Origin of the sequence: Cumulibacter manganitolerans (assembly GCF_009602465.1) — a bacterium.
Taxonomy (GTDB): domain Bacteria; phylum Actinomycetota; class Actinomycetes; order Mycobacteriales; family Antricoccaceae; genus Cumulibacter; species Cumulibacter manganitolerans.
Genome location: NZ_WBKP01000025.1, coordinates 1 through 49,720 on the forward strand (window position 1 = coordinate 1; position 49,720 = coordinate 49,720).

The following is a 49,720-nucleotide window of genomic DNA, read 5'->3' on the forward strand; positions in this document are numbered from 1 at the left end:
GGGCTCTACAAGACCGAGTGCGTGAAGATCGACGGCCCGTTCCGGACCGCCGACGAGCTCGAGCTCGCCACCCTGTCATGGGTGCACTGGTTCAACGAGAACCGGCTCCACTCCTCGATCGACTACCAGACACCCCTCGAGGCCGAGCAGCAGTACTACCGTCAGAACAACCCCCGACAGCAGCCGCTGCCGGGAGAACTCGCCCTCCACTAAACCCGGGGCGATTCACTTGCCCGTTCGCGATCGTCGTCGGTCCGCCTGTGGCGTGGGGCTGGATGTGGTCGAGGTGGCGGATGGGTGCGCCGCAGCCGCGGCAGTCCCGGTCGCGCGCCACGATCGCCCGTCGGGTGGCGCCGGTGAACCGCCGCCGGGTGGCGTCCACTGCCGTGATCTCGCCGCTGATCGGGTCGGTGAACAGCCGCCGGATCCACCGCGCCGCCTCCTCGGCCCCGCTGGCGAGGGCGATGTCGCGGGCGATCACCGCGGGAATCGGGTGCTCGCCGATCCAGCCACACTCCCCACCGGTCGGGCGTGCCTCGGCATCACCGGGCTCCGCGGACTGCGGGGGCAGGAGGGTGCCGGCGGGCATGACGAGCTGGACCTCGCCCGGGATCAGCTCGGGTGAGGCGTACCCGGTGAGGCGGTGCAGGAGCTCGTCGGCCATGATCGCGCCGCGGGACCGCTCATCACCGGCGGCCTTGAGAGTGTCGGCGTGCTGGGACAGGGCGGCGTAGGCGGCGACGCCGTCCTTGACCGGCAGCAGCGCGCTGAGATACACCATCGCATCCGGCGCCGGCCGGAGCGTGACGCAGCGATCCGCCTCGGCCATCCGGATGCGCCGCACCACCGACTCGGCGTCAACTTTCGCGGCCTCCGCGCGGGCGGTCGCCGCCGCGCGTGTCGGGCTCATCCCACCGAGCCGCCCGGCGAGCTTCTCATCCACCACCGCCCGGTCCTCGGCCATCAGGCACACGGTCTCCCGGGCGACGTTCTGCGCGGCCTGCTCGCCGATCGCGGCGCCGGTCAGCAGCGCGAGGGTCCGCGGGAGCTCGCGGACGAGGCCCTTGGCGAGGGCGAGGTCGTTCGCGGCCCGCCACGGCGACACGCCGCGAGCGAGGGCGACCTGCTCGGCGATGCCCTTGCCGGCATCCGCCCGGCTCGCACCCGCCGCGAGGGCCGCGCCGCGGACGGAGGTGTCGAACGCGACCTGCACGTGCGCCTCGACCGCGGCCACCGCCGCCCGCAGCCGCCGCAGATCACCGAGCATGTCGATCAGGCCCGCATCACTCACGCTGCCCAGACCCCGGTCGGTCGTGTCCGCAGCCGCATCCGCCGTGCCGGCCGCCGGCCACGCATAGACCGCCGGGGCGGCCGTGTCCGCTGCATCCGCCGTGCCGGCCGGCGCCGCCGCGGCGTCGAGGGCGAGCTGCTGCACCGCCAGCCACGCGCCGCGCACCACCGCCACCGGCGAGGCCACGTCGGCTCCCGGGTCCGTCACGGGCGGGCTGCTGATCATGCCCCTGACTCTACGGACCGGCACCGACAAGATTTGGGTACCAGAATCCCGCTGCAGCAGGGATCTGTGCACAACCGGTTTTCTGTGGACGACCACCGCGCGCACCGGCGACATTGTCGGCTCCCGGCGTCTCGACGTCGCTCGCCCCAGGGGGCTCGCTCGCTCGACGACCAAGAGGAGAGTCGCTCGACGACCGAGACAAGGGCCCTCAAGGTGCGGACCTGTGCAGCGTCTGGCGTGCGGAACCAGGCACCTAGGCCCAGGCCGCCACGTCGCTCGCCCCCCGGGGGCCCGCTCGGCCACTGTGCGCACTGGCGACATTGTCGGCTCCCGGCGTCTCGACATCGCTCGCCCCAAGGGGGCTCGCTCGCTCGACGACCAAAGAAAAACGGCCCGCTCGGCCACCAAAAGGAGAGTCGCTCGAGAACCAGGAAGAGGGTGGCTCGACGTCCACAAAAGGGCCCGCTCGAGGTGCCGACCTGTGCAGCGTCTGGGGTGCGGAACCCGGCACCTAGGCCGAAGCCCGTCACGGTGCTCGACCAACGTGAAGCGGCGGGGCGACGGGGGGCGTGTCTCGGTGTTGCGTCAGTGAGCCCGGGCCGAGGAACGAAGCCGGCGTGCGGTGCGTCCCACGCCGGGGCGCGCTCGAAAGCAGCGATCGTCGCGGCATGGCGCATGACGAGCAGGTCATGTCCGATTACTGTTAAGTGCGAGCGCACCCCGAACGCCCCCTCAGCCCCGAGCAGCAGAAGAACAGGATCGTCATGACGCACCCCAATACTGGTTCGAACCCCAGCCAGGACCCCGGCTTCAACCAGGGGTACCAGTCGCCGAGCACGGGCGGGCAGCCGACCAGCGGCGCCTGGAACGCGCAGGGGCCGGCGACCGGCGGCCAGCCGGCGTACGGCCAGCAGCACGACGCCCAGCAGCACGACGCCCAGGCGCCGACCACCGGCGCGCAGCCGGCCTACGGCCAGCAGTACGACGCGCAGGCGCCCACCACCGGCTCGCACCAGGCGTACGGCCAGCCGCAGGGCTACGAGCAGCCGCAGGGCTACGGCCGGCCGGCGTACGGCCAGCAGGGCTACCCGCAGCAGGGCTACGGCCAGCAGGGCTACGGGCAGCAGGGCTACGGCCAGCAGGGCTACGGCCAGCCGCAGTACGGGGCCCAGCAGGGCTACGGGCAGCAGCAGTACGGCGGCTTCCCCGCCGCGCCGCAGGCGTACGGGCAGGCCACGTCGGGCCAGCGTCCCGGGACGGCGACCACCGCCGGTGTGCTCGGCTTCATCTTCGGGAGCTTCGGCATTCTGGGGTACGGGTGGATTCTGATCGCCCTGACCGGCGCAACCGAGTCCGGCGGCCAGGGAATGTTCGGTGACGCCCAGTCGGGTATCGCGAGCGCGTTCCTGTGGATCTGGGTCCTCGGCGGCCTCGCGGCCGCGGTGCTCGTCTTCATCGGCGCCATCCAGCTGATGGGCGGCAAGACCAACAAGCCGATCGTCATCTCTGCGATCGTCTACATCGCAGCGCAGCTGTGCTTCTTGATCGCGATGCTCGTCGGCACGGGCGGTCAGGTCCCAATCGGGACGATGATCGTCTCGTTCGTCGTGTCGTGCCTGTTCGCCGGTCTGGTCCTGTTCCTGGCCAAGAGCAAGGACGTCGAGAAGTGGCTCGCCCGCAAGACCGCGGCGCGCGCTGCCGGCTACGAGGACTAGCCACCCCGCTCCGCCACTGCAGCCGCGCCCGATCCGGGCGCGGCTGCAGTCGTCTGCACCGAGGTTGCGAGAATGGATGCCATGTCACCGCAAACCCCCACCGAGCGCGTCCCCGCGGAACGCTCGGCCCTGGATCCCGCCGTCGCCGCGCGCCTCAAGAGGGACCGCGACGGCCTGGTCGCGGCCGTCGTCCAGCAGCACGGCACCGGCGAGGTGCTCATGATGGGCTGGATGGACGACGAGGCGCTGCATCGCACGCTGACGACCGGCCGCGCGACGTACTGGTCGCGCAGCCGCCAGGAGTACTGGGTCAAGGGCGAGACCTCGGGGCACGCCCAGCACGTGCGGGCGGTCGCGCTCGACTGTGACGGCGACGCGCTGCTGGTGACCGTCGACCAGACCGGGCCGGCGTGCCACACCGGCGATCACACCTGCTTCGACTCGGGATCGCTCGAGGTGCTTTCGTGAGCCGGATCGGCGCGGTCAGCCCCACCCGCGAGGAGTTCGCCGCCAAGGTCGCCACGCACCGCGTCATCCCGGTGACCCGCACGCTGCTCGCCGACGGCGAGAGCCCGGTCGGCGTGTACCGCAAGCTGGCGGGGGGTGTCGGGACCTTCCTGCTCGAGTCCGCCGAGCGCGGGCACAGCTGGTCGCGGTACTCCTTCGTCGGCGTCCGCGCGACCGCCACGCTGACGGAGCGCGACGGGAAGGCCGTGTGGACGGGATCGCCCCCGGCCGGGGTGCCGACCGACGGCGACGTGCTCGACGTGCTCGCGCAGACGTGGCGCGGCATCCGGTCCCCGCGCGATCCGGGGCTGCCGGCGCTCGCGGGCGGCCTGGTCGGCTACCTCGGCTACGACATCGCGACGCTGATCGAGCCGGTCGGTGACACGGCCGTCGACGACCTCGGGGTGCCGATGCTCTCGATGCTGCTGGTCTCCGACCTGGCGGTGGTCGATCATCACGACGGCACCGTGATGCTGGTGGCCACGGAGTTCGTCTCCCCGGACATGTCCGCCGAGGCCGTCGACGCGGCGTACGACGACGCGCTCGCCCGGCTCGAGAAGATGGCCGCCGACCTGGCGCGTCCGGTGCCGGCGGCGCTGTTCGAGGAGTCGGACACCGGCGACCGGGAGGTGCGGTCGCGGACCCCGGAGGGCCAGTACCAGCCCGCCGTCCGCAGGGCGTTGCAGCACGTCGTCGACGGCGACGTGTTCCAGGTGCAGATCAGCCAGCGCTTCGAGGTCGACACGGAGGCCGAGGCGCTCGACGTCTACCGGGTGCTGCGGCTGCTGAACCCCTCGCCGTACATGTACCTTGTGCGGGTCGACGGCTTCGACATCGTCGGCTGCTCGCCCGAGGCGCTCGTCACCGTCGAGGACGGCGAGGCAGTGCTGCACCCGATCGCCGGCACGCGCAAGCGCGGGGACACCCCCGAGCGGGACCAGGCGCTGGCCGACGAGCTCGTCAACGACCCGAAGGAGCGCGCCGAGCACGTGATGCTGGTCGACCTGGCGCGCAACGACCTCGGTCGGGTGTGTGCGCCCGGGACCGTGCAGGTCACCGAGCTCGGCGCGGTCGAGCGCTACAGCCACGTGTGGCACATCGTCTCGACGGTGACCGGAGAGGTGGCCGCCGGCAAGGACGCGTTCGACGTCCTGCTGTCGTGCTTCCCGGCCGGGACGCTGACCGGCGCGCCCAAGGTCCGCGCCATGCAGATCATCGACGACCTCGAGCCGGTGCGCCGCGGGATCTACGGCGGCGCGGTCGGCTACCTGTCCGCCGCCGGCGACCTCGACATGGCGATCTGCATCCGCACCGCACTGCTGAAGGACGGCAAGGCATACGTGCAGTCGGCCGGGGGAGTGGTGGCCGACTCGCTGCCGCACCTGGAGGAGCTCGAGACGCAGAACAAGGCGCGCGCCGCGCTGACCGCGGTGCAGACCGCCTCACGGCTGCGCGCCGCCGTACGCCCGTGACGGCGGCCGGAGGCGATCGCGGCCCCTCCGCCGCGCGCGGCGAGGTCGGCGGCGCGACCCGTAGCGGCTCGTCCAAGAGCGCGCTGGGCAGCGTGGTGTTGCTGCTCGTCGCGGCCGGGGCCGCGCTGCTGTGGTCCTCGAGCCTGGTCTGGGATGCCCGCCAGGTGGCCCGCGCCGCACCGCTCCCACCGGTGGTGTACTCGATCGCGGGCTCGACCGCCGTGCCCATGACGGTGGCGCTCGGCCTCGTCGCGCTGGCCGCCGTGGTCGCCGTCCTCGCCGCCGGCACCCTCGGGCGCCGGATCGTCGGCGGCGCGGTGGCCGCGGTGAGCATCTGGACGCTCGTGCAGCTCGTCGGCTGGAGCGGCGCCTCGCCGGCGCAGCGGATCGCCGTCCTGCAGGACGACGGCATCAAGCACGGGATCGGCAGCGCCCCGCAGACCGGTGCGCTCGCGGTGCCGATCGGGTACGCCGGCGTCCTGCTGGCGCTCGCGGCCGCGGCCGTCCTGCTGGTGCGGGCCGGCGCGTTGCCGCGGATGGGCAGCAAGTACGAGCGGGGGACGGCACGGACGGCTCGCCCGGGCAGCACCGACCCCGCGGCGCAGGACCGGGACATGTGGTCCCGCCTCGATCGCGGCGAGGACCCCACCGACTGACCCGCGGCCCGTCTCCCGCACCGGCCCGTTGTGTTGTGACGAGTCCGGGCGACGACGCCCGAAGTCGCAACAACGTAACGGGCCGGGTCCATCGCAGGATGCGGCGGCCGCGGCAGTGACCTGCCCGACAGCAGCCGCCGCGCGAGTTTGGCGACCTGCGGCCTGGGTACGGGGTTGGCTGCACGCCCGGCGTCCGCGCTCCGCGGTCGGGGACGTGCGCGCGAGGGATGTGACCGAGACCGCGAGGAGTGAGCGATGGCCCAGCAACCGGTGCACGACTACGAGAAGCTTCCCGAGGGCGACGTACTCAGGATGCTGGCCGAGCAGCACAAGAGGATCAAGAAGCTGTTCGCCGCGGTCGACGCCGCCGAGGGGACCGACAAGCAAGACGCGTTCGACGAGCTGCGCAGGTTGCTCGCCGTCCACGAGGTGGCCGAGGAGATGGTGCTGCGTCCCACCACCACGTCCACCGAGGACACGTCGCGAATGCGCGCAACAAGGAGGAGGCGGAGGCCACCAAGATCCTTGCGCAGCTCGAGGAGATGGGCGTCGACGCCGCCGGGTGGACGGCGACCTTCACCACGCTGCGGCACGCCGTCGAGCAGCACGCCGAGCACGAGGAGACGCTGGAGTTCCCGCTCCTGCTGAACGGCTGCGGTCCCGCCGAACGAAAGGCGATGGGCCTGCGGCTGAACACGGTGAAAAGCTTCGCGCCCACGCACCCGCACCCGTCCACCGCCGGCTCGCCGCTAGCGAACTGGCTGGTCGGGCCGTACGTCTCCCTGATGGACCGGGTGCGCGATGTCTTCAGCAGCACGGACAAGTAAGGCGCTCCTCGCCGGTCTCGGGCTCGTGCTGGCTTCCGGGTGCGCTCGCGCCGACACCGACCTCGAGCGGACCGCCGCCACGTTCAGCGAGAGCGCCGCGAACGACCCGGTGAGCGCCTGCGCGCTGCTCGCGCCGAAGACGCGACAGGAGCTCGAGTCCGAGCGCAACGAGCCGTGCGACAGCGCGATCGCCGGCGTCGCCCTGCCCCGCGGTGGAGCGGTCGTGCGCTCGGAGGTCGCCGGGCACTCCGGCCAGGTGGTGCTTCGCGGCGACACGGTGTTCCTGTCGTTGTTCGACGACGGATGGAAGGTCACCGCCGCGGGGTGCCGACCTCAGGACGCGTCGCACGACCTCCCCTACGACTGCTCTGTGAAAGGTGGATGAGGGATGCGCAGAGTGTTCTGGGGCTACCTCGTCTTCATCGCCGTCGGCCTCGCGTGGTTCATCGCGATGGGGCTGATGAGCCGATGAGCACCGTGACGCACGATCGCTCCGGGGCTCGGCGCTCCTGGCTGCGCGAGAGCTCCTTGTCGCTGGTCTTCGGCGTGCTGCTGCTGGCCACGCTCCTCGCGCAGTCATTCGTCGGCTTGGCCGGCTACAACGAGACCGCGGCGGAGTCCGGCCTGCAGCAGATCTCCTGGCTGCGCTACGTCGCGTCCTCGTCCTTCGCCGTGGACGTCGCCGAGAACTGGCAGTCGGAGTACCTGCAGTTCACGCTGTTCATCCTGTTGACCGTCTGGCTGGTGCAGCGCGGGTCGTCGCAATCGAAGCAGCCGGGGCAGGAGGGCCGCCAGAGCGACGAGGATCAGCTCGTCGGGGAGTTCGCGAAAGAGGACAGCCCACGTTGGGCGAGAGCCGGCGGCTGGCGCACGGCGCTTTTCTCCCGTTCCTTGATCACGGTCATGACGGTGATCTTCGTGCTGTGCTGGCTGGCGCAGGCCGTCGCCGGACGTGTCGCCTACAACGAGGAGCAGCTGCGCGATTTCATCGACCCGGTGACGTTCTGGCAGTACCTCGGTTCGTCCGACTTCTGGAGCCGCACCCTGCAGAACTGGCAGTCGGAGCTGCTGGCGGTCGGATCGATGACCGTCTTCACGATCTACCTGCGCGAACGCGGATCCCCGGAGTCCAAGAAGGTCGGTGCGCCGACGCGGAGACCTCGAGCGACTGACCGCGACCCGGCGCGCGGACGCTGGCTACTCGGCGAGCTCGCCGGCCTCGAGGTGCAGGGTGCGGGCCGGCTTGTGCGGCAGCAGCAACGGCAGGCGGCGGGCGTTCAGCGGCGACACGACCCCGGCGAGCTCGTCGACGGTGAACCAGTCGGCGCGGCGGATCTCGCGCGGGTCGTAGACCAGCCGATCCAGCAGCCCGCTGTCGTGCTCACCGCCGTCGTAGAGCACCTCGATGGCGTCGCTCCAGCCGAGGTACGGCGGCAGCCAGTCGAGCGCCAGCAGGCGGCCGGTCTGGATGTCGATGCCGATCTCCTCCTTGACCTCGCGCCGGGCCGCGAGCACCGGCGACTCGCCGTCCTCGACGATGCCGCCGGGCAGCTCCCAGTCCTTCTTGAACGTCGTCTGGCACAGCAGCACCCGCCCGTCGGGGTCGGTCATCACGACGTGCGAGATGAGCCGCTTGAGCGGCATCACCGAGTCCAGCATGAAGGTGAACCCGCCGGCCGAGTCCGGCGCCGGATCCGCGGCCAGGCTCGCGAACAGCGCCCCGTCGCGCAGCCCGCCGCCGCGCGAGAGACCCCCGCGCAGGATGCCCTCGCGGCGCAGCCCGGTGCGCATCGCCACCTGCGTCTCGCGGCGGTCGTCATGGTCGATGACGACCTCCACCCGGCTCACGCCGTGGCGGCCGTACAACGCGTCGATCAGCGCGCGGATCGCGTGGGCGGTCGTGCTCACTGGCGCGTCGGCGAGCTCCCAGTGCAGCCGGGCCACCGACTCGTCGCGCACCTCGATGCGGCAGACCCCCAGGCGGACGCCGTGCTCGCTGAGCTCGACGACCGGCTCCGCGCCGGCGCGCCGCTCGATCCGCACGTCCCCGGCCGTCTGGGCGAGCTGCGACCAGTCCACGTGTGAATCCCTTCGGACGGCGATAGCACCTTGTCTACCAGAGCCAGAGAGACGGGGGCGTGACACGGGCGCCGGAGGCGGTGACTACTGTTTTAGTCCACGACAGGTAATGAGGGGAGCCAGGTGACCGTTCTCGACGACATCATCGCAGGAGTGCGCGAGGACGTCGCGGCTCGGCAGGCCCATGTCTCCCTCGACGAGCTGAAGAGGCGCTGCCGCGCCGTACCCGACGCGCTCGACGCGTACTCGGCGCTCAACCGCGACGGCGTGGCCGTCATTGCCGAGGTCAAGCGGGCCAGCCCGTCCGCCGGGCCGCTCGCCGACATCGGCGACCCGGCCGCGCTCGCCGCGGAGTACGAAGCCGGCGGCGCCCGCGCGATCAGCGTGCTCACCGAGCAGCGCCGCTTCGGCGGGTCGCTCGACGACCTCGCCGCGGTCCGCAAGGCGGTCTCCATCCCGGTGCTGCGCAAGGACTTCGTGGTCTCGTCGTACCAGGTGCACGAGGCGCGGGCGTACGGCGCCGACATCGTGCTGCTGATCGTGGCGGCGCTGAACCAGGACACCCTCGTCGGGCTGCGCGAGCGCGTCGAGTCCCTCGGGATGACGGCGCTGGTCGAGGTGCACGACGAGCAGGAGGCCGACCGCGCGCTGCAGGCCGGTGCGTCGGTCATCGGGGTCAACGCCCGCAACCTGAAGACCCTCGAGGTCGACCGCGCCACCTTCGAGCGCATCGGCCCCGGGCTGCCGAGCAACGTCGTGAAGATCGCCGAGTCGGGCGTGCGCGACGCCCGCGACCTGATCGCCTACGCCAAGGCCGGGGCGGACGCCGTCCTGGTCGGCCAGGGGCTCGTCACCGCCGGCGACCCGCGGCAGGCGGTCGCCGCCCTGGTCACCGCCAGTGAGCACCCCTCGACCCCCGGGAGCTGCAGATGATCACCGGCAACGCGGTCCCAGACAGCCGCGGCTACTACGGGGAGTTCGGCGGCCGGTTCATCCCGGAGGCGCTCGTCGCCGCGATCGACCAGCTCACCGAGTTCTACGAGAAGGCCAAGGTCGACCCCGAGTTCCTCGCCGAGTACGACGCGCTGCTGCGCAACTACGCCGGCCGCCCGAGCCGGCTCTACCACGCCGAGCGGCTGTCCGCCGAGCTCGGCTGCCGCGTGCTGCTCAAGCGCGAGGACCTCAACCACACCGGCGCGCACAAGATCAACAACGTCCTCGGCCAGGCGCTGCTGACGAAGAAGATGGGCAAGACGCGCGTCATCGCCGAGACCGGCGCCGGCCAGCACGGGGTCGCCACGGCGACCGCGGCCGCCCTGATGGGCCTGGAGTGCACCGTCTACATGGGCGAGGTCGACACCGACCGCCAGTCGCTCAACGTCGCGCGCATGCGGCTGCTCGGCGCCGAGGTCGTCGCCGTCCGCTCCGGCTCGCGCACCCTCAAGGACGCGATGAACGAGGCGTTCCGCGACTGGGTCGCCAGCGTCGACACCACGCACTACTGCATCGGCTCGGTGGGCGGCCCGCACCCGTTCCCGATGCTGGTGCGCGACTTCAACTCCGTGGTCGGGGAGGAGGCGCGCCAGCAGTGCATCGAGCAGTACGGCGGGCTGCCGGACGCCGTCCTCGCCTGCGTCGGCGGCGGCTCCAACGCGATCGGCATCTTCGCCGGCTTCCTCGGTGACGAGCAGGTCCGGCTGTACGGCTTCGAGGCGGCCGGCGACGGCGCCGAGACCGACCGCACCGCCGCCACCCTGACCAAGGGCGGCGTCGGCGTCCTGCACGGCTCGCTGTCGTACGTCCTGCAGGACGCCGACGGCCAGACGCTGGAGTCGCACTCGATCTCCGCCGGCCTCGACTACCCGGGCGTCGGCCCCGAGCACGCCTACCTCAAGCAGACCGGGCGCGCCAGCTACCTCCCCGTCACCGACACCGAGGCGATGGACGCCTTCCGGCTGCTGTGCCGCACCGAGGGCATCATCCCGGCGATCGAGTCCTCGCACGCGCTCGCGGGCGCCGTCCGGCTCGCCAAGGAGCTCGGACCCGAGGCGACGCTGCTGGTGAACCTCTCCGGGCGCGGCGACAAGGACGTCGCCACCGCCGGCGAGTGGTTCGACGTGATCGGAGTGACCCGCACCACATGACCGAGCACCGCTCCCTGAGCGACGTCTTCGCCGCCACCCGCGAGGCGAACCGCGCCGCTCTCATCGGCTATCTGCCGGCCGGGTTCCCGTCCCGCAAGCAGAGCGCCGACGCGTTCCGCGCGCTCGTCGACGGCGGCTGCGACATCGTCGAGGTCGGCATGCCGTACAGCGACCCGGTGATGGACGGTCCGACCATCCAGGCCGCGGCCACCAAGGCGCTCGCCGACGGCACCAAGATCGCCGACCTGCTCACGATCGTCGAGGCTATCTCGACGCACGGCGGAGTCCCGGTCGTGATGACCTACTGGGCGCCGGTGACCCGTTACGGGGTCGACGCGTTCGCGCGGGACCTCGCCAACGCGGGCGGCCGCGGCCTGATCACGCCCGACCTGATCCCCGACGAGGCGGGGGAGTGGCTCGTCGCCAGCGAGCAGCACGGCCTCGACCGGATCTTCCTCGTCGCGCCGTCCTCGACCGACGAGCGGCTGGCGATGACGACCAGCAGGTGCAGCGGCTTCGTGTACGCCGCGTCGTCGATGGGCGTCACCGGCGCCCGCGACCAGATCGGCGACCTCGCACCGCGGCTTGTCGAGCGCACCCGGCGGGTCACCGACCTGCCGATCGGCGTCGGGCTCGGCGTGCGCACCCCGGAGCACGTCCGCGAGGTCGCGTCGTACGCCGACGCGGTGATCGTCGGCTCGGCCTTCGTCACCGCCGTCGACCACGACCTGCGGCAGGCCGGAGAGCTGGTCACCGCACTACGAGAGGCCACCGCACGCTCATGACCGTCCTGGCCACCCTGCCCAGCCCGACGCAGAACCAGATCGACGTGTTCGGCATACCGCTGCGCGCCTACGCGTTGTGCATCCTCGCGGGCATCCTGCTGGCCATCTGGCTCAGCAACCGCCGCTGGGTCGCCCGCGGCGGCAAGTCCGGCGAGATCCTCGACCTCGCGCTGTGGGCGGTGCCGTTCGGCATCATCGGCGGCCGCATCTACCACGTGCTCTCCACGCCCGGGCCGTACTTCGGCAAGGGCGGCGATCCGGTGAAGGCGCTGTACATCTGGGAAGGCGGCCTGGGCATCTGGGGAGCCATCGCGCTCGGCGGGGTCGGTGCGTGGATCGGTGCCCGCCGCATGAAGCTGCGCATGACCTCGATCGCCGACACCCTCGCGCCGGGGCTGATCTTCGCCCAGGCCATCGGCCGGCTGGGCAACTGGTTCAACAACGAGCTGTACGGCGGCCCGGACAAGGGGCCTCTCGGCCTGGAGATCCACCAGCTCGACGCCAGCGGCAAGGCGCCCATCGACCCGGCGACGGGCAAGGCCAACGTGATCGGCACCTTCCAGCCGACCTTCCTGTACGAGCTCGTGTGGAACGCGCTGGTCGGCGGCCTGCTGCTGTGGATCGACCGCAGGTACAAGATGGGCCGCGGCCGGCTGTTCGCCGCGTACGTCGCCCTCTACTGCCTGGGCCGGTTCTTCATCGAGAACATGCGCAGCGACTACGCCGTCCACGTGCTCGGTCTGCGGATCAACGTGTGGACCTCGATCATCGTCGGCCTCGGCGCGGTCGCCTACCTGATCGTCGTCAAGGGCACTCGGGAGCCGACCCCGTACACCGACGACCGCCCCGCCTTCGTCACCGCCGACGACGTTTCCGCCACGCCCGACGCGACCCCCTCCACGCCCGACGCGACCTCCTCGACGCCGGAGGGGACCTCCTCCACGCCCGACGCGACCCCCTCCACGCCCGAGGGGACCTCCTCGGCGCCCGAGGGGACCTCCTCCACGCTCGAGGGGACCTCCTCCACGGTCGAGGCGACCTCCTCCACGGTCGTCGAGCGAGCGAGGAACGAGCGACGTCGAGACGCCGCGACCGAGCAGGACGCCGCACCCCGACCGGACACCGCAACCGCGCCACCCGACGAGCGTGACGCCGGCTCCTGAGTGAGCGGCGTCATCCGCTCGCCGAACATCTGGGAGCATCCCGCGGTCTACGAGATCGAGAACCGCGCGGTCGACCCCGACGGGCGGCTGTGGGCGGCGATGACCGCGCGGCATCCCTTGGCCGGGCAGCGGGTGCTCGACGTCGGCTGCGGCACCGGCTTCCATCTGCCCGCGTTCGCGTCCGAGGCCCGCGAGGTGATCGGCGTCGAACCTCATCCGCCACTGGTGGCGGCGGCCCGCCGGCGGACCGCCGGCGATCCCCGGGTGCAGGTCCGCGCCGGGACCGCGCAGCGGCTGCCGGTCGAGACGGCGAGCATCGACGTCGCGCACGCCCGCTGGGCGTACTTCTTCGGGCCCGGCTGCGAGCCGGGCCTCGACGAGCTGCAGCGCGTGATGCGCCGCGGCGGCACGGCCTTCATCATCGACAACGACCTCACGCGCTCGACGTTCGGCCGGTGGTGCCGGCGGGCGTGGCCCGGCTACCGGCCGGGCAGCGTCGAGCGGTTCTTCTCCGGCCACGGCTGGACCCGCGAGCCGGTGGACATGGGCTGGCGGTTCGCGAGCCGCGCCGACCTGGAGCGCGTGGTGCGCATCGAGTTCGCGCCGGCCCTCGCCGAGCAGCTGCTCGCCGAGCATCGGGGGCGCGACGTCGACTACGCCGTCAACCTCTGGTGGAAGCGGTACTGAGCCGTCAAGACCGATATTCAGCGTTGACTTATATAAGTCTGTACGTAGATGATGGTGGCATGCACGCGCTGGACGTCCTGGGGGACCCGGTCCGCCGGCGGATCCTCGAGCTCATCGCCGACGGCGACGTCCCGTCGGGGGCGGTCGCCGAGGCGATCACCGCCGAGTTCGGGATCAGCCAGCCGGCGGTCTCCCAGCACCTGCGCGTGCTGCGCGAGCACGGTTTCGCGACGGTGCGCCCGCAGGGTGCCCGGCGGCTGTACTCCGTGGCGCCGGACGGCGTCCGCGAGGCCAGCGAGTGGCTGACCCCGTTCCAGCGGTTCTGGGCCGGCCCGCTGGCCGCCCTGGAGACCGAGCTTGCCCGCGGCCGGCGGGAACGCCGCCGACCCAGCCCGCCACCGGCCCACGAGGAGCAACCATGATCGACGTACCCGCCCAGATCGACGCCGTCACCCGCGGCCTGCGCACCGAGCAGGTCGATGACGGCAGCCCGCTCACGGTGCAGACCCTGGTCCAGGAGTACCCCGTCGGCATCGCCGACCTGTGGGACGCCGTGACGAGCACCGACCGCATCCCCCGGTGGTTCCTGCCGGTCAGCGGCGACCTGCGGCCGGGTGGCCGCTATCAGCTCCAGGGGAACGCCGGCGGCGAGGTCCTCGAATGCGATCCGCCACGGGACGGCGCGGCGTCCTACCGGGTCACCTGGGAGATGGGCGAGGCGGTCAGCTGGCTGCGGATCCGGCTCGCCGCCGTGGCCGGTGATCGCACCTCGCTGGAGCTCGAGCACACCGCGCGGGCCGCCGACCTGCCCGCCGGCTTCTGGGAGACGTACGGCCCGGGCGCCACCGGCGTCGGCTGGGACGGCGGCCTGCTCGGGCTGGCGCTGCACCTGGGCACCCAGGACGCGGCCCTCGACCCGGCCGACGCCCTCGCGTGGGGGATGACCGACGAGGGCCGGTCGTTCTACCGGGGGTCGGCGGACTCGTGGGCGCAGGCGCACATCAGCGCGGGTGCCGACCGGGCGGCCGCGACCGCGGCGGCCGATCGCACGTACGCCTTCTACACCGGCGAGCCGCCGCAGCCGCAGGCAGGTGACGGCGCGGCCAAGAGTGACTGAACACCCTCGGTGCGCGCTGCTACGCGCCGCCCATCTCTTCTACCCTTGACGGGTGAACAGATGCGCCAAGATCGTGTGTACGCTCGGCCCCGCGAGCGCCAGCCTCGAGCAGATCACTGCCCTGACGGCGGCGGGCATGGACATCGCCCGGATGAACTTCAGCCACGGCACGCACGCCGACCACCAGTCCAACTACGACAACGTGCGCGCTGCGGCGGAGGCCACCGGGCGCACGGTGGGCGTGCTGGCCGATCTGCAGGGACCGAAGATCCGCCTCGGCAAGTTCGCCGACGGCGCGGTGATCTGGACCGAGGGCGACACCGTCGTCATCACCACCGACGAGGACGCCGGCGAGGAGAAGCGGATCGGCACGACCTACCCGCAGCTCGCGCAGGACGTCGAGATCGGCGACCGGCTGCTGATCGACGACGGCAACGTCGCCGTGGTGGTCACCGGCGTCGCCGGGCGTGACGTCCAGGTGCGCGTCGTCGAGGGCGGCACGGTCTCCGACCACAAGGGCCTGTCGCTCCCGGGCGTGAAGGTCAGCGTCCCCGCCCTCAGCGAGAAGGACGCCCGGGACCTGCGGTTCGCGCTACGGCTCGGCGTCGACTTCGTCGCGCTGTCGTTCGTGCGGCACCCCGAGGACGCCGAGCTGGTGCGCGACATCATGCGCGAGGAGGGCCTGGTGGTGCCGGTCATCGCCAAGCTCGAGAAGCCCGAGGCCATCGAGCGGCTCGACGAGATCGTCGAGTCCTTCGACGGGGTCATGGTCGCCCGCGGCGACCTCGGCGTCGAGCTGCCGCTCGAGGAGGTCCCGCTGGTCCAGAAGCGCTCGATCCAGATCGCCCGCGAGAAGGCCAAGCCGGTGATCGTCGCGACCCAGATGCTCGACTCGATGATCACGCACTCCCGCCCGACCCGCGCGGAGGCGTCCGACGTCGCGAACGCCGTCCTCGACGGCGCCGACGCCGTCATGCTGTCGGGGGAGACCAGCGTCGGCCAGTATCCCGTGCAGGCGGTCGAGACGATGGCGCGGATCATCTGCTCGGTCGAGGCCGGTGACATCGACGTCCCGGCGCTGCGCACGCGGCCGCGCACGAACGCCGGCATCATCGCCCGGTCGGCGCGGGACGTGGCCGAGGCGCTGGACGCCGACGCGATCGCGGCGTTCACCCAGAGCGGGGACACCGTGCGCCGGCTGGCGCGGCACCACTCGAAGATCCCGGTGCTCGCCTTCACCCCGGTGCAGAGGGTGCGCAACCAGCTCGCGCTGAGCTGGGGCGTGCGGGCGTTCATCGTCGACCCGGTCGAGCACACCGACGAGATGGTCAAGCAGGTCGACGCGGCGATGCTCGAGCTGGGCGTGCACAACCACGAGGACCTCATCGTGATGGTGGCCGGCAGCCCGCCGGGCAAGGTCGGCTCGACGAACCTCATCCGCCTGCACCGCATCGGCGAGGAGTGACGCCGCTCGGCGAGGAGCGCCGCCGCCCTAGGTGACGTGCAGCAGGCCTTCCTGGGCGGTGGAGGCCACCAGGCGGCCGTCGTGCGACCAGATCTGGCCGAGGGAGAAGCCGCGCGCGCCGCCGCCGGACGGCGAGCCGGACTGGTAGAAGAACCACTCGTCGGCGCGGAACGGGCGGTGGAACCAGACGGCGTGGTCGAGACTCGCGCCCTCCACGTTGTCGCGCATCCACGTCAGGCCGTGGCGGGTCAGCGACGAGTCGAGCAGGGTCATGTCGCTGGCGTACGTCAGCGCGCACAGGTGCAGGAACTTGTCGTCGGGCAGCCGGCCGTCGACCTTCATCCAGATGCGGTTGAGCGGCTCGTCGACGTCCCGGGTCCGCTCCCAGGGCGGTGTCGAGACGTAGCGCAGCTCCACCGGCCGAGGCAGCGTGATGCCCGGGCCGATCTTGTCCTCCTTGCCGGCGACGAGCTCGCGGTAGCTGGGCAGCGACTCCGGCCGCGGCACGTCCGGCATCGGCTCCTGGTGCTCGAACTTGCCCGGCTGCGGCACGGTGAACGACGCCGACAGGGTGAAGATCGCCTTGCCGTGCTGGATCGCCTCCACGTGCCGGGTGGAGAACCGGCGCCCGTCGCGGACCCGCTGCACGATGTAGATGATGGGGATCTCCGGGTCGCCCGGGCGCAGGAAGTAGGAGTGCAGCGAGTGCACCTCCCATTCGGGCCCGACCGTGCGCCCGGCCGCGACCAGCGCCTGCCCGGCGACCTGCCCTCCGAAGGTGCGCTGCAGGGTGACCGCGGGGCTGTGGCCGCGGAACAGGTTCTCCTCGAGCTTCTCCAGGTCGAGCAGCTTCACGAGCATGTCCACCGCGAGCTGACCGTCCTGTCCGGGCGCTGCTGCGTGGCGGAGGGCGGACAGCTCATGGGGTTGCGACATGCCGCAGATCCTATCGAGGGTCCTCCGGCGAGACGTCGCCTAGGCCAGGCCGTCGGCCGCCCGCTGCAGGGCCCGCCAGGTCAGCTCGATGTCCTCCGGCGTCGTCCACACGCCGCCGATGCTGGCCCGGATCACGAAGCGTCCGCCCAGCCTGGTGTGGGTGAGGTAGGCGATGCCCGAGGCGTTGACCGCCTCCATCAGCCCCGCCGTCCGGTCGCCGTCGCGCAGCGCGAAGCAGACCAGCGACAGGGAGCGGGGCAGCGCCAGCTCGAAGCGGGGATCGGCGGTGACGAGCTCCTCGAGCCGCCGGGCCATCGCGATCCCGGAGCGCAGGTGTGCCCGCACGCCGTCCAGCCCGTACGTGCGCAGCACCGCCCACAGCTTCATCGCCCGGAAGCGACGCCCCAGCTGCGGGTGCCAGTCGCGGTAGTCCACGACGGCGCCGCTGTCGGAGGCGGTGTTGCGCAGGTACTCCGGCACGATGCTGAGGGCGCCGGTCAGCGCGGCGCGGTCGCGCACCCAGAACACGGAGCAGTCGAAGGTGGTCAGCAGCCACTTGTGCGGGTTGGTGACCAGCGAGTCGGCGTACTCGTCGACCCCGTCGAGCAGGTCGCGGTGCTCGGGGCAGATGGCCGCGACCCCGGCAAAGGCGGCGTCCACGTGCAGCCAGATGCCGTGCTGCGCGGCGATCTCGCCGATCGCGCGGGTCGGGTCGACGGCGCACGTCGCTGTCGTGCCGACCGCCGAGACGACCATCACCGGCACCACCCCGGCAGCGACGTCCGCCTCGACGGCGGCGCGCAGCTCCTCCGGGCGCATCGCCTGGGTGCCGGGATCGACGGCGATCTGCCGCACGTTCGCGTAGCCGACACCGGTCATCATCGCCGCCTTCAGCAGCGACGAGTGCGCCTCGGTCGAGGCGTACACGGCGTACCGCCGGCCGTCCTGCAGGCCGGTGTCGCGGGCGGTACCGCCGGTGGCGCGGTGCAGCGCCGCCAGCAGCGCGGTCATCGTCGCCGTCGAGGCGGTGTCCTGGATGACGCCGCCGCCGGGGCCGGTGCTGCGCGACCAGTCCCCGAGCCCCATCGCGTCGGCGAGCCAGTCGGTGACGACCTGCTCGATCTCGGTCAGCGCCGGCGACGTCGACCACAGCATGCCCTGGGCGCCGATGCCGCTCGAGACGAGGTCGCCGAGCACCGCCGCCGGAGAGGAGTTCGCCGGGAAGTAGCCGAAGAACCGCGGATGCTGCCAGTGCGTGATGCCCGGCAGGACGACGCGGTCGAGGTCGGCCAGCAACGCGGTGAACGGCTCTCCGACCTCGGGTGCGGACGGCGGCAGAGCGCGCGCGATCGAGCCCGGCGCGGCCTGCGAGAGCACCGGCCGTTCGCCGACCGTCGTCCAGTAGTCCGCGATCCAGTCGATGACGGCATGGCCGTGCCGGCGGAACTCCTCGGGGGTCAGGTGCGGGAGCGGGGGAACGTCCTCAGGCATACCCCCGACGGTAGCCGAGGGCTACTTGCCGGTGAGCAGCTCGCTCGGCACGGCCTGGTCCGCGCGCAACGCGTCGAACAGCGCGGTGGCCTTCTTCGCGTCCCACTTCACCACCGAGCCGACACCGCCGATCGTCGGGGTACTCGCGATCGGGACGGTGGTCGTCACGAGGTCCTTCGACCCCATCGCCGTCCCCATGCCGGCCAGGTGCCAGAGGTGGCAGCCGTCGTCGACGGTCAACGTGCCGGTCGCCTTCAGCGCCAAGGGGATCGACCTGAGCGGGTTGGCCAGCGTGCCGGGGCTGGAGGCCTTGGCCAGCAGCGCGGACAGGAACGTGCGCTGCCGTTCGATCCGGTCGAGGTCGGCGTTCGCGCTGGCGCGCGTACGCACGTACCCGAGGGCCTGCGCGCCGTTCAGCGTCTGGCAGCCGGCCTGCAGGTCCAGGCCGGCCTTCGGGTCCTTCATCGGCTCGTCGATGCACATGTCGACCCCGCCGATCGAGTCGACGACGCCGGCGAACCCGCCGAAGCCGATCTCGGCGTACCGGTCGATGCGCATGCCCGTCAGCCCCTCGACCGTCCGCGCGAGCAGCGGCCCGCCGCCGTAGGCGAAGGCGGCGTTGAGCTTCTGCTGGCCGTGCCCCGGGATGTCGACGAGGGTGTCCCGCGGCAGGCTGATCAGGGTCGGCGCGGCGTTCGAGTCGGGGACGTGCAGCAGCATGATCGTGTCGGTCCGCTTGCCGTTGGCGTCGCCGGTGGCCAGCTCGGTCTTCTGCTGGTCGGTGAGGTCGGCGCGCGAGTCCGAGCCCACCATCAGCCAGGTCGTGCCCGGCGTGCCGGCCGGACGCCCGGAGTAGTCGGCGAGCACGTCCTGGCGGGTCATCGACAGATCGAGGTACGCGGCGAAGCCGACCAAGGCCAGCAGCAGCGCCGCGAGCAGCCACGCGAGAACCCGCCGACCGCGGCGCCGGCGAGCCGGTCGCGGTGCCGGCCCCGTGCTGCGACCGAGCGGCGCACCGTACGGCGCGCCGTGCTGGCCCGGAGCGTCCGGCGGCGCACCGTACCGCGCGCCGTGCTCCATCCCGCGCGGGTCGAGGTACGCCGGCAGCTCGCGGGTGCGCTCGGGATCGTCGTCCGGATACGGCATGGCCTCGCCTCGCTGCGGGTCGTCGGTAGCCCCGGTCGGATTCGAACCGACACTTGCGGTGGTTTGAGCACCGTGCCTCTGCCGTTGGGCTACGGGGCCTGGTCGCGCCCGGCTGTGGCGCCGGGTGCCGCAGACTAGAGTAGCGAACGTCCCTGGACGAGTACGTCCGCCGAGCCGCAGAACGAGGATTGCCACCGGTGCCGATGGAGCCCAGCGAGGGTAGCCCCGCTCGCCTACGAGTCCTGATCGCCGAGGACGAGGCGCTGATCCGGCTCGACCTCAGCGAGATGCTGCGCGAGGAGGGCTACGACGTGTGCGGCATGGCCCGCGACGGCCAGGAGGCGATCGAGCTCGCCGAGTCGTTGCGGCCCGACCTGATCATCCTCGACGTGAAGATGCCGCGCCTCGACGGGCTGACCGCGGCGGAGGTCATCGGCGAGCAGCGCATCGCGCCGATCGTGGTGCTCTCTGCGTTCAGCCAGCGCGACCTCGTCGACCGCGCGCTCAAGGCCGGCGTGATGACCTACCTGACCAAGCCGTTCGCCCAGGCCGACCTGGCGCCGGCGATCGAGACGGCCTACGCGCGGTTCGCCGAGATGCGCGCCCTGGAGGCGGAGATCGGCGACCTGAACGACCGGATCGAGACGCGCAAGATCATCGAGCGCGCCAAGAGCTTCCTGATGACGGCGCACAAGCTCAGCGAGCCGGCCGCGTTCCGCTGGATCCAGCGCAGCGCGATGGAGCGCCGGACGACGATGAAGGTCGTCGCCGAGGCCATCCTGGACCACTCGTCGGGGCGCTGAGCGCACGCCACAGGGCGGTCTGGGTCACATTATTGCTGTTGCATAACGCCCGCATGCCACTTCGCGGATTGGCAATACGTCTCGGCTAACTTGGTCGCCTAGGCGTTTTCGGGGAGCTGTGCACGAGAGGTGCGCACGCCTGGGATCGCTACCTGATCAGGAGGTACGCGTGGCGCGTCATACGGTTCGCGGTGTCGTCGCTCTGGGCGCAATCGTCGCTCTGGCAGTGACGGGATGCGGCAGCAAGGAGACCAAGTCGGAGAAGTCGGGCGGCACCGGCGCGCTGTCGATCAAGCCGTTGGAGCAGGTCGACAAGCAGGGCAAGCCGGTGGACAAGAAGGCCGGCGGCAACGCCGCCGATCCCGCCGGTGACGGCAAGGCCAAGTGCAGCAACATCTCGCTCGGCTTCGCCGGAGCCCTGACCGGGGACAACGCCGCGCTCGGCAAGAACATCCGGTACGGCATGGAGGTGGCGATCAAGAAGCACAACGACGCCAACAAGGACTGCCAGGTCTCGGTCAAGGAGTTCGACACCGAGGGCACGCCGGAGAAGGCGACCCAGGTCGCGCCGTCCATCATCGGCGACGCCCAGGTCATCGGCCTGCTCGGCCCGGCGTTCTCCGGTGAGTCCAACGCCGTCGACTCGCAGTTCAACGAGGCCGGCCTGGCGGCGGTCACCGCCTCCGCGACCAACCCGACGCTGTCGCAGAACGGCTGGAAGACCTTCTTCCGCGGCCTGGCCAATGACGCGGTCCAGGGGCCGGCGCTCGCGGCCTACGTCAAGAACGAGATGAAGGCCAAGAACGTCTGCCTGATCAAGGACGACTCCGACTACGGCAAGGGCTTCGCGGCCGAGCTGAAGACCGGCCTGGGCGACCTCGTCAAGTGCGAGGCCGACACCAAGACCAAGGACAAGGAGTTCTCCGCGATCGTCACCAAGGTCAAGGAGGACAAGCCCGACGTCGTCGTGTACGCCGGCTACTACGCCGAGGCCGCGCCGCTCGCTCAGCAGTTGAAGGAGGGCGGCGTGGACGCCACCTTCGTCTCCGGCGACGGCGTCAACGACCCGGCGTTCGTCGACGGCGCCGGCTCGGCGTCCAAGGGCGCGATCCTGTCGTGCCCGTGCGGCCCGGCCCCCGATGCCTTCGCGGCCGACTACAAGAAGGTCTCCGGCGGTGCGGCGCCGGGCGTGTACTCCACGGAGGGCTACGACCTGACCACGATCATGCTGAAGGCGATCGACTCCGGGGTCACCGACCGCAAGGCGATGGTCGACTACGTGCGCAAGTACGACGGTGACGGGCTGGCGCGCCACTACAAGTGGGACGCCAACGGCGAGCTCGAGGAGAACAACATCTGGATCTACGAGGTCAAGTAGGCCCCGTCGTCCAGCAGCCGACGCGTTCCGGGGCGTGGCCCTCGCGGCCACGCCCCGGACGCGTCCTCACCGCAGTCCCGCCCACCCACTGGAGCTCATGGTGCTACTCGCGTCGTCGGCGACGTTGCTTGCCGCAGACTCCTGGATAACGTTCAACATCCAGGGCTTGTTCAACAACTTCATGGAGTACACCGTCAGCGGGTTGACGGTCGGCGCGATCTACGCGCTCGTCGCGATCGGCTACACCCTGGTGTACGGCGTCCTGCGGCTGATCAACTTCGCGCACTCCGAGGTGTTCCTGGTCGGCCTGTTCGCCCAGTACTTCGTGCTCCAGGCACTCGGCTTCACCCCCAGCGGTGACGCCTACGACGAGGGCATCGGCCTGACCGTGGGCTACCTGCTCGTCGCGATGCTGATCTCGATGCTCGCCTCCGGCGCGACCGCCGTCGCCGTCGAGCGCATCGCCTACCGCCCACTGCGCAAGAAGGGCGCCCCGCCGCTGGTCTTCCTGATCACCGCGATCGGCGCCTCGTTCGTCATCCAGCAGATCTTCTTCGTCTGGCGCGGGGCGATCCCCGAGCGGACCATCCGGCTCGTGGAGGCCAAGACCCAGTTCGACCTCGGCGGAGCCGAGGTGACCAACCTGCAGATGGTGATCATCGGCGCGTCCGTGGTGCTGATGATCGTCGCCGACTACTTCGTCAACCGCACCAAGCTCGGCCGGGGCATCCGCGCGGTCTCCCAGGACTCGACCACGGCCACCCTCATGGGCGTCAACCCCGAGCGGGTGATCATGACGACGTTCTTCTTCGGCGGCGTCCTCGCCGGCGCCGCGGCCCTGCTGTACAGCGTCTACGTCCCGCAGACGATGGTCTACAACGCGGGCTTCATCCTCGGCCTGAAGGCCTTCGCGGCCGCCGTGCTCGGCGGCATCGGCAACCTGCGCGGCGCGCTGCTCGGCGGCCTGGCGCTCGGTATTGCCGAGAACTGGGGGCAGGTCGTCTTCGGCGCCCAGTGGCGGCACGCGATCGCGTTCGTGCTGCTGATCCTGGTGCTGATGTTCCGCCCGACCGGCATACTCGGTGAGTCGCTCGGAAAGGCACGGGTATGAGCGCGACAGACGCTGCGCGGGTCCGCAGCACGCACCCCAACCCGGTCGTGCGCTGGTGGGACGACCTCGCCAAGCCGGCCAAGATCGCGCTCACCGTGGTGGGCATCGTCTTCCTCGTCTTCCTGCCGGTGATGCGGCCGCCGGGGCTGTCCGGCGGCCCGAACGACTTCGCGCTGGTGATGGCCGAATGCGCGCGGATGGCGCTGATCGCGCTCGGGCTGAACGTCGTCGTGGGCCTCGCCGGGCTGCTCGACCTCGGGTACATCGGCTTCTACGCCATCGGCGCGTACGTCGTCGCGCTGTTCACCAGCAAGGGCAGCGACTGGGTGGACACCGTCCACATCCCGTGGCTGGCCGCGATCCCGATCGCGATCGTGCTGACCGCGATCAGCGGCCTGATCCTCGGCATACCCACGCTCCGCGTCCGCGGCGACTACCTGGCCATCGTGACCCTCGGCTTCGGTGAGCTCGTGCGGCTGGCCGCGGACAACATCCCGTGGCTGAAGGGCAACGGCGGCTTCAAGCAGATCGCCTACCCGAACCTGCTCAGCTCCGAGACGCTGCCCAACGGCGTCTTCTCGGCCGGCAATGTCAACAAGGGTGTGTTCAACTACGGCGTCTGGTGGTACTGGGCGCTGCTGGTGATGGTCGGCCTGGTCATCTGGGCGACGAACAACCTCGAGAAGTCCCGCGTCGGGCGGGCCTGGATCTCGCTGCGCGAGGACGAGGACGCCGCCGAGATCATGGGCGTGTCCACGTTCAAGTACAAGGTCTGGGCGTTCGCGATCGGCGCCGGCATCGGCGGCCTGTCGGGAGCGTTCATGGCGGGGCAGGTGCAGTTCGTGAACAACCAGAAGTTCGACGTCGTGTCGTCGATCTTCTTCCTCGTCGCCGTCGTCCTCGGCGGCCAGGGCAACAAGTTCGGCGTGCTGATCGGCGCGTTCCTGGTCGCCTACATCCCGGCCCGGTTCGCCGAGATCGCCGAGTACAAGTACCTCATCTTCGGCGTGGTGCTGATCGCGCTGATGCTCTTCCGCCCGCAGGGCCTGCTGCCGGCGAGGCATCGGCTGATGGGCGCCGGACCCGACGTGCCGCCGGTCACCGACCCGGTCATCACCGGGCACACCGAGCCGGACGCGGACGACGAGGGTGCCTCGGCGCACGTCGAGCCGGGCAGCTCGCCGCTGCACAAGACCGAGGACGACGGCCGGGGCATCGGGGCGCGCAGCCCCGGCGACCTCGACGGGCGGGCCGGCGACGACCTGCCGCCGGCCACGAACGAAAGGGAGCCGCGATGAGCACGCCCCTCGGGTCCGCCGCCCCCGGGCCGGACGCCGACCACCCCGTCGACACCTTCACGCAGGTCGACCAGAGCGAGCTCGACGTCGGCCTCGAGCGCGAGGTCAACGCGGCCGTCGGCGAGACCCTCGTGAGCCTGCAGGACGTCACGATGCAGTTCGGCGGGCTGAAGGCGATGGACTCGGTCAGCTTCGACATCAAGCGCGGTGAGATCCTCGGCCTGATCGGGCCGAACGGCGCCGGGAAGACGACCTGCTTCAACGCGATGACCGGGGTCTACACCCCGACGTCCGGCAAGGTGGTCTTCGACGGGACGGCCATCCGCCGGATGAAGCGCAACCAGATCACCCGGATGGGCATCGCGCGCACGTTCCAGAACATCCGGCTGTTCGCGTCGATGACCGCGCTGGAGAACGTCGCGGTCGGCATCGACGCGCGCCACCGCACCTCCGTCGTCGGCGCGGTGTTCCGCTCGCCGCGGCATCGCCGCGAGGAGCGGATCGCCTACGACCGCGGCATGGAGCTGCTGGAGTTCGTCGGCATCGCCGACCGCGCCCACGAGCCGGCCCGCTCGCTGCCGTACGGCTACCAGCGGCGCCTGGAGATCGCGCGGGCGCTGGCCACCGAGCCCAAGCTGCTGTGCCTGGACGAGCCCGCCGCGGGATTCAACCCGGCGGAGAAGGTGCAGCTGATGGGGCTGATCCAGGAGATCCGCAACCAGGGCTACACGGTGCTGCTGATCGAGCACGACATGCGCCTCGTGATGGGCGTGACCGACCGGATCGTCGTGCTCGAGTTCGGCCGCAAGATCGCGGAGGGCACCCCCGACGTGATCCGCAAGGACCCCGCGGTCATCGCGGCGTACCTCGGCGTCACCGACAACGCCGACGAGGACGAGGACGAGGAGTAGATCGCATGCTCGAGCTGGAGGACGTCGTCGTCAACTACGGCGCCATCGAGGCGCTGCACGGCATCAGCCTGTCCGTCGCCGAGGGGGAGATCGTCTCGCTGATCGGTGCCAACGGCGCCGGCAAGAGCACCACCATGCGTGCCGTCTCCGGCGTCCGGCCGCTGACTCGCGGCCGGATCGTCTTCGAGGGCAAGGACATCACCACGATGGCGCCGCATCACCGCGTGCAGGCCGGCATCTGCCAGGCTCCCGAGGGCCGCGGGATCTTCCCGGGGATGACGGTGCTGGAGAACCTGGACATGGGCACCTACGCCCGCAAGTTCGACTCCAAGCAGGAGTACGCCGAGATGCTCGAGCACGTCTTCGAGCTGTTCCCGCGGCTGGGGGAGCGCAAGTCGCAGAAGGGCGGCCTGATGTCGGGCGGCGAGCAGCAGATGCTCGCGATCGGACGGGCGCTGATGTCGCGCCCGCGGCTGCTGCTGCTCGACGAGCCCTCGCTCGGCCTGGCCCCGAAGATCATCGCGCAGATCCTGGAGATCATCACGACGATCAACCAGGAGGGCACCACCGTGCTGCTGGTCGAGCAGAACGCCCAGGGCGCGCTCTCGCGCTCGCATCGGGCGTACATCCTGGAGACCGGCACGGTCACCAAGACCGGCGCGGGCGCCGATCTGCTGCGCGACCCCGCCGTGATGGAGGCCTACCTCGGCGTGGCGTAGCGGCTCGCGATCGCCGCGCGCTGCCGTGCCGTGGCGCGCCTCGGCCCGCGGTCCCGACGAGAATTCTGAGTCACCCGACCCACCTGCCGGTCCGCCGGTGCTAGGTTGAGCCCGACCCATCCGCACGTCGAGCCGGGGCGTCCATGTCCAAGTGCAGCGTCATCCTCCGCGATGCCTCCGTCGAGGACGCCGAGGCGGTGGGCGCGATGGCGATGCTGGCGCTCGGCACCGACGGGCGACCGACGTCCGGCTCCAAGCTGATGATCGACCACTCGGGGCAGTGCCGGCCGGACGTCGCCGCCGTCCTCGCCAGCCCCGAGTTCCGCACGCTGCTGGCCGTCGACCCGGCGAGCGACGAGATCGTCGGTTTCGCGGTCACCTCCGAGGACCTGTTCGGCTCGCTGATCGGACGGCCGACGATCCACGTGCACTACCTCGTCGTCCCCGACGAGCGCCGCCACCGCGGCGTCGGCCGCGAGCTGCTCGCCGAGGTCACCCGCTTCGCCGAGGAGATCTCCGCCGAGCAGGTGACCGTGGACGTCTCCAGCGAGGCCCGCGACGTCAACCGCTACTTCGCCAAGTCCGGCTTCGTCCCGCTCGCGCAGCGCCGCATCGCCACCGTCGCGACGCTGCGCCGCACCCTCGGCCTCAGCCAGCCCATCGCGGCGCGCGAGGCGGCGCGCCGGCGGATCATCAACCGGTTCTGAGCCGCTGCGACCTACTGCTTCTGCGCGCCGGGCGCCTGCGGCATCGCCATCGCGGTGAGCTGCGCCGAGCACACCAGGTTGCCCTGCTCGTCGGTGATCTCGATCTTGATCGTCTTCAGGGAGCGGCCCGAGTGCACCGGGACCGCGACGCCGGTGACGACGCCCGAGCGCACCGCGCGGTGGTGGTTGGCCAGCACCTGGGTCCCGACGCAGATCATCCCCGGAGCGGAGTTCAGCACCGCGCAGGTCGAGCCGATGCTCTCGGCGAGGGCCGCCGAGGCGCCGCCGTGCAGCAGGCCGTAGGGCTGGTAGTTGCCGGCGACCGGCATGGTCGCGACCGTGCGGGCCGGGTTCCAGTCGAGATACTCGATGCCGAGCTTCTCATCCAGCAGTCCGTCGGGGCGCGGGCGGTCACGGAAGCCGTCCGGCGGCGGGTGCGGGACGTAATCGGCTTCGGGTGCTTCGGTTGTCATAGGGCAACCCTAGACTCGTTGCCGTGAGTGACACGAAGCGACTTCTCCTGCTCGACGGACATTCCCTGGCCTACCGCGCGTTCTACGCGCTGCCGGCGGAGAACTTCCAGACGACGACCGGGCAGTCCACGAACGCGGTGTACGGCTTCACCTCGATGCTGATCAACCTGCTGCGCGACGAGGAGCCCACCCACGTCGCGGTCGCCTTCGACCTCTCGCGGGTGTCCTTCCGCACCGAGACGTACGGGGAGTACAAGGCCAACCGGTCGAAGTCGCCCGACGAGTTCAAGGGGCAGATCTCGCTGATCCAGGACGTGCTCGACGCCATGGGCATCCCGTGGCTGGTGAAGGAGGGCTACGAGGCCGACGACATCATCGCCACCCTGACCCGCCAGGCGCGGTCCGACGGCATGGAGGTGCTGATCTGCTCCGGCGACCGCGACTCCTTCCAGCTCATCGGCGAGGGCACCACGGTGCTGTACCCGAAGCAGGGCGTCTCCGTGCTGTCCCGCATGGACGAGGCCGCCGTCCAGGAGCGGTACGGCGTACCGTCCGCGCGCTACCGGCACCTCGCGGCGCTCGTCGGCGAGGACTCCGACAACCTGCCCGGCGTCCCCGGCGTCGGCCCGAAGACGGCCGCCAAGTGGATCACGACGTACGGCGGGGTCGAGGAGATCGTCGAGCACCTCGGCGAGATCAAGGGCAAGGCCGGCCAGTCGCTGCGCGACCACCTGCCGTCGGTGCAGCGCAACTTCCACCTCAACCGGCTGCTCGACGACCTCGAGCTCGAGCTGCGCCCCGAGCAGGCGCTGCTGTCCGGCATGGACGCCGCGGCGCTGAACCGCACCTTCGACGAGCTGCAGTTCCGCGGCCAGATCCGCGACCGGCTCAACGCCGTGCTGGCCGCCGACGAACCGGTCACCGCCGAGGCGATCGACGTCGAGGTCATCACGATCGCGCCCGGCGCGCTCGGCGCGTGGCTCGCCGAGCACACCTCCACCGGCACCCCGACCGCCGTGTCGTTCCGCGGCACCTGGGGCCGCGGCACCGGCGAGCTCACCGGGATGGCGCTCGCCGCGGGCGGGACGGCGGCGTACGCCGACATCACCAGCGACCTGATCGACCCCGCCGACGACGCCGCGCTGGCCGGCTGGCTCGCCGACGCCGAGCATCCGAAGGTGCTGCACGACGTCAAGGGCCCGCTGCTCGCCGTGGCGGCACGCGGCTGGAGCATCCGCGGGCTGGTCGACGACACCGCGCTCGCCGCCTACCTGGTCAATCCCGGCCGGCGCACCTTCGAGCTCGGCGCGCTGACCACCGCCTACCTGCACCGCGAGCTGCAAGCCGAGGCCTCCACCGGCGCCGCGCAGCTCACCCTCGACGGCGGCGAGGCGGAGGCCGACGAGCAGATCGCCGCGGAGCAGATCTCGCGCGCGGTCGGCACCGCCGCGCTCGCCGAGGCGCTCGCGCCGGAGGTCGAGCAGCGCGGCGCCGGGGCCCTGCTGCGCGACCTCGAGCTGCCGCTCGCGCAGCTGCTGGCCGACATGGAGATCCGCGGCATCGCCCTCGACGTCGACCACCTCGGCGACCTGTCGCGGCAGTTCGGCGACGAGGTCGCCGCCGTCGCCTCCGAGGCGTACGGCGTGATCGGCCACGAGATCAACCTCGGCTCGCCCAAGCAGCTGCAGGTCGTGCTGTTCGACGAGCTGGGGCTGCCGAAGACGAAGAAGATCAAGAGCGGCTACACGACGGACGCCGACTCGCTCAAGGGGCTGCTCGAGCAGACCGAGCACCCGTTCCTGGCGTTCCTGATGCGCCACCGCGACATCACCCGGCTCAAGAGCGTCGTCGACGGCCTGATCCCGCTGGTCGACGACCAGAACCGCGTGCACACGACGTTCCAGCAGATGATCGCGGCGACCGGCCGGCTCAGCTCGACCGATCCCAACCTGCAGAACGTGCCGGTGCGCAGCGCCGAGGGCCGGCAGATCCGCCGCGGGTTCGTGCCGGGCACCGGGTACGAGTCGCTGATGACCGCCGACTACAGCCAGATCGAGATGCGCATCATGGCGCACCTATCCGGGGACGCCGGGCTGATCGAGGCGTTCATGTCGGGGGAGGACCTGCACACCTTCGTCGCCGCCCGCGCGTTCAACATCGGCACCGACGAGGTCGACCCCGAGATGCGCCGCCGCATCAAGGCGATGTCCTACGGCCTGGCCTACGGGCTCTCGGCGTACGGCCTCTCGCAGCAGCTGCGCATCACCCCGGCCGAGGCCCGCGAGCAGATGGACGCCTATTTCCAGCGCTTCGGCGGCGTCCGCGACTACCTGCGCGAGGTCGTCGAGGAGGCCCGCGTGGTCGGCTACACCGAGACGATCATGGGACGTCGCCGCTACCTGCCCGACCTGACCAGCGACAACCGGCAGCGCCGCGAGATGGCCGAGCGGATGGCGTTGAACGCGCCGATCCAGGGCTCGGCGGCCGACATCATCAAGGTGGCGATGCTGGGTGTGGAGCGTGCGCTGCGCGCCGCCGGGGTGCGTTCGCGGGTGCTGCTGCAGGTGCACGACGAGCTCGTGCTGGAGATCGCGGCCGGTGAGGCCGACCAGGTCGAGGAACTCGTCCGCGAGCAGATGGCGGGGGCGGCGACCCTCGACGTCCCGCTCGACGTCTCGGTCGGGGTCGGCCCCAACTGGGAGGACGCCGCCCACTAGCGCGCCGGGTCACGCTCCGGCGGTGGGTTCCGCCCCGCTACTCGCGCTCGCGGTGGGTTATGCCCCGCTGTCCTGCCGATAGCGGGGTGCAAGCCACCGCGAGAGGAGGCGCTGGGTCGCGAGCACCGGCGTCGACGGCTGCCGGTCCGGTGCGGGGAACACCAGGTAGCGGTAGGCGACGTACCGGAACACCGTGCCCAGCCCGATGGCCGCCGTCTTCACCGCGTCCAGCGGCAGCGCGTTGCGGATGTCGAAGACGCCGGCCGCCCCCGCGACCAGGCCGCCCTCGATGCCGATGCCGGCGAGGTTGACGAGCACGAACAGCACGAACGCGCGGGCTCCCGGCTGGTTGCTCGCGCCGAAGGCGTACCGGCGGTTCAGCGTGAACGACAGGACCGTCGTCGCGGCCGCCGAGGTGAACGAGGCCCAGCCGGGACTCATCGGCGTCACGGCGCCCAGCAGGGTGAACAGCGCGATGTTCAACACCAGGTTCAGGGCGCCGATGACGCCGAACGCGGTGATCTCGCGGGCACGCGCGCCCAGCCGCAGCTGCGGGTAGCGGCTCCTGGTCACTGCATCGAAATCGGTCGGCACGTCACTCATCCTGCCCGCGGATGCTGAGAGCGCGCTGGCCGCGCGGCCGAATGTTCACCGGACGTTCCACTACCATGCGAAAGGCCCGCGAATGCGCCGCGCGACCCGAGGAGCACCTGACCCGTGACCTACTCACTTCTCGTTCCCGGGATCAAGGCCCGGGACCACAGCGTCGTCGCTCCGCTGCGCCACGACGAGCCCGGCGGCGAGACGATCGAGGTCTACGCCCGCGAGGTCGTCGGCGCCGAGCACGACGACCCGGCCGGTCTGCCGTGGCTGCTGTTCCTGCAGGGCGGCCCGGGAGGCGCCGCCCCGCGCCCCACGGCTCGCGGCGGCTGGCTGGACGCGGCGCTGCAGCGCTACCGGGTGCTGCTGCTCGACCAGCGCGGTACCGGGCGCTCGACGCCGGTCGGCCCCTCGCTCGTACGCCGTCGCGGCGCGGACGGCGCCGCCGACTACGTGGCCGCGCTGCGCGCCGACGCGATCGTCCGGGACGCCGAGCTGCTCCGCGCGCAGGTCGCCGACGGGCAGCGCTGGAGCACGCTGGGCCAGAGCTACGGCGGCTTCTGCACGTTCAGCTACCTCTCGTTCGCGCCGGAGGGCCTCGAGCGGTGCCTCGTCACCGGAGGCATCCCGCCGATCGGGTTGCGCCCCGAGGACGTGTACCGCCGCACCTGGATGCGGGTCATCGCCAAGAACGGCAACTTCTTCCGCGCCTTCCCCGACGACCGCGCACGCCTCGACGCGCTGATCGGCCTGCTGCCGCGCGGCGTCGAGCTGCCGGACGGCGGCCGGCTCACCGTCGAGCGGCTGCTGGCGCTCGGCATCGACTTCGGCAAGAGCGACGGCTTCGCCGCGGTGCACTACCTGCTCGAGCAGGCGGTCGCGGACGGCGAGGCCGGTGCGGCGTTCCTCGGCGCCGTCGCCGAGCGCACCGGCGGCGCGGCCGCACCGCTGTACGCGCTGCTGCAGGAGGCGATCTACTGCGACGGCCCGGGAGCGAGCCGGTGGGCGGCGACCCGCACGCGCGCCGAGATCAAGGCGCTGTCGGCGGCCGCGGCGCATCCGTTGTTCACCGGCGAGATGATGGAGCGCTGGCGGTTCACCGACGTGCCCGGGCTCGCGCCGTACGCCGAGGTCGCCGACCGGCTGCACGCGCGGGAGGACTGGCCGGCGCTGTACGACCCCGCGCGGCTGGCCCACAACGAGGTGCCGGTGGCCGCCGCGGTGTACTTCGACGACATGTACGTCGACGCGGACGCCTCGCTCGCGGTCGCCCGGCGCACGCCCGGGGTGCGCGCCTGGATAACCAACCAGTACGAGCACGACGGGCTGCGGGCCGACGCCGCCGTCTTCGAGCGACTGGACCGGATGACGAGGGGCATGGCATGAGCGAGGTGTACCTCGACCACGCGGCCACGACCGTCGTCCGCGCGCGGGTGATCGACGAGATGACGCGGGTGCTGCGCGAGACCGGGAACGCGTCGTCGCTGCACGCCGCCGGCCGGCGCGCGCGGCGCGAGATCGAGCAGGCCCGCGAGCAGGTCGCCGAGGCGATCGGCGCGCATCCCATCGAGGTCGTCTTCACCAGCGGCGCGACGGAGGCCGACAACCTCGCGGTCGTCGGCGGCTACCGCTGGCGGCGCGCCACCGACCCCGCGCGGTCGACGCTGGCGGTCACGCCGGTCGAGCATCCGGCGGTCCTCGACGCCGCCCAGGCGCTCGTCGAGGACGCCGGCGCGACGCTGCGGTGGATCGAGGTCGACGAGCACGGCGCCGCCCGCGTCGACGACCTCGCCGAGATCGTCACCGACCCGTCGCTCGCGATCGCGTCCGCGATGTGGGCGAACAACGAGGTCGGCACCCTCTCCGACATCCCGGCCATGGCGCGGATCTGCGCGGACGCCGGCGTCCCGTTCCACGTCGACGCCGTGCAGGCGGTCGGCCGGGTGCCGATCGACTTCGCCGCCCTGCGCATCACCAGCCTGGCGCTGTCGGCGCACAAGCTCGGCGGCCCGCAGGGGATCGGCGCGCTGGTCGCCGGCCGGGCCTTCACGCCCCGGCCGACCTCGCACGGCGGCGGCCAGGAGCGCCGGCTGCGCTCCGGCACCCTGAATGTGGCCGGTGCCGTCGGCCTGGCGGTCGCGCTCACCGCCGCGGAGGAGGAGCGGGTCGCCGAGGCGGCGCGCCTCGGCGCGTTGCGCGACCGGCTCACCGCGAGCGCCCTGCGCATCGAGGGGCTGCAGGTCAACGGGCACGCCTCGGCGAGCGAGCCGACGCTGCCCGGCACGCTGAACCTGCACATCCCCGGCGCGGACGCCGACGCCGTGCTGATGCTGCTGGACGCCGAGCAGATCGCCGTGTCCACCGGCGCGGCGTGCAGCGCCGGTGTCAGCGAGCCGAGCCGGGTGCTGCTGGCGATGCTGGGCGACGACCGCCGCGCGCGGCAGAGCATCCGGATCTCGATGGGCCGGACGACGACCGACGCGGACGTCGACCGGCTTCTCGCGGTGCTGCCGCGGGTCGTCGAGCAGGCGCGGCGCGCGACCGGCTACCGCGACCCGCGAGGGTAGACTCCTGCGACTGTGAAGATCCTCGCTGCGATGTCCGGAGGCGTCGACTCCGCGGTCGCCGCCGCCCGCGCCGTCGACGCCGGCCACGACGTGACCGGCGTCCACCTCGCCCTGTCGCGCGCGCCCGAGGCGGTCCGCGCCGGCGCTCGCGGGTGCTGCACGATCGAGGACGCCCGCGACGCCCGGCGCGCCGCCGACGTGCTGGGCATTCCCTTCTACGTCTGGGATCTGGCTGAGCAGTTCCGCGAGGACGTCATCGACGACTTCGTCGCCGAGTACGCCGCCGGGCGCACTCCCAACCCGTGCCTGCGCTGCAACGAGAAGATCAAGTTCGCCGCGGTGCTCGACCGCGCCCGGGCGCTCGGCTTCGACGCCGTCGTGACCGGGCACCACGCCCGGCTCGACGTCGATGCGGACGGCGTTCCCCGGCTCGCGCGCAGCGTCGACGAGGCGAAGGACCAGTCGTACGTGCTCGCCGTGCTCACCCGCGAGCAGCTGCGCTACGCGATGTTCCCGCTCGGCGACACCACCAAGGAGCAGGTGCGCCGGGAGGCGGCGCAGCGGGGGCTCGCGGTCGCCGAGAAGCCCGACTCGCACGACATCTGCTTCATCGCCAACGGCGACACGATGGGCTTCCTGCGCGAGCAGCTCGGCAGCCGTCCGGGGGAGATCGTCGACGGCGACAGCGGCAGCGTCGTCGGCTCGCACGACGGTGCCTACGCCTACACGGTCGGGCAGCGCAAGGGCCTGCGGCTGGCCAACCCGGTGAACGACGGCAAGCCGCGATACGTGCTCAGCATCGAGCCGGTGGCCAACCGGATCACCGTCGGCACCGCCGAGCAGCTCGAGGTGACGACCGTGGTCGCCGAGCGTCCGGTGTGGACCGGCGGCCGCGCGCCGGCGTTCCCGTGGCGGGGCACCGTGCAGATGCGGGCGCACGGCGGCCTCGCCGAGGCGACCGCCGAGGTCGACGCGACCGGGCGCCTGCTGGTCGGCCTGCACACGCCGGCTCGCGGGATCGCCGCGGGCCAGGCGATCGTGCTGTACGACGGTGACGACGTCGTCGGCTCGGCGACCATCGCATCGGCCGCCGCATGAGCGCCGCGGACCGGTGGTGATGCGGATCGGCACGACGGGCGTCGGCTCGCTGCCCGGCGCGGGGGCCGAGGAGGCCATGCGGGTCGCCTTCGGGGAGGGCCTGGACCTGCCGTACCTCGCCGAGACACCCGCGCGGGGCCCCGGAGCCGACCAGATCGGGCGGACCGCGGCGCGGCTCGTCGACGTCCACGTCGAGATCACGCCGTCGGCGTGGCGGGTCACGCGGCGCCCCGGGGTGGACGCGCGGCGAGCCGACGACTTCTGGGCATGGGACCTCGACGCCGTGCAGACCACCGCCGAGGGCTACGCCGGTCCGCTGAAGGTGCAGCTCGCCGGCCCGTGGACGCTGGCGGCGTCGCTCGAGCTGGCCAACGGGCACCGGTTCCTCACCGACGCCGGCGCCGTCCGCGACCTGCAGGAGTCGCTGGCCGAGGGAGCCGTGCAGGTCCTCGACGACCTGCGGCGCCGGGTACCGGGCGCGCAGCCGGTGCTGCAGCTCGACGAGCCGTCGCTGCCCGGCGTGCTCGCCGGGTCGATCCCGACCGCCAGCGGCTTCGGCCGGCTGGAGGCGGTCGGCGCCCACGAGGCGGGCCTGGGCCTGCAGCGGGTGATCGAGGCGGTCGGCGTGCCGGTCCTGGTGCACTCGTGTGCCGCGCGGGTGCCGTTCGGGCTGCTGCGGCAGTCCGGGGCCGAGGCGGTCCTGGTGGACGTCGCCCTTCTGACCGAGGCCGCGTACGACGACCTCGGCGCCGCCGTCGACGAAGGACTCGCTCTGGTCGCGGGGGTGGTGCCCTCCACGCGCGCCGTCCGCCGGGACGACGTCGATCGCGGTGCCGCGCGGGTGCGGGAGATCGCCTCGGCGATCGGCGTCCCGGCGGCGCGGATCGCCGACGAGATCGGCATCACGACCGCCTGCGGGCTCGCGTCCCGCACCGCCGCCGAGGCGCTGGCCGCGACCCGCGCCGTGCGCGCCGTCCACCGCCAGCTGACCGACAACCCGGAGACCGATCATGCGTGAGTCGATCGAGCGGTTCTATGCCGCCGCGGGCGACGCCGACGAGAGCGTCCTCGCCGAGGTGCTGCACCCCGACGTCCGGCACTTCCTGATCGCGCCCGACCCCGGCGACGAGCCCGTCGTCGGGGCGGCGCCGCTCATCGAGTCGATCGCCGGCGCGGCCCGCGCGCTCGGCGCCCGGTGGAGCGTCGATCATCTGCTCGTCGCGGGCGGCACGGCCTGCGTCGAATGGTCGATGACCACCGACGAGGCCGAGCACGGCGCGCAGCGCGGCTGCGAATGGGTCGAGCTGGACGGCGCGCGGATCGACGAGTTCCGCAGCTACGCGCAGACGGGCATCGCCGGCACGGAGCTCGACGGCTATCCGTACGCGCAGGGCATCCCGGACGCCGCAGCCGGCGCCGCGTCGACGCCGCGCGCCGGTGCCGACAGCGAGCGGCTGCCGGGGATCATCGCGTACTACGACGCGTGCACCGCGGCCGACGCCGAGGCGCTCGCGCGGTTCTTCACCGACGACGTCGTGCACTACTTCGTGCGGCCCAACGTCGGCTCGGCGCCGGTGCGCGGTCGCGAGCATCTCGCCCGCTACTGGCGCAAGGTGGCGCGCCTGATCGACGCCCGGTGGGTGGTCGAGTCGATCATCGAGCGCGGTGACGAGGCGGTCATCGAGTGGTCGATGTACTGGGCGCCCGCCGGAGGCGACGAGCGGATCGTCACCCGCGGCACCGAGTGGTACCTCTTCCGCGACGGCCTGATCGCGGAGATCCGCTCGTACCACAGGCAGCTCGAGCGCAGCACCGAGCTGGGCGGCTTCCCGTACGCCGACCGCGGCTACAGCACGCTCGGGCACGAGGCCAGCAACCTGCATCCGGGTGTCGGTGCCGACCGGCAGAATGGCTGACGTGGCGACCCAGACGACGACCGAGGCAGCACCGGATCCCCGCGACGCGGCCGAGCGGCACGCGCAGCTGAGCGCGGAGATCGCCGAGCACCAGCGCCGCTACTACGAGCTCGACGCGCCGACCGTCAGCGACGCGGAGTACGACCGGCTGTTCCGCGAGCTGCAGGACCTCGAGGCGACGTACCCCGACCTGATCACCGACGCCTCGCCCACGCAGCGGGTCGGCGGCTCGGCGACGTCGACGTTCGCCGCCGTCGAGCACCTGCAGCGCATGTACTCCCTCGACAACGCCTTCAGCGAGGGCGAGGTGCAGGCCTGGGCCGCCCGGGTCGAGAAGACCGTCGGCGACGGCGCCCGCTACCTGTGCGAGCTGAAGATCGACGGGCTGGCCATCGACCTGGTCTACGAGAACGGCCGGCTGGTGCGCGGCGCAACCCGCGGCGACGGCCGCGTGGGCGAGGACATCACCAGCAACGCGCGCGCGGTGAAGAACATCCCCGACCGGCTGACCGGTGACGACGTGCCGGAGCTGCTGGAGGTGCGCGGCGAGGTCTACTTTCCGGTCGCCGACTTCACCGCGCTCAACGAGCAGCTCGTAGCGGCCGGCAAGGCGCCGTACGCCAACCCGCGCAACACCGCCGCGGGGTCGCTGCGGCAGAAGGACGCCCGCGAGACCGCGAAGCGCGGGCTGATGCTCATCGTGCACGGCATCGGCGAGGCGCGCGGCGTCACCTGGCGCTCGCAGAGCGAGGCGTACGAGCTGCTCGCGAGCCTCGGGCTGCCGACGTCGCCGCGCTACCGGGTGGTCGACGACCTCGCGGGCGTGCAGGAGTACATCGAGCACTACGGCGAGCACCGGCACGACGTCGAGCACGAGATCGACGGCGTGGTGGTCAAGGTCGACGATCTGGGCATGCAGCGCGAGCTGGGCTCGACCAGCCGGGCGCCGCGCTGGGCGATCGCCTACAAGTACCCGCCCGAGGAGGTCAACACGACGCTCGAGGACATCCGGGTCAACGTCGGACGCACCGGGCGGGTCACGCCGTACGGCGTGATGACGCCGGTGAAGGTCGCCGGCTCGACCGTCGAGATGGCCACCCTGCACAACGCGCACGAGGTCAAGCGCAAGGGCGTGCTGATCGGCGACACCGTGGTCCTGCGCAAGGCCGGCGACGTGATCCCGGAGATCCTCGGCCCGGTGGTCGCGCTGCGCGACGGCACCGAGCGCGAGTTCGTGATGCCGACGCACTGCCCCGAGTGCGGCACGCAGCTGCGCGAGATGCGCGAGGGGGACGCCGACATCCGGTGCCCCAACGCGCGGACCTGTCCCGCGCAGCTGCGCGAGCGGCTGGCCTACCTCGGTTCGCGGGGCGGCCTGGACATCGACGGCCTCGGGTGGAAGGCGGCGGTCGCGCTGGTCGACTCACCGGCGTTCACCGACGAGGGCGACTTCTTCGACCTCGATGCCGAGGCGCTCTCCGGCATCCCGTTCTTCCGCAAGAAGGACGGCACCCCCAACGCGGCCGGAACGATGCTGCTGGCGTCGCTGGACGACGCCAAGCAACGCCCCCTCTGGCGGGTGCTGGTGTCCCTGTCGATCCGGCACGTCGGGCCCACGGCGGCCCAGGCGCTCGCCGGGCACTTCCGCGAGCTGCCGGCGATCTTCGAGGCGCCGGTCGAGCAGCTCGCCGAGGTGGAGGGCGTCGGCGCGATCATCGCCGAGTCCGTCAAGGCCTGGTGGGAGGTCGACTGGCACCGCGCGATCGTGCAGCGCTGGGCGGACGCCGGCGTGCGGATGGCCGACGACGCGTCGGCGCCGCCGGCGCAGGAGCAGACGCTGCGCGACCTGTCGATCGTCGTCACCGGCACCCTGTCGGGCTTCACGCGCGACGAGGCGGCCGAGGCGATCACCAGCCGCGGCGGCAAGTCGGCGAGCTCGGTGAGCAAGAAGACGGCGTACGTCGTCGTCGGCGACTCGCCGGGCAGCAAGGCCAAGAAGGCCGAGGAGCTCGGCGTCCCGATCCTCGACGAGGACGGCTTCCGCCGGCTCCTCGACGACGGGCCGCCGAGCTAACGCTCACTTCTGGTACGGCGCCCGGTACTTCTTCGCCTCCGCCGAGGCCGACTTGTCCTCGATTATCTTCAGGCCGCCCTCGGCGGACTTGTCGACGCCGAGCACGTAGCTCTCGCGGGTCGCCGGCGCACCCGGCACGGAGTAGTCCAGATCGCCGGTGAGGCCCTCGGTCTTCAGGTTGGTCACCTTCGCCTTGGCGTCCAGGATGCCCTGGCGGGTGAGGTCGCCGTCCCCACAGGCCTGCGTCAGGATCGCCTGCCACACGCGGCCGGCGGTGTAGCCGTACGGCACGTACGTCGACGGCTGGTCGGTGAAGCCCTTCTTGGCGTACTCGTCGCGGATCTTCTTGGCCGCCGGGAGATCGGCGCTGTACGGCGCGTTCGAGTTCATCACCGTCGCCCGCTCGGCGAGCGCGCCGGCGGCCGTGTCGTCCGCGAGCATGCTGGGGGCGAACGACCCGGCGCTGGCCAGCAGCGGCACCTGCAGGCCCTGCGTCTTCATCTGGATCGCGGCGGACGCCGCCGCCGCGGGCGCGGTGGTGATCGCGATGGCCGTGACGCCCTCGCTCTTGAGCTTGGTGATCGTCGCCGTGAGGTCGGTGTCGGTGCCCGCGAGCGCCGCCTCGACGACCTTCAGGTTGTGCTCCTTCGCGTAGGCCTTGGTGCCCAGCAGGCCGTTCTGCCCGTACTCCGAGTCGATGTAGATGTGCCCGACCGTGTCGCCGTCCTTGACCTTGCCGGTCTTCGCCAGGTAGCTCCAGCCGTTGATCATCTCCACGTCGTACGTCGTGCCGACCATCAGGATCGAGGGGCTGTCCAGGTTCACCGAGGACGGGCTGCTGGCGGTGGTCAGCACCTTGTCCGTCGTCACCTGCGACTTCAGCGCGGCCATCGCGGGCGCCCCGATCACCTGCAGGAGACCGAGCACCTTGGTCTTCTGCGTCTGGTACGTCGGGACGGCGTTCTCGGCCTTGTAGGCGATGTCGACGGTGTCCAGCTTGATCTTGCGCCCGCAGATGCCGCCCGCGGCGTTGATCTCGTCGGCCCAGATCTCGTCGCCGTGGGTGATCGCCAGGCCCGCGGCCTTGAAGATGCCGGACATGTCGGTCTGCACGCCGAGGGTGATGTCGCTGTCGGTCACGCCGACGTCGGTCTTGACGTCGCCGGAGCTCTGCGCGGCACCACCGGCCGCCTTGCTCGAGCAGGCGGTCAGGGCGAGGCCGGTGAGCACCAGCGCGGCGGTGGCGATGGAGGGTCGACAATTCATGGGGTCTCCTGTGGTGAACGGTGGTGCGGGGGAAGGGGAGTGGTCGGGAGGTACTGCGGGGGCACGCCGTCGCGGGCCCACTCGCGCAGGGTGGCGGCTCGGATCTTGGCTCCGTTGGTGCCCGCCGTCACCGGCATCTCGGTGATGACGTGGATCTGTGCAGGCACCTTGAAGCGGGCGAGGCGCTCGGCGCAGTGCGCGAAGAGGTCGGCGTCGCCGGCGCGGGCGCCGGGCCGGAGGGTCACGAACCCCACGGCCACGGTCTCGTTACCGCGCCGTGCGCCGACGACCTTGGCCACCTGGACGTCGGGGTGCTCGCCGAGCCGGGCCGCGATCTCGTCCGGCTCGACCAGGAACCCCTTGAGCCGCAGCGCATCGGAGGCGCGGCAGACGTACTCGAAGCTGCGCTCGTCGGTGAGCCGTCCGAGGTCGCCGGTGCGGAACCAGCCGTCCGCGGAGACGTTCTGCGCGAGCAGCTCCGGCTGGCCGAGGTAGGCGTCGACGACGTTCGGCCCGCGCAGCTCGATCTCGCCCTGGACGCCGGCCGCGACCGGCTTCCCGTCGTCGGTGACGCGCACCTGCATGCCGGCGTTGACGAGGTGGCCGCCGCCGCTCCACCGCTGCGGCTCGGGGTCGTCGACGGACCAGAAGGTGGTGAGCGCGAACACCTCCGACGAGCCGTAGACGCCGACCGTCTCGGTGCCGAACTCGGCCTTGGCCCACCGGGCCAGCGCGTGCGACTCGCCGTTGAAGTCGGCGATCCCGATCCAGCGCAGGCTGCTCAGGTCGCGATGCCGGGCCTGCCACGCCAGATGGATGCGCCCGAGCATGTCGTCGCCGAAGGCGACGTGCGTGCCGCCGTAGGCGGCGATGTCGTCGAGCAGCGCCTCGGGATCGAACGAGGGGTGCAGCAGCACGGCACCGCCGGCGTGGATCCCCGCCATGATCGCGGAGTAGCCGAAGGTACCGCTGTACGGCAGCGGTGCGACGACGACGTCCGACGGGCGCAGCGCGAGGGCGGCGGCGACCTCTCGGGCGTGCTCGGCCACCGCGGCGTCGCGGTGCGCCGCGAGCTTCGGCAGGCCGGTGGAGCCCGACGTGGTGAACGCGACCGCCAGCTCGTCGGGGTCGCTGCCGTCGGGGAGCGGCAGGTCGGGTCGCGGCGCCGGCGCCGCCAGCGCGCCGGCCCCGGCGTCATACGTCTCGATGCGGTCCGGCAGGGCGGTACCCGGCGGGGCGACCGGCACGACGAGCGGCGCGGTGCTGCCGGGGTGCGTGGTCAGCGCCTCGCGCAGCCGGCCGACGAGGTCGAGCCCGACGAATCCGGCGGCCAGCACCACGACCTTCGGCCTGCCGAGCTCGAGCACGTGCCCCACCTCGGTGACGTTGTACCGGGTGTTGATGCCGACGGCGTGCGCGCCGACCGCCCGCGCGGCGTACTGCCAGGCGATGGCGTCGGCCCAGGTGGGCAGCCAGACCCCCACGCAGTCGCCGGGCCCGACGCCGCAGCCCCGCAGCAGCCCGGCCTGGGCGGCGACCAGCGCGCCGAGCTCGCCGCGGGTCCAGCGGCGGTGCCCGGTCGCGGTCGGCTCGATCAGGGCGACGGCGCCGGCATCGTCCCGGATCAGGAGGGTCAGGTCAGCGAGCATGCTCATCGTCACCACCTCCCAGCCACGGCTCGATCCAGGCGTGCAGCCGGTCGGCGAAGTCCGGCAGCTCCTGCGGCGGGTAGTGCCCGATGCCCTCCAGCACAACCGATCGGCCGTTCGGGATGGCGTCCGCCGAGCGGCGCATCGCCTCCAGGTCCAGCCACAGGTCGTCCGCGCCGCCGACGAGCAGCACCGGGCAGCGGATGTCGGCGAGCCGGCCGGTGAGGTCGTGGCTGGTCCATCCGAGGAGGTCGCTGTTGCTGATCACCGGGTCCTCGCGGCGGTGCATGGTCGCGATCAGCTCCCGCACCTCCGCCGGCACCGCGTCACCGACGACGGCGCGCGTACCCAGGTGCGTCCGGTCGGTCCGGCTCGGCGCCGCGACGTCCTCGAGCTCGCGCAGCAACGCCTTGCGGTTGGCCCGGCCGGCGTCCGCGGATGCCGCCATGGCCACCGCGCCGGCGAGTCGTGATCCGAGGCGGGTGGCCAGATCCAGCGTCAGCTTGCCGCCGATCGAGCATCCCGCGACGACCAGGGGCGCGTCAGCCGGGTCGAGGGCGTCGATCACCTGCACCAGCCACGCCGCGAAGTCGCCGAGGTCGGTGACCGGCCCGGCCGCGGCGGGCTCGCTGCGACCGTGCCCCGGGTAGTCGGGGGTGATGGTGCGGTAGCCGAGCGCGGTCAGCCGGGGGACGACCCGGCGGTACTGCACACCGCTCTGCCCGGCGGTGTGCAGCAGCAGCACCGTGGCGCGGGCCGGTCCGGCCGGCTCACCGATCTCCGCGTAGCCGAGCGATCCGTTCAGGAAGAGGTAGCTGCCCTGCACCGACCACCGCGGTGCCGGCGGCGGCACGGAGGTCGGCGGCGCGTGCGGTGCGGGCTCCGCGACCCCGGCGACCTGCCGGGCCGCGTCGACGAGGTAGGCCAGCGGCTTCGTCATCCGCAGGTACTCGTAGCCCGACCCGACGACCGAGAACGCCCCGCCCATCGCCTCGTGCATGTAGCGGTTCTCGCCGGCCGCGAGCAGGCGTTCCCACACGGCCGGCGGTACGACGAAGGCGAACGTCTCGTCGCCGTCGATCCGGTCGTCGACGGCGCGCACGGATCCCTTGTGGATCTGGAAAGCGACGCCGGGAGCGGTCCGCTCGCCACGCACGGCGAGCACCCCCTCCCAGGTCTGCGTCGCGGCGGCGAACCGCGGGTCGGCGGTGAGCGCGTCGGCGATCTCGCGCGCCCATCGGGACGTGCCGATCGTCGGGGAGTCAGCCATGTGAATGCCGTTCCTCTCGAAATCTGTCGGTTGGCTCGCATCGTGTTGACGCGCCGGAAACCACCCACCTAGCCTCGGCAGGATGACGACGCCTGACACCGCCTCCGGACCCGCTCTCGAGCACGAGGTGCTGGCGCCGTCGGGCCGGGCCGGCGAGTCGGCGATCCTGTCGGCGGCGTTGCAGGTGCTCGGCGCGCGGGGCTACAACGGGATGTCGATGCGGGACGTCGCGACGACCGCCGGCACGAGCCTGTCGAACCTGTACAACTACTTCCCGTCCAAGGTCGACCTCGTGGCGACCCTGCTGACCATCACCAACAACGATCTGCTGGCGCGCCTGGAAGCCGCGGTCGCGGGCGCGTCGCCGGACGCGACCGGGCGGTTGCGGGCCGCCATCGGCGCCTACGTCGCCTTCAACGTCGAGAAGACCACCGCGAGCCTCGTCGGCATCAGCGAGATCCGTTACATCGCCGGGAACCAGCGCGCGACGGTGGTCGCGGCGCGCGACCGCACCGAGCAGATCTTCAAGGAGATCATCCGTGACGGGGCGCGGGCCGGCGAGTTCGGCACCGCGCGCGCCGACGCCGCCGCCCGGGCGCTGGTGACCATGCTGTCGGCGATGTCGCTGTGGTACCGCCCGGAGGGACCGCTCGGGGCCGACGAGCTCGCGGCCCAGCAGATCGACCTCGGCATGGCGCTGGTCGAGGCGCGCTAGCCGCTCAGCCCGCATAGCCGGTGTCCGCGGCGGCCCGGGCGGCGCCGTAGCCGAACGTCCCGCGGTCCCAGGCCTGGTCGGCGGGCACCCACCAGAAGAACGACACCTTGCGCTCGGTGAAGCGCCACCGCCCGTCCGCGCATCGCACCATGCGGTCGGTGTACCGGCCGGCGGCGACGTGCGCCTCGCCGTCCACGACGCACGGCTGGTAGAGCCAGGTGGCGCCGGTGGCCGCGTCGCCGTCGAGGTCGATCGTCTCGTTGGCCGAGAAGTGCCACCACGCGGTCAGCCCGCCGGCGGCCAGACCCGAGAAGAACTCGACCAGATCGGCACGGCCGCGGGCCGTCGACAGGCCCACGAACGCGCCGTCCTCGGTGAACAGCTCGGCGAGCTCCGCCCACCGGCCGTCGTCGAGCAGCTGGCAGTACCGCGCCCGCAGCTGCTGCAGGTCGTGCAGGTCCTCCAGGCGCCGAACCCGGGACTCGAGGGTGTCGTCCATCGCGCTGCCTCCAAGAACGAACGATCGTTCATGTGAGTGAAACAGCCGGTGGCCCATCCGTCAATACGTCTGCGGGGATCCGGCCGGGCCGGCTCAGTCGTCGTAGTCCTTGCCCTTGGCGTACCGCAGCCAGATCGACCGGCTGATCCCGACGAGGTGCGCCAGCCGCGACAGCTCGCTCGGCCGGAAGTCCGGCCCGCCGGGGCGTCCGGCGACGAACGCGTACTCCTCGCCGGCCGGCGCGGCCATCAGCGACGTGTCGAGCGTCGTCCAGTCCACGGGCACCAGATCGGTGACCGGGTTGAGGATCTTCGCCAGCATCGGCTGGTACCACGGCTCCACCCGGTCGATCTCGGGCGCGCTCGCGCTGCGGCTGATGACCTGACCGTCGTTGCGGACCAGCGCCGCCCAGCCGGAGCGGAAGATCCGCGGGAGCTCGTCGACCATCAGCTGGCCGGCGCCGGCCGGGTCCACCGACATGGCCTCGAGCAGCTGCAGCTCCCGGTGCGTCGCGAGGGCGCCGTCGAACGGCCGGATGGACTCGACGCTGACCCCGTCGAGCCGGTGCGCCGCGCTGAGCACCTCGTCGGGCATCTGCCCGGGCCCGATGTCGACCACGATGTCGTCGACCACCAGGTTGTCGTACTTGTCGACGATGTCCACGCTGACGATGTCGGCGCCCGTGGTGCCGATCGCGGTCGCCACGAGACCGAGCGACCCCGGCCTGTTCGGCAGGATCACCCGTAGCAGGTAGGACATCTACAGCACCTCCGCAGCGAGCAGACCGATGACGATGACCATTCCACACACCACCTGCAGCCTGCCGGTACGCGCCAGAACCGGTATCAGATCGCGACCGGCCGCGCCGCGCAGCACCGCGCGCACCGGTGGCACCGCGAACGCGGTCGCCGCGAGCGCCAGCAGCAGCCACGGCCAGCCGACCACCGGCATCGCCAGCAGGAACGCGCCGATCACGATGACCGCGTAGCCGACGCGGGTCGCCCGGTCGCCCATCCGCACCGCCGACGTGCGCTTGCCGACGGCGGCGTCCTTGGGCAGGTCGCGCAGGTTGTTCGCGACGAGCACCGCGACCGCCAGCAGCCCGATGGGGACCGACGCCAGCGCGGACTGCCAGGTCACCTGCGGCGGGCGGCCCGCGACGTACGCCGAGCCGATCACCGCGACGGGCCCGAAGAACACGAACACCGCGACGTCGCCCAGCCCGAGATAGCCGTAGGGCGTGGCGCCACCGGTGTAGAACCAGGCCGCGAGGATCGCGGCCGCCCCGACCGCGACCAGCCACCACGAGGTGGTGGCGGCGAGCGCGAGGCCGGCGAGCGCCGCGACGCCGAAGCAACCGAACGCCGCGGCCTTGACCTGGGCGGGAGCCACCAGGCCCGAGCCGGTGAGCCGCAGCGGCCCGACCCGGTCGGCGTCCGTGCCGCGCACCCCGTCGGAGTAGTCGTTGGCGTAGTTCACGCCGACCTGCAGCATCAGCGAGACCACCAGCGCCAGCGCGATCCGCCACCACGACAGGTGGCCGTACCACGGCGCGGCGACGTACCGCGCCGCCAGCGCGGCCCCCACCGCGACGGGCACGACCGACACCGGAAGGGTGCGCGGCCGGGCGCCGGCCCACCACAGCCTCGGGCCGCTCGGCGGGACGGTGGCGGGGGCGGGGGATGTCGTGGGCACGACCTCTATCTTGGCCGACCCGTAGAATTATGCGGTCGCCGACCCGGCGACCTCCGTACCCGACCGGAAGGCAGGCATGGCCGACCAGAAGATCTCGCGTGCCGACGTCGCGCACCTCGCCCGGCTGGCGCGCCTGGAGGTGACGTCCGAGGAGATCGACATCTTCGCAGCGCAGCTCGAGAGCATCCTCGAGCACGTCGCGGCGATCGGCGAGGTCGCCACCGGCGACATCCCCCCGATGTCCCACAACGTGCCGATGACCAACGTGATGCGCCCGGACGCGGTCGGGGCGTCGCTCGCCCGCGACGAGGTCCTCGCCCAGGCGCCCGCGGTCGAGCAGGACCGGTTCCGGGTGCCGCGCATCCTGGACGAGGAGTGAGCGGCGTGAACGAGATCACCAGGATGAGCGCGGCCGAGCTGGCGGCCGCCATCCGCACCGGTCAGACGACGTCGGTCGAGGCCACCACGGCCTACCTCGAGCGCATCGCCGCGGTGGACGAGCGCACCGGTGCGTTCCTGCACGTCAGCGCCGACCTGGCGCTGGCGCGGGCGAAGGACGCCGACGAGCGCGTGCGCTCCGGCACCGCGGGCCCGCTGACCGGCGTCCCGGTCGCGGTGAAGGACGCCTTCGTGACCCGCGGCGTCCCGACCACCGCCGGCTCGCGCTTCCTCGAGGGCTGGCTGCCGCCGTACGAGTCCACGGTGACCGCGCGGCTGGCCGACGCCGGCCTGGTGATGCTCGGCAAGACCAACATGGACGAGTTCGCGATGGGCTCGACGAACGAGAACTCGGCGTACCGTCCGGCCGCGAACCCGTGGAACCTGCAGCGCACCCCCGGGGGGTCCTCCGGCGGGTCGGCCGCCGCCGTGGGCGCCTACGAGGCGCCGCTCGCGCTGGGCACCGACACGGGCGGGTCGATCCGCCAGCCCGCGGCGCTCAGCGGCATCGTCGGCATGAAGCCGACGTACGGCACCAGCTCGCGGTACGGCGTGATCGCGTTCTCCTCCAGCCTGGACACCCCCGGGCCGTTCGGGCGCACCGTGCTCGACACGGCGCTGCTGCACGAGGCGATGAGCGGGCACGACCCGCGCGATGCCACCTCCATCGACGCGCCGGTGTCGCCGGTGGTGCAGGCCGCCCGCCGTGGCGCCGCCGACGGGCTCGCCGGGCTGACGGTCGGGGTCGTCTCCGAGCTGCTCGCGGAGGGGCTCGAGGACGGGGTGCGCGCAGAGTTCGACGCGGCCCTCGACGTGCTGCGCAGCCTCGGCGCGGACGTCCGCGAGGTCTCGTGCCCGCACTTCCGGCACGGGGTGTCGGCGTACTACCTGATCGCGCCCTCCGAGGCGTCGTCCAACCTGGCGCGCTTCGACTCGGTCCGCTATGGGCTGCGGGTCGGCGACGACGGCGAGCACAGCCTCGAGGAGGTCATGTCGCTGACGCGCGAGGCCGGGTTCGGGCCGGAGGTCAAGCGGCGCATCATCCTCGGCACGTACGCGCTGTCGGCCGGCTACCACGACGAGTTCTACGCGCAGGCGCTGCGCATCCGCACGCTCATCGCCCGCGACTTCGCGGCCGCGTTCGAGCAGGTGGACGTGCTGGTGTCGCCGACCGCGCCGACGGTGGCCTACCCGCTGGGCAAGGCCAACACCGACCCGCTGGCGATCTACCTGCTGGACCTGACGACGCTGCCGGCCTCCCTCGCCGGCACGCCCGCCATGTCGGTCCCGGTGGGGCTGGCCGACGACCCCCTCGAGGACGGCGAGCAGCGCCTCCCGGTGGGGTTGCAGATCATGGCTCCCGAGCTGCGCGACGACCGGTGCTACCTGGTCGCCGCGGCGCTCGAGGCCGCCCAGGACGCCGCCCGCGGCGGCGTCTTCCTCGAAGGAGCGCCCGCGCTGTGAGTGACCGACGACAACCAGTCGACATCGCCGAGACCGACCAGATCGGGCTCAGCGGCTCCGGACGCGCGGTCAGCATCGCGGCGTGGGCGCTGTCCGCGTTCGTGATCGCCGCCGGGATCGTGGCGCTGGTGCTGACCGGCAAGAAGGTGTTCATCGTCTTCATCGTGCTGGGCATCCTCACGCCGCTGAACGTGCTGATGTACGACACGTTCGTGCTCAAGCCGAAGATCGCCAAGCTGAAACGAGAGCGCGCCGAGCAGCGAGCGGCCGACGACGCGGCGAAGGAGACCGACCAGTGACCATGTCGACGGCAGCGGACGCCGAGGTGACGGCCGTGCTGGAGCGCTACGAACCGGTCGTCGGGCTGGAGACCCACGTCGAGCTCGGCACCGAGTCGAAGATGTTCTGCGGGTGCGCGACCGACTTCGGGGCGGACCCGAACACCCAGATCTGCCCGGTCTGCCTCGGGCTGCCCGGCGCGCTGCCGGTGCCCAACGAGAAGGCGATCGAGTCCACCATCCGGATCGGGCTGATGCTGCACTGCAGCATCGCCGAGGTGTCGCGGTTCAGCCGCAAGAACTACTTCTACCCGGACATGCCCAAGAACTTCCAGACCTCGCAGTACGACGACCCGCTGTGCGCGGATGGCTACCTCGACGTCGTCGTCGACGGTGAGTCGTTCCGCGTCGACATCGAACGCGTGCATCTCGAGGAGGACACCGGGAAGACGCTGCACGTCGGGGGATCGACCGGCCGCATCCAGGGAGCGACGTACTCCCTGGTCGACTTCAACAGGGCCGGGATCCCGCTGGTGGAGATCGTGACCCGGCCGATCGTCGGGGCGGGGGACAAGGCTCCCGCGGTGGCCCGCGCCTACGCCACCGAGCTGCGCGAGATCTGCCGTGCGCTCGGCGTGTCCGACGTCCGCATGGAGCAGGGCTCGATGCGCTGCGACGTCAACGTCTCGCTGAACCGGCCGGGCGAGCCGTGGGGCACCCGGACCGAGACGAAGAACGTGAACTCGCTGCGCTCGATCGAGCAGGCGGTACGCGGCGAGATCGTCCGGCAGGCGCCGCTGCTGGACGCCGGGTCGCGGATCCATCAGGAGACCCGGCACTTCCACGAGGACACCGGGGAGACGACCCCGGGCCGCAGCAAGGAGGAGGCCACCGACTACCGGTACTTCCCCGAGCCCGATCTGGTGCCGATGGCGCCCGACCGCGAGTGGGTGGCGCGGCTGCGCGCCGAGCTGCCCGAGCCGCCGAGCGCCCGCTTGGCCCGCCTGCAGGACGAGTGGGGACTCACCGACAAGGAGCTCGCGTCGCTGGTCGGCGCCGGGGCGCTCGAACCGGTGCTGGCCACCATCGACGCCGGCGCGCCGCACGCGGCCGCCCGCAAGTGGTGGACCGGGGAGCTGGCCCGTCGCGCCAACGCGGCCGGGGTGGAGCTCGAGCGGCTGGCGATCAGCCCCGCGCAGGTCGCCGAGGTGATCGGCCTGGTCGACTCCGGCAGGATCAACGACAAGCTCGCCCGCCAGGTCGTCGACGGGGTGCTCGCCGGCGAGGGCGAGCCCGAGCAGGTGATGCAGGCCCGAGGCCTCGCCGTCGTCTCGGACGCCGGCGCGGTCGGCGCGGCCGTGGACGCCGCGATCGCCGAGCACCCGGACGTGGCCGAGAAGATCCGCGGCGGCAAGCTGCAGGCCGTCGGCGCGCTCGTCGGCGCGGTCATGAAGGCGACTCGCGGGCAGGCGGACGCCGGGACCGCGCGCAGCCTGATCCTCGAGCGCCTCGGCGTCGGCTGAGCGTCGGCGTACCGGAGGAGTGAGTATTTCGTGCTGGTTCTGACCCATGGATCGCCCGCGAACGACGCGCAGCGCGGCGTCTTCGCCGTTCTGCACAACCTCGGTCTCGGCGCGGAGGGGCGCCGCGGCGTGGTCGTGCTCGGTGACGGCTTCGAGCGCTTCGGGCCCATCGCCGGCGTGATCTGCACCCCCGAGGGGATGGCGGTGCTCTCGGTGCACGAGGTATCCGGCGCCGACGGGTACCTGTTCGCGCCGCTGCGCGGCACCTGGACCATCGGCGGCCGCCCCGCGAGCGTGGACGGCATCCAGGCCAACCCCGTGCAGGCGGTGGACGCCGCGCTGAAGAAGGTGGTCGCCGCGGTGCGCCGCGGCGGGCTCGACCCGGGGTACGTCCAGTCGATCCTGCTGGTCGCCGGGCCGGTCACCGGCGTGGCGCAGCCCGAGACGGAGCGCGGCACGGGCGCCGTCGTCGCCGCCGCGCAGCGCGAGGCGATCGTCGAGGCGATCGACATCGCCACCACCAACCGGCAGCCGGGTCTGCCGAGCACCTGGACCACCGCCGACCTCACCGGCATGCTCGAGGTGCTGGGCTTCGACTGCTCCGACCTCGACTCGCAGCTGCTGACCGGCGAGGGCTTCCCGTACTCGCCGTACGTGCTGCGGCCGACGTCCGCCGACGACATCCCGTTCTCGCGCCCGGAGACCACCGCCGGCGCCACCCGCGCGCTGCGCTCGCACTCGCCGGTCTCCGGCGTGGTGCCGGTCGCCGGCGCGACCTCGTGCCCAAGGACACCAATCTGCTCGAGCAGTACGCCAGCTTCGGCGAGCTCGAGGCGGCGTGTGAG

The 49,720-nt window shown here is 72.0% G+C and carries 47 protein-coding genes, 1 tRNA gene and 2 pseudogenes; 37 read left to right on the plus strand and 13 right to left on the minus strand.

The window, feature by feature from the left end; genetic code table 11:
• Positions 1-21: 21 nt before the first annotated feature.
• From F8A92_RS19350 to F8A92_RS19285, 9 genes and pseudogenes are all read left to right on the plus strand, one after another.
• Positions 22-213, plus strand: coding sequence for an integrase core domain-containing protein (locus tag F8A92_RS19350; protein WP_407643690.1), 192 nt, complete (start codon positions 22-24; stop codon positions 211-213).
• Between the two features lie 2,067 nt (positions 214-2,280).
• On the plus strand, positions 2,281-3,231 hold the full coding sequence (locus F8A92_RS18605) for a DUF4064 domain-containing protein (RefSeq protein WP_194291447.1): 951 nt from the start codon (positions 2,281-2,283) through the stop codon (positions 3,229-3,231).
• Between the two features lie 81 nt (positions 3,232-3,312).
• Complete coding sequence (gene hisI, locus F8A92_RS10475; RefSeq protein WP_153505110.1) at positions 3,313-3,699, plus strand: phosphoribosyl-AMP cyclohydrolase; 387 nt, start codon at positions 3,313-3,315, stop codon at positions 3,697-3,699.
• The gene (locus F8A92_RS10480; RefSeq protein WP_228389358.1) at positions 3,696-5,210 is read left to right on the plus strand and encodes an anthranilate synthase component I; all 1,515 of its coding nucleotides are present in this window, start codon (positions 3,696-3,698) and stop codon (positions 5,208-5,210) included. Before hisI ends, F8A92_RS10480 begins: the two co-directional genes overlap by 4 nt.
• The gene (locus F8A92_RS10485; protein ID WP_153505111.1) at positions 5,207-5,866 is read left to right on the plus strand and encodes a Trp biosynthesis-associated membrane protein; all 660 of its coding nucleotides are present in this window, start codon (positions 5,207-5,209) and stop codon (positions 5,864-5,866) included. Before F8A92_RS10480 ends, F8A92_RS10485 begins: the two co-directional genes overlap by 4 nt.
• Positions 5,867-6,178: 312 nt before the next feature.
• Positions 6,179-6,514: a hemerythrin domain-containing protein gene (locus F8A92_RS19355; RefSeq protein WP_407643691.1), complete on the plus strand. Its 336-nt coding sequence runs from the start codon at positions 6,179-6,181 to the stop codon at positions 6,512-6,514.
• The gene (locus F8A92_RS19030) at positions 6,409-6,693 is read left to right on the plus strand and encodes a hemerythrin domain-containing protein (RefSeq protein WP_228389359.1); all 285 of its coding nucleotides are present in this window, start codon (positions 6,409-6,411) and stop codon (positions 6,691-6,693) included. Before F8A92_RS19355 ends, F8A92_RS19030 begins: the two co-directional genes overlap by 106 nt.
• Positions 6,668-7,078: a hypothetical protein gene (locus F8A92_RS10495; RefSeq protein ID WP_228389360.1), complete on the plus strand. Its 411-nt coding sequence runs from the start codon at positions 6,668-6,670 to the stop codon at positions 7,076-7,078. Before F8A92_RS19030 ends, F8A92_RS10495 begins: the two co-directional genes overlap by 26 nt.
• An 83-nt stretch (positions 7,079-7,161) precedes the next feature.
• Positions 7,162-7,836, plus strand: a pseudogene (locus F8A92_RS19285) (DUF6766 family protein); the annotation flags it as partial.
• A gap of 54 nt (positions 7,837-7,890) precedes the next feature.
• Here F8A92_RS19285 and F8A92_RS10500 read toward each other — a convergent pair.
• Complete coding sequence (locus F8A92_RS10500) at positions 7,891-8,772, minus strand: NUDIX domain-containing protein (protein ID WP_153505112.1); 882 nt, start codon at positions 8,770-8,772, stop codon at positions 7,891-7,893.
• Positions 8,773-8,895: 123 nt separating this feature from the next.
• Here F8A92_RS10500 and trpC point away from each other — a divergent pair, with 123 nt between their 5' ends.
• Genes trpC through pyk form a run of 8 tightly spaced genes read left to right on the plus strand, consistent with a single transcriptional unit; the run spans position 8,896 to position 16,133 of the window.
• Positions 8,896-9,705, plus strand: a complete 810-nt coding sequence (gene trpC / locus F8A92_RS10505; RefSeq protein ID WP_153505113.1) for an indole-3-glycerol phosphate synthase TrpC — start codon at positions 8,896-8,898, stop codon at positions 9,703-9,705.
• Complete coding sequence (gene trpB, locus F8A92_RS10510; protein WP_153505114.1) at positions 9,702-10,916, plus strand: tryptophan synthase subunit beta; 1,215 nt, start codon at positions 9,702-9,704, stop codon at positions 10,914-10,916. The genes trpC and trpB overlap by 4 nt, the downstream gene beginning before the upstream one ends.
• A complete protein-coding gene (trpA, locus tag F8A92_RS10515) occupies positions 10,913-11,701 on the plus strand; it encodes a tryptophan synthase subunit alpha (RefSeq protein ID WP_153505115.1) in 789 nt (262 codons plus the stop codon). The genes trpB and trpA overlap by 4 nt, the downstream gene beginning before the upstream one ends.
• On the plus strand, positions 11,698-12,864 hold the full coding sequence (gene lgt, locus F8A92_RS10520) for a prolipoprotein diacylglyceryl transferase (protein WP_153505116.1): 1,167 nt from the start codon (positions 11,698-11,700) through the stop codon (positions 12,862-12,864). The genes trpA and lgt overlap by 4 nt, the downstream gene beginning before the upstream one ends.
• Positions 12,865-13,551 carry a class I SAM-dependent methyltransferase gene (locus F8A92_RS10525; protein WP_153505117.1) on the plus strand — a complete coding sequence of 229 codons (687 nt, stop codon included), beginning with the start codon at positions 12,865-12,867 and terminating at the stop codon, positions 13,549-13,551. It abuts the gene before it with no gap.
• A 59-nt stretch (positions 13,552-13,610) separates the two neighbouring features.
• Positions 13,611-13,973 carry an ArsR/SmtB family transcription factor gene (locus F8A92_RS10530; protein ID WP_153505118.1) on the plus strand — a complete coding sequence of 121 codons (363 nt, stop codon included), beginning with the start codon at positions 13,611-13,613 and terminating at the stop codon, positions 13,971-13,973.
• Positions 13,970-14,668 carry an SRPBCC domain-containing protein gene (locus F8A92_RS10535; RefSeq protein ID WP_153505119.1) on the plus strand — a complete coding sequence of 233 codons (699 nt, stop codon included), beginning with the start codon at positions 13,970-13,972 and terminating at the stop codon, positions 14,666-14,668. The genes F8A92_RS10530 and F8A92_RS10535 overlap by 4 nt, the downstream gene beginning before the upstream one ends.
• A gap of 52 nt (positions 14,669-14,720) precedes the next feature.
• A complete protein-coding gene (gene pyk / locus F8A92_RS10540; protein WP_153505120.1) occupies positions 14,721-16,133 on the plus strand; it encodes a pyruvate kinase in 1,413 nt (470 codons plus the stop codon).
• Between the two features lie 27 nt (positions 16,134-16,160).
• On the opposite strand, the gene F8A92_RS10545 is transcribed toward pyk, so the two are convergent.
• From F8A92_RS10545 to F8A92_RS10560, 4 genes are all read right to left on the minus strand, one after another.
• Complete coding sequence (locus F8A92_RS10545; RefSeq protein ID WP_153505121.1) at positions 16,161-17,069, minus strand: acyl-CoA thioesterase; 909 nt, start codon at positions 17,067-17,069, stop codon at positions 16,161-16,163.
• A gap of 39 nt (positions 17,070-17,108) precedes the next feature.
• Positions 17,109-18,560: a pyridoxal phosphate-dependent decarboxylase family protein gene (locus F8A92_RS10550; RefSeq protein ID WP_228389361.1), complete on the minus strand. Its 1,452-nt coding sequence runs from the start codon at positions 18,558-18,560 to the stop codon at positions 17,109-17,111.
• Between the two features lie 21 nt (positions 18,561-18,581).
• The gene (locus F8A92_RS10555) at positions 18,582-19,706 is read right to left on the minus strand and encodes an LCP family protein (protein WP_228389362.1); all 1,125 of its coding nucleotides are present in this window, start codon (positions 19,704-19,706) and stop codon (positions 18,582-18,584) included.
• Positions 19,707-19,732: 26 nt separating this feature from the next.
• Positions 19,733-19,805, minus strand: a tRNA-Leu gene (locus tag F8A92_RS10560).
• A gap of 104 nt (positions 19,806-19,909) precedes the next feature.
• Here F8A92_RS10560 and F8A92_RS10565 point away from each other — a divergent pair.
• From F8A92_RS10565 to F8A92_RS10595, 7 genes are all read left to right on the plus strand, one after another.
• A complete protein-coding gene (locus tag F8A92_RS10565) occupies positions 19,910-20,509 on the plus strand; it encodes an ANTAR domain-containing response regulator (RefSeq protein WP_153505148.1) in 600 nt (199 codons plus the stop codon).
• Between the two features lie 169 nt (positions 20,510-20,678).
• Positions 20,679-21,887 carry a branched-chain amino acid ABC transporter substrate-binding protein gene (locus F8A92_RS10570; RefSeq protein WP_153505122.1) on the plus strand — a complete coding sequence of 403 codons (1,209 nt, stop codon included), beginning with the start codon at positions 20,679-20,681 and terminating at the stop codon, positions 21,885-21,887.
• 97 nt (positions 21,888-21,984) lie between these two features.
• The gene (locus tag F8A92_RS10575; protein ID WP_153505123.1) at positions 21,985-22,998 is read left to right on the plus strand and encodes a branched-chain amino acid ABC transporter permease; all 1,014 of its coding nucleotides are present in this window, start codon (positions 21,985-21,987) and stop codon (positions 22,996-22,998) included.
• Positions 22,995-24,296, plus strand: a complete 1,302-nt coding sequence (locus tag F8A92_RS10580) for a branched-chain amino acid ABC transporter permease (protein ID WP_153505124.1) — start codon at positions 22,995-22,997, stop codon at positions 24,294-24,296. Before F8A92_RS10575 ends, F8A92_RS10580 begins: the two co-directional genes overlap by 4 nt.
• Positions 24,293-25,207, plus strand: coding sequence for an ABC transporter ATP-binding protein (locus F8A92_RS10585; RefSeq protein WP_153505125.1), 915 nt, complete (start codon positions 24,293-24,295; stop codon positions 25,205-25,207). The genes F8A92_RS10580 and F8A92_RS10585 overlap by 4 nt, the downstream gene beginning before the upstream one ends.
• A 5-nt stretch (positions 25,208-25,212) precedes the next feature.
• The gene (locus F8A92_RS10590) at positions 25,213-25,926 is read left to right on the plus strand and encodes an ABC transporter ATP-binding protein (RefSeq protein ID WP_153505126.1); all 714 of its coding nucleotides are present in this window, start codon (positions 25,213-25,215) and stop codon (positions 25,924-25,926) included.
• A 143-nt stretch (positions 25,927-26,069) separates the two neighbouring features.
• Complete coding sequence (locus F8A92_RS10595; protein ID WP_153505127.1) at positions 26,070-26,633, plus strand: GNAT family N-acetyltransferase; 564 nt, start codon at positions 26,070-26,072, stop codon at positions 26,631-26,633.
• Between the two features lie 11 nt (positions 26,634-26,644).
• Here F8A92_RS10595 and F8A92_RS10600 read toward each other — a convergent pair whose 3' ends face one another.
• The gene (locus F8A92_RS10600) at positions 26,645-27,106 is read right to left on the minus strand and encodes a hotdog fold thioesterase (protein WP_153505128.1); all 462 of its coding nucleotides are present in this window, start codon (positions 27,104-27,106) and stop codon (positions 26,645-26,647) included.
• Between the two features lie 23 nt (positions 27,107-27,129).
• Between F8A92_RS10600 and polA the strand changes: the two genes are divergently transcribed.
• Complete coding sequence (gene polA, locus F8A92_RS10605) at positions 27,130-29,823, plus strand: DNA polymerase I (RefSeq protein WP_153505129.1); 2,694 nt, start codon at positions 27,130-27,132, stop codon at positions 29,821-29,823.
• A gap of 57 nt (positions 29,824-29,880) precedes the next feature.
• On the opposite strand, the gene F8A92_RS10610 is transcribed toward polA, so the two are convergent.
• Positions 29,881-30,417, minus strand: a complete 537-nt coding sequence (locus F8A92_RS10610) for a GtrA family protein (protein ID WP_194291448.1) — start codon at positions 30,415-30,417, stop codon at positions 29,881-29,883.
• Positions 30,418-30,540: 123 nt separating this feature from the next.
• Here F8A92_RS10610 and F8A92_RS10615 point away from each other — a divergent pair, with 123 nt between their 5' ends.
• From F8A92_RS10615 to ligA, 6 genes are read left to right on the plus strand one after another with little or no spacing between them, the layout of a single operon-like run.
• A complete protein-coding gene (locus F8A92_RS10615; RefSeq protein WP_153505131.1) occupies positions 30,541-31,809 on the plus strand; it encodes an alpha/beta fold hydrolase in 1,269 nt (422 codons plus the stop codon).
• Entirely contained in the window at positions 31,806-32,990 is a 1,185-nt protein-coding gene (locus tag F8A92_RS10620; protein ID WP_153505132.1) for a cysteine desulfurase family protein, read from the plus strand. Before F8A92_RS10615 ends, F8A92_RS10620 begins: the two co-directional genes overlap by 4 nt.
• A gap of 12 nt (positions 32,991-33,002) precedes the next feature.
• Positions 33,003-34,088: a tRNA 2-thiouridine(34) synthase MnmA gene (gene mnmA / locus F8A92_RS10625; protein ID WP_228389363.1), complete on the plus strand. Its 1,086-nt coding sequence runs from the start codon at positions 33,003-33,005 to the stop codon at positions 34,086-34,088.
• Between the two features lie 19 nt (positions 34,089-34,107).
• Positions 34,108-35,106 carry a uroporphyrinogen decarboxylase/cobalamine-independent methonine synthase family protein gene (locus F8A92_RS10630; RefSeq protein WP_153505133.1) on the plus strand — a complete coding sequence of 333 codons (999 nt, stop codon included), beginning with the start codon at positions 34,108-34,110 and terminating at the stop codon, positions 35,104-35,106.
• Positions 35,099-36,004, plus strand: a complete 906-nt coding sequence (locus F8A92_RS10635) for a nuclear transport factor 2 family protein (protein ID WP_153505134.1) — start codon at positions 35,099-35,101, stop codon at positions 36,002-36,004. Before F8A92_RS10630 ends, F8A92_RS10635 begins: the two co-directional genes overlap by 8 nt.
• A gap of 1 nt (position 36,005) precedes the next feature.
• Positions 36,006-38,078, plus strand: a complete 2,073-nt coding sequence (gene ligA, locus F8A92_RS10640; RefSeq protein ID WP_228389364.1) for an NAD-dependent DNA ligase LigA — start codon at positions 36,006-36,008, stop codon at positions 38,076-38,078.
• A gap of 3 nt (positions 38,079-38,081) precedes the next feature.
• Here the strand turns inward: ligA and F8A92_RS10645 are convergent, their stop codons facing one another.
• From F8A92_RS10645 to F8A92_RS10655, 3 genes are read right to left on the minus strand one after another with little or no spacing between them, the layout of a single operon-like run.
• Positions 38,082-39,344: an ABC transporter substrate-binding protein gene (locus F8A92_RS10645; RefSeq protein WP_153505136.1), complete on the minus strand. Its 1,263-nt coding sequence runs from the start codon at positions 39,342-39,344 to the stop codon at positions 38,082-38,084.
• On the minus strand, positions 39,341-40,999 hold the full coding sequence (locus F8A92_RS10650) for an AMP-binding protein (RefSeq protein ID WP_153505137.1): 1,659 nt from the start codon (positions 40,997-40,999) through the stop codon (positions 39,341-39,343). The genes F8A92_RS10645 and F8A92_RS10650 overlap by 4 nt, the downstream gene beginning before the upstream one ends.
• The gene (locus F8A92_RS10655) at positions 40,983-42,263 is read right to left on the minus strand and encodes an alpha/beta fold hydrolase (RefSeq protein WP_228389365.1); all 1,281 of its coding nucleotides are present in this window, start codon (positions 42,261-42,263) and stop codon (positions 40,983-40,985) included. The genes F8A92_RS10650 and F8A92_RS10655 overlap by 17 nt, the downstream gene beginning before the upstream one ends.
• 82 nt (positions 42,264-42,345) lie before the next feature.
• On the opposite strand from F8A92_RS10655, the gene F8A92_RS10660 reads away from it, so the two are divergent.
• Complete coding sequence (locus F8A92_RS10660) at positions 42,346-42,978, plus strand: TetR/AcrR family transcriptional regulator (RefSeq protein WP_153505138.1); 633 nt, start codon at positions 42,346-42,348, stop codon at positions 42,976-42,978.
• A 4-nt stretch (positions 42,979-42,982) separates the two neighbouring features.
• On the opposite strand, the gene F8A92_RS10665 is transcribed toward F8A92_RS10660, so the two are convergent.
• The 3 genes from F8A92_RS10665 to F8A92_RS10675 all read right to left on the minus strand — a co-directional run bounded on the left by F8A92_RS10665 (position 42,983) and on the right by F8A92_RS10675 (position 45,172).
• Positions 42,983-43,477: a nuclear transport factor 2 family protein gene (locus tag F8A92_RS10665; protein WP_153505139.1), complete on the minus strand. Its 495-nt coding sequence runs from the start codon at positions 43,475-43,477 to the stop codon at positions 42,983-42,985.
• A 93-nt stretch (positions 43,478-43,570) separates the two neighbouring features.
• Positions 43,571-44,236, minus strand: a complete 666-nt coding sequence (locus tag F8A92_RS10670) for an ACT domain-containing protein (RefSeq protein ID WP_153505140.1) — start codon at positions 44,234-44,236, stop codon at positions 43,571-43,573.
• Positions 44,237-45,172 carry a 1,4-dihydroxy-2-naphthoate polyprenyltransferase gene (locus tag F8A92_RS10675; protein ID WP_228389366.1) on the minus strand — a complete coding sequence of 312 codons (936 nt, stop codon included), beginning with the start codon at positions 45,170-45,172 and terminating at the stop codon, positions 44,237-44,239. It abuts the gene before it with no gap.
• Positions 45,173-45,248: 76 nt separating this feature from the next.
• Here F8A92_RS10675 and gatC point away from each other — a divergent pair, with 76 nt between their 5' ends.
• The 5 genes and pseudogenes from gatC to F8A92_RS10700 form a co-directional block, all read left to right on the plus strand.
• The gene (gene gatC / locus F8A92_RS10680; protein ID WP_153505141.1) at positions 45,249-45,551 is read left to right on the plus strand and encodes an Asp-tRNA(Asn)/Glu-tRNA(Gln) amidotransferase subunit GatC; all 303 of its coding nucleotides are present in this window, start codon (positions 45,249-45,251) and stop codon (positions 45,549-45,551) included.
• 5 nt (positions 45,552-45,556) lie between these two features.
• Positions 45,557-47,074: an Asp-tRNA(Asn)/Glu-tRNA(Gln) amidotransferase subunit GatA gene (gatA, locus tag F8A92_RS10685; RefSeq protein ID WP_153505142.1), complete on the plus strand. Its 1,518-nt coding sequence runs from the start codon at positions 45,557-45,559 to the stop codon at positions 47,072-47,074.
• Positions 47,071-47,373: a hypothetical protein gene (locus tag F8A92_RS10690; RefSeq protein ID WP_153505143.1), complete on the plus strand. Its 303-nt coding sequence runs from the start codon at positions 47,071-47,073 to the stop codon at positions 47,371-47,373. Before gatA ends, F8A92_RS10690 begins: the two co-directional genes overlap by 4 nt.
• A gap of 2 nt (positions 47,374-47,375) precedes the next feature.
• Positions 47,376-48,875 (plus strand): Asp-tRNA(Asn)/Glu-tRNA(Gln) amidotransferase subunit GatB, encoded by a 1,500-nt coding sequence (gatB, locus tag F8A92_RS10695; RefSeq protein ID WP_153505152.1) that lies wholly within the window; start codon positions 47,376-47,378, stop codon positions 48,873-48,875.
• Positions 48,876-48,905: 30 nt separating this feature from the next.
• A pseudogene (locus tag F8A92_RS10700) lies at positions 48,906-49,720 on the plus strand (hypothetical protein); the annotation flags it as partial.

Bases quoted from the DNA above. Each gene is read 5' to 3' on its own strand.
- F8A92_RS10630 (WP_153505133.1), top strand. From the start codon at position 34,108: ATGCGGATCGGCACGACGGGCGTCGGCTCGCTGCCCGGCGCGGGGGCC.
- F8A92_RS10595 (WP_153505127.1), top strand. From the start codon at position 26,070: ATGTCCAAGTGCAGCGTCATCCTCCGCGATGCCTCCGTCGAGGACGCC.
- lgt (WP_153505116.1), top strand. From the start codon at position 11,698: ATGACCGTCCTGGCCACCCTGCCCAGCCCGACGCAGAACCAGATCGAC.
- F8A92_RS10535 (WP_153505119.1), top strand. From the start codon at position 13,970: ATGATCGACGTACCCGCCCAGATCGACGCCGTCACCCGCGGCCTGCGC.
- F8A92_RS10620 (WP_153505132.1), top strand. From the start codon at position 31,806: ATGAGCGAGGTGTACCTCGACCACGCGGCCACGACCGTCGTCCGCGCG.
- trpB (WP_153505114.1), top strand. From the start codon at position 9,702: ATGATCACCGGCAACGCGGTCCCAGACAGCCGCGGCTACTACGGGGAG.
- F8A92_RS19355 (WP_407643691.1), top strand. From the start codon at position 6,179: ATGCTGGCCGAGCAGCACAAGAGGATCAAGAAGCTGTTCGCCGCGGTC.
- F8A92_RS10665 (WP_153505139.1), bottom strand. From the start codon at position 43,477: ATGGACGACACCCTCGAGTCCCGGGTTCGGCGCCTGGAGGACCTGCAC.
- F8A92_RS18605 (WP_194291447.1), top strand. From the start codon at position 2,281: ATGACGCACCCCAATACTGGTTCGAACCCCAGCCAGGACCCCGGCTTC.
- F8A92_RS10600 (WP_153505128.1), bottom strand. From the start codon at position 27,106: ATGACAACCGAAGCACCCGAAGCCGATTACGTCCCGCACCCGCCGCCG.
- gatC (WP_153505141.1), top strand. From the start codon at position 45,249: ATGGCCGACCAGAAGATCTCGCGTGCCGACGTCGCGCACCTCGCCCGG.
- F8A92_RS10545 (WP_153505121.1), bottom strand. From the start codon at position 17,069: ATGTCGCAACCCCATGAGCTGTCCGCCCTCCGCCACGCAGCAGCGCCC.
- F8A92_RS10580 (WP_153505124.1), top strand. From the start codon at position 22,995: ATGAGCGCGACAGACGCTGCGCGGGTCCGCAGCACGCACCCCAACCCG.
- F8A92_RS10550 (WP_228389361.1), bottom strand. From the start codon at position 18,560: ATGCCTGAGGACGTTCCCCCGCTCCCGCACCTGACCCCCGAGGAGTTC.
- F8A92_RS10650 (WP_153505137.1), bottom strand. From the start codon at position 40,999: ATGAGCATGCTCGCTGACCTGACCCTCCTGATCCGGGACGATGCCGGC.
- F8A92_RS10555 (WP_228389362.1), bottom strand. From the start codon at position 19,706: ATGCCGTATCCGGACGACGATCCCGAGCGCACCCGCGAGCTGCCGGCG.
- F8A92_RS10585 (WP_153505125.1), top strand. From the start codon at position 24,293: ATGAGCACGCCCCTCGGGTCCGCCGCCCCCGGGCCGGACGCCGACCAC.
- gatB (WP_153505152.1), top strand. From the start codon at position 47,376: ATGTCGACGGCAGCGGACGCCGAGGTGACGGCCGTGCTGGAGCGCTAC.
- F8A92_RS10495 (WP_228389360.1), top strand. From the start codon at position 6,668: ATGTCTTCAGCAGCACGGACAAGTAAGGCGCTCCTCGCCGGTCTCGGG.
- F8A92_RS10655 (WP_228389365.1), bottom strand. From the start codon at position 42,263: ATGGCTGACTCCCCGACGATCGGCACGTCCCGATGGGCGCGCGAGATC.
- F8A92_RS19030 (WP_228389359.1), top strand. From the start codon at position 6,409: ATGGGCGTCGACGCCGCCGGGTGGACGGCGACCTTCACCACGCTGCGG.
- trpA (WP_153505115.1), top strand. From the start codon at position 10,913: ATGACCGAGCACCGCTCCCTGAGCGACGTCTTCGCCGCCACCCGCGAG.
- F8A92_RS10645 (WP_153505136.1), bottom strand. From the start codon at position 39,344: ATGAATTGTCGACCCTCCATCGCCACCGCCGCGCTGGTGCTCACCGGC.
- F8A92_RS10670 (WP_153505140.1), bottom strand. From the start codon at position 44,236: ATGTCCTACCTGCTACGGGTGATCCTGCCGAACAGGCCGGGGTCGCTC.
- F8A92_RS10635 (WP_153505134.1), top strand. From the start codon at position 35,099: ATGCGTGAGTCGATCGAGCGGTTCTATGCCGCCGCGGGCGACGCCGAC.
- F8A92_RS10530 (WP_153505118.1), top strand. From the start codon at position 13,611: ATGCACGCGCTGGACGTCCTGGGGGACCCGGTCCGCCGGCGGATCCTC.
- F8A92_RS10590 (WP_153505126.1), top strand. From the start codon at position 25,213: ATGCTCGAGCTGGAGGACGTCGTCGTCAACTACGGCGCCATCGAGGCG.
- hisI (WP_153505110.1), top strand. From the start codon at position 3,313: ATGTCACCGCAAACCCCCACCGAGCGCGTCCCCGCGGAACGCTCGGCC.
- F8A92_RS10575 (WP_153505123.1), top strand. From the start codon at position 21,985: ATGGTGCTACTCGCGTCGTCGGCGACGTTGCTTGCCGCAGACTCCTGG.
- F8A92_RS10565 (WP_153505148.1), top strand. From the start codon at position 19,910: ATGGAGCCCAGCGAGGGTAGCCCCGCTCGCCTACGAGTCCTGATCGCC.
- F8A92_RS10660 (WP_153505138.1), top strand. From the start codon at position 42,346: ATGACGACGCCTGACACCGCCTCCGGACCCGCTCTCGAGCACGAGGTG.